A 57,671-nucleotide genomic window follows, 5' to 3' on the forward strand; every position below is an offset into this window, starting at 1 on the left:
AAGCACACATAACCTCCAAAAGTGCCAAAACACCATAAAATTTATTCTGAAAACCATTAGATTTTTTTAGCATCAAGTTTGCAGCAATATCCAACAAGGCCGCCAATATAATAAAAAATATTCCCATTACTCCCGCTCTCCAAAATTAATAAAAATAATTCCCACTACGCTAAATAAAATTCCAATTTTTTGATAAATGCTTAGATTTTCTCCAAAAAAGACCATTCCTATCAAAGAAATCAACACCACACCAAGTGCCTCCCACATCGCATACGCCAAACCAATAGAAATATGTTTGACTGCCATCCCTACAAAAAAATAAGAAAAAGTAATAAATCCACCCATCAATAAATACTTAAGCAAGTAATTATCTTCAAACATTTTCAAAGAACTCGAACCAAGAACTTCTGCAATAATTGCAATAATCAAAAATATCCATGCTTTTTTTGTCGCACTCAAACAAAAACCTTTTTTACTTTATATTTTTGCTATTTTATATTAATTTTATAAATGTTACTTTTATACATTTTTTATTAATATTTATAATTTTTTTTTAATAAATAAAGATATTTTCAAAAAATAAAGTTAAAATATTTTTGTTATAAAATAATATTTGTAACAAAACAAAACAAAAAGGAGAAAAAATGAAACATTATGCAATATTTGCTGCATTATTTTGTTGTAGCCCCATATTTGCCACACCGCTTTATGTAACAGAAGTAAAAACTTTGTATCAAGACTCTACAAACACCAAAGTAATTGGAAAACTACTTCCCACTACAAAAGTAGAAGTTTTAAAAACACAAAACAATAGAGTGCTTTTATCAATAGAGGGTTATCAAGAAGAAAACAAACCTGCAATCTATTATATTGCAGGCAAAAGAATCTTAAGTGCTGGTTTTGATTCTAAAGCAAATATCACCTTCAAAAAAGGTGAAAAAGAAACCATTGATGGAAAAAATTACTACAAAGTCAAGGCAGAATTTTGGAGTGAAAACAACGCACTAGACCCTGATCTTAAAAAAATTTACACACAGGCAAAAAATCTTTTTGAACAAAATTGCTCTATGTGTCATGGATTACACAACACCAAAGAATTTAGTGCAAATCAATGGCCTAGCATGTTTAAATCCATGGCAGGGCGTACAGGAATTGAAAAAAAAGATTATCAATTAGTCATAGAATACTTACAAAAACATGCAAAAGATATGCAATAAGGAGAAAAATATGAAAAAAATCAATCAAGAAAGACGCACACTTTTAAAATACACAGGAATCTTTGCTGCTGTTCCATTTATCAATCAAGTTTTAGACAAAAGCACACTTCTTGCCGCTGGACTTAATCATTTTACAACTGATCTTGTTATCAATGGAGAAGTCTATACCGCCGCACATTGGGGAGCATTAAAACTCACTATTAAGGAAGGGAAAATCATAAAAAGCCAAAATGCCTTTGACAATCTCACCTCAAATCCTTTGCAAAATTTCACCGCTGATCTTATAGATGGAATCAATACAAATAGAATCAAAGCCCCTATGGTACGCAAAAGCTATCTTGAGAAAAAATCTAATCATAAAGAGCTTAGAGGAGCAGATGAGTGGGTAGAAATTAGTTATGAAAAAGCCATCAAACTTGTAAGCGATGAAATCAAAAGAGTAAGAAAACAAAAAGGTCCTAATGGAATTTATGGAGGATCTTATGGGTGGAAATCTAGCGGAAATTTTCATAACTCAAGGACTTTATTGCATCGATTTTTAACAATGGGTGGAGGTTTTGTAGGTGGTCTTGGTGATTACTCTACAGGTGCTGCACAAGTTATTATGCCACATGTTTTAGGGACTCTAGAAGTCTATGAGCAACAAACTTCTTGGCCTATTGTTTTAGAACATTCAAAAGTTGTTGTTATCTGGGGAGCAAATCCTATTGATACACTAAGAATTGCTTGGACATCTACGGACAATCAAGGGCTAGAATATTTCAAAAAACTCAAAGAAAGTGGAAAAAAAATCCTTTGCATTGATCCTATCAAAAGTAATACTATAGAATTTTTTGAAGACAAGGCTGAATGGATTAGCATCACGCCAAACACGGATACAGCTTTGATGTTAGGGATTATGCACACCATGCTTATTACGCAAAAATATGATAAAAATTTTTTAGAAGAATATACAGAAGGCTTTGAAGTTTTTGAAAAATATCTTCTAGGAAAAGAAGATAACACTCCAAAAACAGCAAAATGGGCTTCACAAATCTGTGGTATTCCTGAAAACAAAATCAAAGAGCTTGCAAAATTATTTTTTGAAAATAGAACAATGTTTATGGCTGGTTGGAATATGCAACGCCAACACCATGGCGAACAACCTCATTGGATGCTTGTCACACTAAGTTCTATGATAGGGCAAATCGGACTTCCTGGTGGAGGTTTTGGCTTTAGTTATCATTATAGTAATGGCGGATCACCTAGCACGAATGCACCAGTAATTGGTGGAATCTCTATTGGAAAAGTCTTAAGCAAAGAAGAAGAAAAAACCTTGATGGATGGTGCAGAACTTGCTATCCCTGTAGCAAGAATTGCAGATTGCCTTCTCAATGCAGGAAAAACTATTAAATACAATGGTAGAGAAATCACTTATCCTGATATTGACCTAATTTATTGGGTGGGCGGGAATCCTTTTGTGCATCATCAAGATACAAATACCCTAATTAAAGCATGGAAAAAACCAAGTTCTATTATTGTTCATGATATATATTGGACTCCTACTGCAAAAATGGCAGATATAGTATTTCCTATCACCACACCTTATGAAAGAAATGACCTTACAATGAGTGGAGATTATAGCAATCTTAGTATTTACCCGATGAAACAAGCTGTAGAAAGGTTACCAAAATCCAAACATGATTTTGAAATTTTTACAGATCTTGCAAAGGCATGTGGATTTGAAAAACAATACACTGAAAATAAAAGCGAAATGCAATGGCTTGAAGAATTTTACAACACCGCCTATAATCAAGCACAAAAAACAGGAATCACTCTTGCAAATGGCAATAATATGCCAGATTTTAAAACCTTTTGGAAAAATAATCGCCCTATTACCTTTGCCCCAACACCAGAGGGTGAAGAATTTATAAGATATGCAGATTTTAGAGAAGATCCTATCTTAAATCCTCTTGGCACTCCAAGCGGAAAAATTGAAATTTATTCTAAAACTATAGAAAAAATGCAATATGAAGGCTGTCCTGCATTCCCACAATGGATTGAACCTATCGAATGGAAAGGTATGAAAAATCCACCTGCAGAATTTGTCCTAGTAAGCCCACATCCAAGTTTAAGACTCCATTCTCAACTAAGCAACACTCGCTTAAGAGAACAATATGCCATCTCTAATCGCGAACCTATATGGATCAATCCTCAAGATGCAAAAAATAAAGGAATCAAAAATGGAGATATTGTACGCGCATTCAACAAAAGAGGACAAATTCTTGTAGGAGCGGTAATTAGCGATATTGTGCCAAAAGGCGTGGTAAGAATCTATGAGGGTGCTTGGTATGATCCAGAAAATCCAAAAGAAAATAACACGCTTTGCAAAAATGGCAATGCTAATGTACTAACTATTGATCTTCCTAGCTCGGAACTTGCGAATGGAAATATTGCAAATACTGCAATGATTAATATTGAAAAATACAAAGGCACTATACCAAAACTCACAGCATTCACGCCACCAAAAGGTGCATAAATAAATAGGGCACTAGTGCCCTATGATTTTTTATTTACAACTTTATTTGTTTTTACATTAGATTTTTTATAATTTTTTAATGCCAATAAATACACTAATCCCGTAACAACTAACATCCCCGCACTTAGAATCTGTCCCATAGAAAGCCCAAAAGCATAAACCCCCATTTGCAAATCAGGCTCCCTAAAATATTCAGAAATAAATCTAGCAGCACTATAAGAAATACCATAAGTAACAATCAATGCACCTTGCATCTTTGTTTTTTGACGCATCCACAAAACAATCAAAAAAACCACCACCCCTTCTAAAAATGCCTCAATCAACTGACTAGGATAGCGCAACTGCCCATCTACTAAAATTCCAAAAGCAAAAAATGCCGGATTTTCCACCACTCTACCAAAAAGCTCCTGATTTAAAAAATTTCCGATTCTGCCAAAAACATAAGCCAGTGGCACACTAAGTGCAATCAAATCCAAAAGCATTAAAAACTTAACTTTTTTATAGATTGCAAACAAGGCACTAGAAAATAAAAACCCGACTAAAGCACCATGATAACTCATTCCCCTAATCCCAATAAAATTCCCATAAGAATCAAAAGGATTAAAAATTTGCCAAGGTTGCAAGAAATATTCCCATTTTTGTGGATCATAGATTATTACATAACCAATCCTTGCCCCTAAAATCACCCCGATTTCTGCCCAAATAAAATAATTTTCTAGCATTTTTATTGATAAAGAAAATCTATTTTTGTCATTTTTCACCCAATATTTTGCCAACATAAGTGCAAAAAGAAGAGCACTAAGATATGCTAGACCATACCAATGGATTTTTAATCCAAAAAACTCAAATGCCACTGGATCAAAATGCTCATAAATTGTATTCCAAAAATTCATAAAACCTCTTTTACCAAAACATCAAAGACTTTATCTAGTCGCAATTCTTCAAAGTTCTTAAAAATTCTAAAATCACTAGTAATAATTTTGATTGTATAGCCCTCTTGTTCTACCAAATTTAACAAAAAACCAAAAAAGCTATTTTCTAATGGGAAACAACGCTCTAGCACCAAAAATAACACCCGATCTTTTGCAAACTCCCATTCTTTTAAGATTCTAAAAAACTCCATTCGAAAATCTATAAGGGCATTAAAATCTTTGATTTTTCCGCTGCATACAATGCAGTCTTTACTCCCATTTAATGCAAAAGCTCTCATTGAACTAAATTCTGAAACTCTTTTGGTAATGGGGAAGAGAATTCATAATCAAAAATTTTAATTTTTAAAGCATGAAGCATGATTCTTTTAAAATCAATCCCGCCATAAAGCCTATCTCCCACTATACTATGCCCTATGCTTTTTAAATGCACACGAATTTGATGCGTACGCCCTGTTTTAATCACTGCTTTAACCAAGGTTTTTTTACCCACAACACTCAAAGGCTCAATTTGTGTAATTGCACTCAAACCATCTTTACTAATCTTACTTTTTGCAAAACCTTTTTTAATCGTCAAAATTGGTTCATTAATCACACATTTCTCACTAACAAATCCGCTTACCAAAGCCACATATTCTTTATAAACTTTCTGCTCTTTAAAGGCTTTTTTTGCACGAAGATGAAAATCACTATCGGGTCGGACAAGTAAAATTACGCCACTTGTCTCTTTATCTAATCGATGCAATAAAACCCAACCTTTAAAACAATCTGCAAGATCATAACTTTCTATAAATGGGGGTTTATTAACTGCTAAAATATTACTATCTTCAAAAATTACCTCAGGTTTCAAAAGGCTTGTAATTTCAAAAATTGTCTGCATTGGATATTCTGCCCTTGCAAGTTGCACCTTTTTACCTCGCACACAAACCAAACCCTTATCAATCAATTCTTTTGCTTTTTTATTAGATATTTTTTCCTGCAAGCTTAAGATTTTATAAGCTTTTTCCATCATGCCATAATCTCCTTCATCAACTCCTTGAAGCAATCTTTTTCTACTTTGATTTTTGAATGAGGTAAATTTTCATAATCTAATAATTTTTTTTCTAATTCTTGTGCATCTTGCACAATCGCATAGTTCTCCACACAATCAAAAAGTACATATTGATTAAAAATATAAGGTCCGCTCAAAAGTTTTGCACCAAAAAATGCCGGCTCTAAAGGATTATGCCCGCCAACCTTTACAAAACTTCCACACAAAACCACAATATCTGCGATTCGATAAATATTGTTTAGCTCCCCTAAAATATCAACTACAATAATATCAGAATCATCACTTATTCCATCTTGAGACAATCGTGAAACCTTAAACCCTTCTAACATAGCACAAACCTCATCAAACCTCTCAGGATGGCGAGGCGCTAAAATCAAAAGAGAATTGGGATTTTTTTTATGCAGCACATTAAAAGCTTTTAAAACAATTTTTTCCTCATCAGCATGACTACTTCCTGCAACCACAACAAGTTTTGAAGGCTTATTATAAAGCTTTGTAGTCTGTATATTACTATAAACCTTGAGATTGCCAAAAACTTGAATATTTTTTGCACCAAGACTTTCCAGTCGTATTTCATCATTACGACTTTGTGCAAAAACCTTATCAATAAAACTAAAAACCTCACGATAATAAAACTGCAATTTTAAATATTTATCATAAGAACGATCTGATACCCTAGCATTAATCAATAAAGTTTTTGCCCCCAAATCTTTTGCCATAAAAAAAGGCATATACCAAAGCTCCGATTCTGTTACAACAAGCGTTTTTAAGTTAAGAAGAGAGGATTTCCAACGCCACAAAAAAATCTCAAAAGGAAGGTATAAAACTTGAAAATTTGCAAATTGACAAAAAGTCTTTTGCGCAAGAGCATAGCCTGTTTGTGTCGTAGTTGTCAATAAAATATTTTTTTGTTTTTCTAAAAGTTCGCAAATAATAGGCTCAAGAGATTTTACTTCACCAAAAGAACAAGCATGCAACCAAATTTCTGTATCTTTTGAAGGCTTTTTTTGTTGGCAAAAAAATCGTGCAGGAAGGGAATTTCGATACTTTTGCTTAAATACTAGCAAAAACAAAAAAGGCAAAAAGGCTAGATAGCCAATGCCTAAAACACAAAGATAAAAAAATCTAAATGACTTCAATCTTAATCTTATTATGCGTTTTCTATATAAAGGATTCTGCCACAATGTGGGCAATTAACAATATCATTACTTTGTTTTACTTCTGCATAAATGCGATCATTAATACGAATAAAACATCCACCACATGCCTGCTTTTTCACAGGGACAATACTTGTATTTTTTGCCCAATTTCTAATTTTTTCATAAAAAATTGCAAGTTTTTGATCAAGCAGAGCATAAAGCTCTTGTCTTTTTACATAAAGTTTTTCCTGTTCTGCTTCTACGAGCCCAACTTCTTTGGCTACTTCTTTTTCCTCTGCTTCAATCTCACTTTGTAATTCCTTGATTCCTTCTTGCAATTCTATGAGCTTTTGTTTTTTTGTTTCCTGTATTTTTTCAATATCTTCAATATCCTGATTAGCTTTTGTAAGCTGCTCTTTTGCAAGTTCTTCTTCAATTACCAATGCCTTCAACTCACGCTCTGATTTTACTTCATTATGTTTTTTAGCGATTTGCTCCAAACGAATTGCAATTTCTTCAATCATTGTTTGTGTATTCTTATTTCGCAATAAAAGTTCTGCATTTTCTTCTTCAATTTGAAAAATTTCTTGCTCTTTTTTTTCTTTTTCTTTCAAAATTCTATTAAGCTTAGTTTTGATTTGTGCAATCTTTGGCTCCAAGAGGTCAATCCCCTTATCAAGGTTAGCCACTTCAATTAATTGTTGCAAATGTTTGTTCATTGTCAATCCTTACAAAAAAATAAACGGGTTTTTAGTTTGGCTAATTATAACCTTATATCCCCTTTTTTGCAAAATTCTTTGAATAATTTCTGCAAAATAACGCTCACTTTCATAATGCATAATATCAATCAAACTCACTTTCATAGCACTTGCAAGCATTGCATCATGATATTTAATATCTCCTGTTAGAAAACAAAAATTCTTACGCCCTTGCACAAAAGAAAATAAAGAAAATCCACTTCCACACACAATCCCTACTTCCTTAATCTCCCCTGCATGATCGCTTACTTTTAATATAGGTAGCCCCATTGCATTTTGCACTTTTTTTGCCAAATCGCTAAGTGTCATAGCTTGGGGTAATTTTGCAAACATGATTCCATTTTCTTGATAAGAATCCCTAAAGCCCAAAACTTCTTGACAAAGATAAGCATTTAAATGAGAAAGGTCAAAATTTGTATGCATTGCAATAAGCACACATTCTTTTTGCAATAAAATTTTTAAATAATTACTAGGATAAGCTTCTGTATCTAATTGTTTTAATCCCTTAAAAATCAAAGGATGATGCACAATTACTAAACTTTTTGGCTCTAATTTCTCTAAAACTTGCAAATCAATCTCTAAAGCCGCCACAAGATGCTCGACCTCATTTTCCATTCCCCCTACTTGCAAACCACAATTATCCCATGCTTCCTGCATCTCAAAAGGAGAACACTCTTTTAATATCTCATAAATTTCTTTAACCTTCATTCCATCTTTCCATTTTTGATCATTTTATCATTATACCCAAGACCCATAATCTTCAAATTCCTATAAATCTCTTGCAACCTTATAGCTAGGATCATCAATTTCATAGGTGCAGTATTTTTTTGCCAATCGCAAGGCATCTTTACAATCCTCACTTAAATGCCGCAATTTCAAACTTTTATGCATATCAAGATATTTTTTTGTCAATTTATCAATAGCATCTACCCCGCTACTATCCATTACTCTTGCTTCACTAAAATCAATCACAACATTTTGTGGATCATTTTCCACATCAAATAAATCATGCACAAACCCTACACTAGAACCAAAAAACAATGGGCCCTTAAGTTTATACACCTTTGTGCCATCGGATTCTAAAATAGTAGTAGTTGTAATCTTTGCTTGTTGATAAGCAAAAACAAGTGCTGCGATAATCACCCCAATAATCACAGCAATCGCCAAATCAAAAACCACCGTAATTATTGTTACTAATAATAAAATTAAAATATCAGATTTTTTCATGCTTCTTAATCGCGAAATGCTTGCCCACTCAAAAGTTTTAAGTGACACAACAAACATAATCCCCACTAAAACTCCCATAGGAATCTTACTAATAACTTCAGGAATGCTCACCACAAAAATCAAAACAAAAATCGCAGCCATAGCACTAGAAATGCGTCCTATTCCTCCAGAAGTTGCATTGATAATACTTTGACCAATCATTACACATCCACTCATAGCACCAAAAAAACCACACACACTATTCCCCAAACCCTGTGCGATACATTCTTTATTGCTATTACCCCTTGTTTTTTGCATTTCATCCATTACAGAAAGAGTTAAAAGCGTCTCTATCAACCCCACAAGTGCCAAAATCAAGCTATATGGCCAAATTACTTGCAAAGTCTCAAAATTTAGCGGCACATCTGGCAAAGAAAAATGCGGTAAGCCGCCATTAAGATTTCCCAAATCTCCAATTGTCTTTGTATTAATCTGTAAAAAATATACCCCAAAACCCAAAATAACAATTGCTACAAGCCCTGCTGGAAGAATACGCGAGAATTTTGGCAATATAAGCATAATAGCCATTGTAAGACCAACAATTACATACATTGCCACACCTTCAGAAGCAAAAAACTGCAATTGTGAGCTAAAAATTACAATTGCCAAACCATTTACAAAACCAAAAATAGCGGTTTGTGGAATCATACGCACCCATTTTCCTAGACGCAATAATCCAAAAATAATTTGCAAAATTCCTGCTAAGATTCCTGCTGCAAGCACATATTGTGTGCCATGAGATAATGATAAATGCACCGCAACTACTGCCATAGATCCCGCAGCCGCGCTAACTAATCCTGCACGCCCTCCAAGTAATGCAGCAATCAACCCCAAAATAAAAGCTGTATATAACCCAGCAATAGGATCAAATTTTGCCACCAAAGCAAATCCCATCACTTCAGGAATAATAGCAATAGAACTCACAAGACCTGCTAAAATTTCATTTTTATAATACCGTATTTGCATATCTTCCCCTTATTTTTGCGAGACTTTGATTATATCTCTTGATAAAAAATACTTGAATAATCAACCAATTATTCGACTTTTTGCAACTTAATCTGCTCCCATAAATACACCAAATACCCCTGAACTTTTTGTCCTACAAAATGTGATTTAAGAATATCTAAATATCCTTGTAATTGCTCAATATATTCTTCTTGATGACTACCACTTTTATAATCCAAAACTACAATTTCCTCACCTATCAAAAGCATATCCATACGATTTAATCTAAAATTTTTTACAAATACTACTTCAGCAAATAACTGCTTACCCTTACATAAAGTCTGTATTTTAGAATCATTTTTTAATTTTTTTAAATGCTCCAAAATTGTATACAATGCTTCTTTTTCCAAATAAAATCCATAGTGATTATAAAGCTTTTTTTGCAAAATCTCTTCTTTAATTCCAAAACCAAAGCCATATTCTAAAGCATAATGCAATGCTTCTCCAAAAAGTATATTTTTTTGCACCAATTCCTTAGGAGAATCTTTAATAATAAAATCTTTTTGTCTTCCAAAATCTTGCTGTTCTACAGAAAGCATTTCCTGGCTTTTTGCTTTTTCTTCTTTTTTTATTTGTTCTTTAATTTCTCCGATCTCTATTGCCTGTAATCCCAATCCTTCAAATGCTCCATTATTTCTAGGCACTACAAATAAAGAACTCTTAGCACGCGTAAATGCCACATACAAAACATTATTTGCTTCTTGCTTTTTTTTGTTTTCATCTTTTTTCTTTACCTCTGCATAAACAGGATCAAAATCTTCTCTCTTGCTTTGTGTAAAATATAATTTTTGATCTACAAAAATAAAATTATCACTACGATGATTTGGTTTACTAAAACGATCGCATACAATCACATGTTCAAACTCTAATCCCTTTGATCCATGGATTGTCATAAGCACCACACCATCAACTTTTTCCTTGACCATATCAATATCAATTTTAGTAACAGCCTCCAAAAAACTCTCACGATCTTCATAATCAAAAGAAATTTCTAAAAACTTTTGTGCAAAATTATCACAGATTCCAAGTTTTTTCATCAATGTAAAAATATAATCTGAAAGTCCTTGACTTTCCTCATAAACTGGTAACTCCAAATCTGTTTCAAATCCCAACCCTAGTAATTTAACAATATTTTTTAGATGAATTTGCAAAGAATCTAGCGAAAAATTCAAAGCTTCTAGCAAAATCATAGGTTGCACGCGTTGTGTAAGCGACAAATTCCCCTCTGTAACAAAATTTACATTCTGAAAAATTTGAGAAAAGTGCATTTTTAATAAATCTAAATCACTATTTTTATAACACAAAATCGCAATATCACTTGCATGCACCCCCTTAGCAAATAAATCTTGCAATGCCTGTTGAATAGATTCTAGCATTTCACAAACTTCCCTACTCTCAGGAAATACTCTCACATATCCCCCCGCTTCTTTATTTTCTGGAACTTTTTGCAAATAGCCTGGAAAAATAGGGGCAAAAACTTTATTATTAAACAAAATTACTTCGCTTTGACTGCGATAATTACTTTCTAAGCTTTTGGTAGTCGTATATTCTGTAACCCTATCAAAAATACTACTATCACTCCCCCTAAATCCATAAATACTCTGCTTTTTATCCCCCACAAAAAATAAACTCCTCTCCCCAAGTCTCCCTTCACCAGAGCGTAATTCTTCAATAAGTGGCAACAAAATTTCATATTGCAATGCATTAGTATCTTGAAATTCATCAAGCAAAATATGGCTAATTTTATCATCAAGCCGAAAATAAAAAAAATCTCGATCAAAATTCTCTACCAAAACTTCATAGGCTTTTAAAGTCACATCAAAAAAACTAAGACTTGCACTTTTGATATTTAATATATTCCTTGCTTTTTTATACACTTCCTTAAAACGAGACATTGTAGAAAAAATTATTGATTCTTTGATTTTAAAATACAAAGCAACTTTTTGTCTAATGGCTTCAAATTCTGGATTCATATTAAGTTCTAATTTTTTAAAATAAAAATATTCATCACCATCTAAAAGCCATTTTGGACTTGCAAGCATTTCCTTAAGGCTTGTAGTCTTGATTATTTCTTTTGCTTTAGTACTTGCTTTGGGCATATTTGCTATTTTTTGCTTGATCTCCATAGAAGACTGCAAAATATCTTCTTCCAAATCCTTCAAATCTACTGCAAAACTTGCTTCTTGAAATTCCATAATCTCTGAACTCACTCTTTGCAAAAAATCAAAAATACGCAAAGGGTTTTCATATCTAAAACAAAATTCTAAAAACTCTTGATAACTTGCAGAATCTAACAAGGATAAAAATTGATGATTTACTTGATGTATATCTTGCTCTTTAATAACAAAATTTTTACTCAACCCCACATTCCAACAAAATTTACGCACAATAAAATTAAAAAATGCATCAAGTGTCGTGATCTTGGTATTGCAATTTAAAAATCTTTCAAAAATCTTTGGAGCTTTTTTTAAAATATCCTCTCTATTAAAACCATATTCTTCCACTAATATTTTAAAAAATAAGCTTTCCTCTCCCTTCGCCAAACCCTCCAAAGCCATGGCAATCCGTTCTCTCATTTCTGCTGCTGCTTTTTTGGTAAAAGTAAGAGTTAAAATTTCACTAGCATTTGCCCCATAAAACAATAAACTTAAATATCTTAAAGTAAGCGCAAAGGTTTTTCCACTCCCTGCAGATGCCATTAGGGTTAAACATTGTTCTTGCACGCTACTCCTTTATTAAAAATATTTAGTATTTTACCGATATATTCTGCATAATATTTATTATAATTTGATGTTTAATATTTTCTTTGTAGAAAAGGAGAAAAGATGAAAAAAACACTTTTGACTTGTTTATGCGCACTTTTAAGCCTTAATCTTGCATTTAGCGCACCTGCAAAAACAACAAAAACTAATAAAAATTTAGGAAAATTTACTAAAGGCTCTGTTGTAGATGGAACCCCTGCTACAGGAAAAGTACGACGCTGGTATTTTTTCAATGAAGGGTCTGCAGGGAGCTCTTACACATTTTTAGGAAAATCACAATACCTTTCTGTGGATTTGGGTTATAGCCTTTATTTACGCAGCATAGAATCTGTGCTTGGTGGAATGAATTTTATGTTTGGTACTGAAATTAGTGTGCCTATGTATCTCAAAGTAATGCCAAATTCTAAATCTAATATTTTAAGTGATCACCGCTATTTAGAAAGACAAGAAACAGAAGGACTTGCAGGCTTTGGTGTAGAACTTCCTTTGATGATTGGACTAGAATATAAAGGATTTTATATTGCAGGGCTTGCAGGATATACTTGGCTTTTTATGAAAGATACTTACAAGTCTGCAAACGCGGGTGCATACCCCACAATTCAAACACAATATGATGGAGTTATTTATGGTGGAGGTATTGGCTATAAAATTTCCAATGTCGTTAATTTTGGAATCCGCTACACAGGAGGAAACCTTACAAATAGAGAAGGTGCACAAACAAGCATAAGTCCCGAAGCAAACCGCGATAATTTAGGCAGCATGGTAATTACAAATCAAACAGGCCGCCCCATCTATAATATCCCTTATCACAGAATCCATGCTTTTATTTCAATAATTTTCTAAAATTTTTGTATAAATTCCATAAGTTTTAGCACAATAACTGTGCTAAAACCTCCAATTACACCTGCTAATGCATCATCTAAAACAACCCCTAAGCCACCTTTAAGTTTTTTATCAATCTTTCCAATAATAGATGGCTTTGTAATATCATAGATTCTAAAAAATACAAAACTCAACACTACAGCCCACCATGAAAACCCAATAGCCCCCACAGCAATACTTAAGGCTAACCACATTCCCACAAGCTCATCAATCACAATTTCTTTGGGATCATGCACTTGCTTTTCTTTTTCATAAATATCAATTTGTTTTACTGCAATCACACCAATTAAAATTGCCAACAAAAATAAAGTTTGACTAGAAAACTGCACTAAAAATATCGCTGGAATTAAAGCCACCAAACTTCCAACAGTCCCTGAAGCTATAGGCGACTTGCCGCTAAAAAATAATGTCAAAAAACACTCTCGCATCTTCAACCCCCTTAATTTCTAATCTGATACAAATCAATCAGTTTTGTATAAAAATCTTCTTGCACATTCTCTGAAAAAACACCATCTGATGGCAATGCCCCATAATAAATTTGCTTCATTTCTTCCAAACGCTCAGGAAATAACTCTTTTAAAATCAATGCTGACACTTCCTTTCTAACCAAAATTGTTGGTGGTATAATCCCCATTTTAAAAAACTGCAAAAGAGATTCTGCATAATAAATAATATGATGATGTTGGCCATGAGGACAACTTTTAGCATTTAGCAAACATCTACATTTTGTACAATATGCATATTCATCTAAAATTTTTACCTCAATATCTATCCCCTTTAGAGAATCAAAAACACTATGTCGTGTGCGATGGTTATAATACACAGAAAGTCCTCGTGTTTTTTGCCCAAGTAAAATTTTTGTACAACCAAAATTTTTTGCAATTAATGCATATAAAATCATTTTATTAGGACCAGCAAATAAATAAGTAACATCCAAAGGCACAACACAAATTCTCTCTTTAGAAAGAAATTTATTCAATACAAGATCAAGGCTTTTTTGACGTATCTCAAAACTTAAAAAATCTTCCCTATGATAACGCAACAAAAATATCACTATCATATCACTATCATTAAACTCTTCACGCAAAATTTTTTCATGAACACGATGAATAGGGTTAGCATTAAAAATTACACCTGTAATTCTCTTAGCTTTGAGTTTCTCTTTTTTATCATTAACAAGTTGCTTTAAATTATTAATTTGATTTTCTATCTCTACCTTACCACTCAAAGCATATTTTCCAATACGCCTAGCGATATAATCTTTTTCTTCTAAAATCGCACCAATTTGGGATAAACGCTCCTCAATATCAATAGGAAACACCTCATCTACTTGAATACTTCCTACAATCTTCCTCTCACACACCAAATCAATTTGCTCATTTTTCTGTACATTTTTTAATACCTCTTCATTGCGTCTTCCGCTGGGGCTAAGCAAAAAAGGACAAGGGTAGGAAACATTTTGATACATCCCTGTTTTTACCACTTGCTCAGTCTCTTTTTTATTCATCAATTTTTTTACAGGACTAAGCAAACCTTCTTGCAAAAAAGAAAGTGCACTGACGGCTTCATTATCGATATAAAGCTGCTTATTTTTTTCTTGAGATTTCATATTTTTTCCTTTTTTCCCATAAACTTTTTCTACTAATCCCTAGCTTTTTTGCCAATTCTACATCAGGATATCTACCCTCAAACTTCATAATCATTACTTTTTCATATTCCTTAATAGAAAGAATTTCGCCACCTAAATCTTGTTGGTTAGATATATGTGTAATATCCACAATTTGTGAAAAAGAAATTTCATCATCACAAATTACGGAAACAATTACACTATATTTTGACATATTTTCCAAAAACTCTTTGGCTTCATTTTTTTTCAAACTCTCAAAATTGGTAATATAGTAACACTTTTTCTTACCTATGGAGTTTTTAAGAATATTTCGCCATTCGGGATTGTTAAAATTAAGAATTTGAAAAGTAATTTGATTAGCTCTTGCATATTTCATCGCATAAATATCTGCACTTCTTTGCGAATTACTTTTGATAATAAAAGGTGGAAGGTATTGTGGCAAAGATGGAATATTTAGTTCTTTTTCCACAAAATTAAAATAAGAATCATAAAATTCCACTTTTGCAACAAGTTTTTGATAATCCACATAATGCGCAATCTTGCGTAGCAATTCATCAATCATAAAAGGTTTTACAATATAATCTTTTGCTCCCGCTTGCACAGGCTTTATAATCGTATCATCACTAATATAGGAAACCAACATAATTACAATTGCATGAGAATTGCTTCTAATAAAATTCTCATACTCATCTCCACAAGCATTAGAAGATAGCAATATTACTTCTGCATCTACATGGTAAAAATTTTCTAATGATGGTGCAATACTGCAAACATATCCCATTCCTCCTAATTTTGATGCAATACTTTGTGCCAAATATGTTTCATTTTCAATAATTAATACTCGCATAAATCTCCCTATAATCAATAAATTTTAATGTCGCTTGCACCATTACACAAACACCTTCTTTACGTCCAACAAATCCCAGACCTTCCGCAGTTGTGGCTTTAATGTTAACCTGATTTTTTTTCATATACAAAAGCTCTGCTAATTTTTCTTGAATCTGTTTTTTATAAGGGCTAATTTTTGGAGTTTGTGCCAAAATACTCACATCAATATGTAAAATCTCATACCCTACGCTCACCACAAAAGCGCGAATCTTTTCTAATAAAATCTTAGAATCAATATTTTCATAATTTTTAGAAGTATCTGGAAACCACTCTCCAATATCTCCACCACAAATAGCACCCAAAAGTGCATCAATTAATGCATGCAAAAGCACATCTCCATCACTATGTGCTTTAAACCCAAAAGGACTTTCTATTGTCACTCCACCAAGCACCATGGGCTTTTTTTCAACAAATGCATGAATATCAATCCCACTTCCTGTAACAATATTTTCACTAGGGCTATATTTTTCTTGATTTACAAGCGCTCTAAGATCTTCTAAACTCGTAAGTTTTTGCATCTTATAGCTTCCTTGCACAAACCCTACACGAAAATTATGATCTAACATCGCAGTACTTTCATCAGTATATTCTTTATCTAATGCAATTTTTAGTTTTGAAGTTTGAGATATTTGTGGGGTTTGAATAAGTTTTACTTCTTCTCTATTTATTGATTCATTTTTATAATAAATTGTATCTACACAAGAAATAAAAGGCACAACACAATCATAATCCTTGCAAAGTGATATCAACTTTAAACATAAATCCCTATCAATATCCCATCTTGCCACATCAGTCACAAAAACATAAGGACTTTGCACATGTTCCAAAATTTTTTTCAAGCTTTGTGTGCGTGTCTTGCCACCAGCAACAATTTTTACATCACAAAAATTTTGTGCATAAATTACCTCATTCTCATCCATTCCTACAACCACTTCGCCAAAAACATCTAATGCTATCAAATCTTCTAAGACCTTTTTCCATAAAGGTTTAGAATCTAATCGCAACCATTGTTTCTTAACTTTTTTTTCAAAAGGTAACATTTTTTGGAATCTTGTGGAGCTTCCTGCGGCCATCAAAACTAAACATATTTCATGCTTTTGTAACATTTTTTATCCTAAAATTTAATAAATTTCTGCATTATACTTTAAAAAACTTGCGATATGCTTATTTTGTAAAGTTTATTATTAACTTTAATATATAACAATAAGTAACATCTATTAAGTATTAAGGAAAACAAAATGGAAGAAGTTCCTCTACCTCTTTATAAAAAATTATTTACAAGTCTTGCTTTTTGGGTAATTATTGGATTAATTTTTGGTATCTGTTTAGGGACGATATCTCCTCACCATGCTTCAAATCTTAAACCCTATACCATCGACCCTTTTATTAAGAGTCTAAAGTTTCTTGTTGGTCCAATTATTTTTTTGACAATCATTACGGGAATCATCGGACTTGAATCTCTTAAGACTTTAGGTAGTATTGGTATCAAATCTTTTTTATATTTTGAATTTTTTAGCACAATAGCACTTATTATTGGTGTATGTTTTGGAGAGATTTTCACACCAGGAAGTGGGCTTCACTTTGCCATCGATGCTCTAGATTCTTCTTTAGTTGATAAATACACACATATAGATGCCAAAGATATTAGCTCAATTTCACATATTTTTCTTAGTGCCATTCCTAAGGATCCTATCACACCATTTTTACATGCACAAACCCTCCAAGTATTATTTATGGCAATAGTCATTGCAATTTTATTATTGTTTACTCCTAGAAAATGGAGAATGAAAGTTGTTGATTTTTTAAATATTTTACAAAAATTCTTTTTTAAAATTCTTATACTTTTGATGTATTTTAGCCCTATTGCCACATTTGGTGCAATGGCATTTTTAATCGGTAAGTTTGGTTTTGAAAGTATATACAACATGTTATTTTTACTTTTTGTAATGCTTCTTGCTTGTTCATTTTTTATTTTTGGTATTTTAGGAATCTTATGCTATTTTGCAAAAGTCAATATCTTTAAATTTTTACGCTTAATTGGTCAAGAAATTTTGATGGTTTTTGCAACAAGTAGCTCTGAAAGTGTCTTGGCTCCACTCATGAAAAAGCTAGAAATTTCAGGGATTAATCGCGCTGTAACCGGTCTTGTTATCCCCACTGGCTATAGTTTCAATCTTGATTGCACAAATATTTATATGGCACTCTCTGTAATTTTTCTCGCACAAGCCTTTGATATTCCCCTAAGTCTTGAACATTATATTGAAGTTGTTGTAATTTTAATGATCACTTCAAAAGGAGCAGTTGGTGTTACAGGTAGTGGTTTTATTGTCCTGGCAGGAACATTACAAGCCCTTGGTACAGGGGCAGGAATCCCTGCGGCTTGCGTTGTCGTATTGTTAGGAGTAGATAAATTTATGAGCGAAATCCGTGCTTGCGGGAATTTATGTGGAAATGCGGTTGCTTGTCTTATTGTCGCAATCTGGGATAAAAAAATCGACAAAAAAGAATTTTATCGCGCACTAGAAAACCCCAAAAAATATCAAGTTTTGTAGATCTTTTTTTAAGACAATAAAGTAAAAAGAAAAAATATTTGAAAGTGAAAAAAAAGGGGGGGGGGGATTACCCCACATCTTGATATGCTCTACTAATCTCTAAAAACTGATGAATATTTGCTAAAAATAATTCTACTAGCTCTGGTTGAAATTGTTTACCACTTAATTTTTTGATATGCGCCAAAACCTCATCTAGTGGCCAAGCTTTTTTATAACATCGATCATTACTTAACGCATCAAAAACATCTGCTAAAGCGGTGATTCTGCCATATAGTGGTATTTCTTCACCTTTTGTGCCTCGTGGATATCCCTCACCATTCCACCACTCATGATGACTACCTGCAATCTCACCCGCAGTTCTTAGAATCAAACGATTAGAATCTTTAAAAATATCTTCACCAATTGTTGTATGCGTTTTCATAATTTCAAATTCCTCTGGTGTTAATTTTCCAGGCTTATTTAAAATCATATCTGAAATTCCTACTTTGCCGATATCATGCATTGGTGAAGTAATACGCAATAATTCCTGTTCTTCACGAGTACAGCCATAAAGCTTCGCTAAAAGTGCGGAATATTCTGCGACTCTAATAATATGATTTCCTGTCTCTCTACTTTTTCCCTCACAAATTGTCCCCATCGCATAAATAACATCTTTTTGTATTGCCTCAATTTCTTTCACGCTATCTACAACAGAAGTAATATCCACCCCCATGGCAATAATTTCAACAGGATTATGATTGAGATCCCAAATAAAATTTCCTGCACTTCGGATATAAACTTTTTTACCATCCCTGCGTGTATACTGCAATACTCCTTCATAATATCCCTTCTCAATCAAATCCTCACCAATTTTTAAAAACTGCCATTGTTCATCTTTTGGGATAAATTCATAAATATTTTTTCCAAGAATCTCATCAAGTTTTAAACCCGTCATCTCTAAAAAAATATCATTTCCATAAATAAAATTTCTTTGTAAATCAAGTCGGAATACGCTTTGATTTTTATCCACAATAGATCGATACTGCTCAAGCAAATGGCGCTTTTCCTCATCAGAATGCTTAAGAAATGCGGAATTATCTTCAAGTGCCATACGCCTAAGTTCATCATCTGTATCATCAAGTTGTCCAATCAAATAACGTATTACTTCTCCTTCATCATTCTTAATTGCCTGCACAACCATTTTGACATAATAAGATGAGCCATCTTTTTTGTATTGTTTGAGTTTTCCACTCCATTTGCCATCACGCTTTAGAAGTGGTAGAATATTTTGTTCAACTTCCACTAAAGTTTCAGCATCAATATATTCTAAACAATTTGTACCAACCACCTCTTCTAACGCATAAGAAGATGTTTTAACCAAATTATCATTGACATATAAAATCTTTAAATCAGGATCTGTGACAATATGCAACATCATTCCATTAATTAGATTTTTATAAGCTTCAAATTCCTTATTAAGCTGTAAAATCTCACGATTTACCTCATAAATAAGATTTGATAGAGTGTTAATTACCATTACATGTTTATTTGGAATTACTTCATTAACAATTTTTTTTCTAGCAATAATAGATGTTTCAAACTCACCTTCTGTAAGGCAATAAAAAGTATTGGTCAATCCCAAAAATATATTACAGTCCTTAGCAGAATAAATCTCTCCAAAAGTAAAAAACCCTGCGGAAGGTTTAGAATTAAAAATTTTCAGTGTATTTTTTAATGCTTCCCTACCTGCAAACATCAATCTTCCTACACAAGAATACATATAAATCGCTTCTGTATTAGTAGGAATATCTGCATAAACCTCTTCAGTTTCTTTTTGAATATTTTCAATCAAACCAAAACCAAAACGCACCTCAATACCCTCGGGAATCGCATCATTTAATACCACCGATCCGTCCTCTAAAATCTCTAACACGATTCTTGCTACAGGTATCCCATCTACATGATAAATTAATGGAAAAATATATGTTGTTGTCAAAATATAATCTAATGCCATCGCCCCCATAAATCTACGCAAAATATCCACAGGTTTTTGTCGATCAATCTCATAAACAACATTATCTTTAGATTTTGTAATTTTAAGTGGTAACCCCACACTATCCCAACCAAAAACATGTTTATTTTGCACACTCAAAACATCAGAATCAATCCCCACACATACAAGACCATCTTCATAAATATCATGATTATTTCCTACTAACCCCACCATTGTTCCAAAAGTAACAGGATGTGATCTCCCTCCACAAATTCTTACATCTGGTGCAATTTTTTTGATAATTGCTAAGACATCTTTATCATAAAAACTCCCGCAGGCTATAAAAATCACCAAAAGTTTTGTGCGATTGGTAATAATTTTTTCAAGAAAAAATTTTGCAATTTCCTCACTACTAAGATTTGAAGGGCAATACCCGCCTCTTAAAGTAGAATTTTTAAAACAGCTAATACTAATTAAAATTTTTGAAACTAAGATATCCCCCATCATGATTACTTCTTCGCCACTTTGAGTTAAAAGTACTTCACAAACAAGTTCTTTATCAAAAAAACAAACAAGTTCTTTTGCAATTTTTTTATCATCAAGGCTTGTAAAAATCTGTATGAAATATTTTTCATCGCTATCATTATGAATCTTATGGTGCTTTAACTCATTCTCTAGCTGCTGAAAATTTTCAAAAACAATATTACACATTCTCATTGTCATCCTCCTTATTCAAGCTTAATTAAAATCTAACAAAAAATGGTGATATTTTTCAATGTATTGGTATTTTAGCTTTACTTTTAAAATCCTTACAATCTCATCCACGATAGAAAGCCCCAAACCATTACCATTGATTGTCTGATGAGAATCATCGCGATAAAAAGGTTCTAAATAATAACTAATATCATATTGCAATGGTTCACCAAGATTTTTAATACAAATTATTTTATGTTCTACACTTACAAAAACCATGCCATCATCAGAATATTTTAACGCATTTTCTACCAAATTTTTTATCACAACCGCCAAAAGACGCAAATCACTACGGATTAAAAAGTCTTCCTTAAGATCTATAAAAATTCTACTTTCTTCATCCTCAAAACCACTCAAAGCTTCCAAAAGCAAATTTTCACTAAAAAACTCTTTATTCTCCAGAATAATATTACCGCTATGCAATCTTTCAAACTCTAAGATATTATCGGAAATTTTTTGTAACTCTTGGATATTTTTTTGCAATTTCATATCATCAGAACTAACTTTTTCTTTAAGCGCTAAAATAAGTTTCATTTTTGCTAGTGGTGTTCGCAACTCATGTCCCAAACTTCGCAATATTAACTCTCTAGATTTTAAAGTTCTAGAAACAAAAAGCTGTGCTTTTAAAAACAATCTAATCAAATCTCCAATTTCATCTTTTCTCTTAGTTTGGATTTTAAAATCATATTTTCCCTCAATAGTAAAATCACGCAAAACTCTTGCAACGCGATTTAAAGGGTTTAGGATTGCATATAAAATAATTTGCAACACAACCAAAACAAATACAATTGGCAAGAGTAAAACCTGCAAGCGATATTCTTCCCAAAAATTAAATTCAATTTTTTTAATTGCTACAAAACTATCATCAAAATACTGCAACAAGAATCCTGCATACTCCGCATTCTCAAAAATAAAAATTTTTAAAATTCCATCATCTTTAAAATAAAGCTCTTTTATATCTTTGGGAATATCTTCAACAATTTGATAGCCAAACTTTTTAATAATATGATCCACACCAACCCAATTTCCCGCTGTATAATTTGGTAAAATCGTTTGAACAAAAACAAAAACTTCATTTTTAAGGCGTTCATTTTGACGCTCATCAACTAATCTTTCAATTTGATACCATAAAATAAAGACAAAAAAAATCGCAATGCTAAAGGCAAGAATAAACTTGAATCTTAAGCTATTTAAAGACAAAATTTATACCCTATAGCCCACACCGATTGAATAAATTTTGGTTCTTTTGCAGAATCCCCAAGCTTAGCACGTAAATTTCTTACATGTGTATCAATACTTCGCAAAGAGCTTTCTTCATGAATTGCATTAATAGAATTTGCAATAGCTTCTCTTGAGACAGGATATGAGCGATTTTCAATCAAAAAAATCAAAATATCAAATTCTGTATTTGTCAAATCAATATTTCTCCCATCAATCAAAGCTTCTCTCTTTTGCACATTAATACTAAGATTGTCAAATTCCAATTCTTTAGGTTTAAATCTCCTCAAAAGTGCATTGATTCTAGCAATAAGTTCCGCTGGCTCATAAGGCTTTGCCAAGTAATCATCTGCCCCTTTTTCAAATCCTTGGATCTTGTCATAAATATCCCCTCTTGCAGTAGAAATAATAATAGGAATACTTGAGAAACTACGAATTTTTTTACACAATTCAAAACCATCCATATCTGGCAAAGTCAAATCAATAATGGCTAAATCAATTCCTTTTTGAGTATTCAAAATTTCTAAGGCTTGCAATGGAGATGCTGTAGCAATGCTCTCAAACCCTGCTTGTTTTAAATACGCAACAATCAACTCTTGCATTTCTAAATCATCTTCTACAAGCAACAAACGCCCCAAAATTACTCCTCATAAAAACTTCGTATTAACTCTTCTCTTTGTTTTTTTGTAAGTATATTATACAATCCTTCTAAAAATATTAAATCGATTTTAGCACGATCATGCTGGTTATTTTGAACAAAGTCTTTAGTTTTATGATTTAAAAATTCATCTGTTGCAAAAAGTCTTAAGACTTTATCATTAACTAGCTTATTATTGCGCCACCAAATTTTCAAATCCCTATAATAATCCTTTAGCAAAACCTTTATCTGTTTATCTTGCAAATCACTAAGTTTAACTTTTCCTAAATGCTCATACAACTCATCAATATTTTGCCACCCCATTCCAAAAACTATTGTGCAAGAAAAGAATATCCCACAAATTAGCTTATACAAAAAATCACCTCTAGTCTTTTACAAATTCTAACTATTATTTTTTTAGTTTTTGTCAATTTTCTCCATATTTAAAGTTTTTCAAACTTATTAACATAAAAATCAATACTCTTATCATTTCCTGCAAAAACAACAAAGTCTTCATTCTCAACTACGTCACTATCCTCTGGATGCAAAATCCAAGTATCTTCTTTTTTAATTGCAACAACCTTAATCTCTTGAACAATCTTATCCTCTTCATCTCGCCTAACACTCCCCTCTTCTATTTCTCTAATTGTTTTTTTACCAAAAATATCACTTGCCAAAACCTTGCACACTTTAAGATTTTCACTAATTAAACTCACATCTGCTTTGGAAGTCAAAAGGTCTGTCAGAAGCCTATTTGCAGCTTCTCTCTCAGGATAAATCACATGATCAGCACCAATTTTTGAAAGAATCTGTCCATGAGTTTTGTTCGTAGCCTTTGCTACAATTGTTTTATTCCCCAATTCTTTTAATGCCATCACAGTAAGAATAGATGCCTCAATCTCTCCAATACTCACAATCGCCACATCAAGCTCACTAACCCCGGCTTCTTTGAGTGCAAGCACATCTGTTGAATCCAACATATATAAATCCTCAACATCTTCCCTAAAATCTCGAAAATTTTCTTGAGAATTATCACAAATAATCACACTCTCCCCTTGATCAATCAATCCCCTTGCAATATAAGAACCAAATTTTCCAAGCCCAATCACACCATAATTTTTTTTCATTTTTTCCTCTCTATAAAATAATTTTTTCTTTCAAATATTTCACCCTACTTACCCGAGCACGTCCAAATAATGCCAAAGTAAAAATCATCACTCCAGATTTACCCAAAATCATCGCCACAACAATAATAATTTTTCCCACATCATTAAAATTTACACTCAAGGATAAAATCCCCCCATCTCCAGTAGAAATTCCCACTGTAGAAAACGCACTCATTGTCTCAAATAACAAAGGCAAAAATGCCATATCAGCTTGAAATAAAACGAGCAAAAGCGATAGAGCTATAAAATAAAAACTAGAAATAATAAAAATAAGTAATGCTTTTTGAATACTCTCCTCATTAATCGCACGCCCAAATAATCGCGCTTCTTCATTATTTAAAATACTACGACAAAAAGCAAATAAAACTGCTACTGTAGTTACTTTGATTCCTGTTGCCGTTCCTCCTGGCGCTCCTCCTATAAACATAAAAATCATAGAGAAAAATAAAGTGCAATCCCTAAGATTTGACATATCATAAGTAACAAACCCCGCTGTTCTATAATTCACTGCAGTAAAAATTGATGCAATAATTTTTTCAAAAAACTCAAATCCCTCAAAAGTTTTTGGATTTTTCCATTCTAAAAGCAAAATCATAAAAGCACAAAACACAATCAAAAGCATACTAACGCTAATTACGATTTTAAAATGTAAAGAAAAATGACAAAATTTTTTCTGCCCTATTTTATCCCTTATAAAAAAATGTAATTCTGCCAAACAAATATAGCCAATCCCTCCAATAATTACCAATGCACAAATCACAAAATTCACCAACAAATCCGTCCGAAAATCAATAAGACTATTTGGAAAAATAGAGAATCCGCTATTATTGAATGCTGAAATTGCATGGAAAGTGCCATACCAAATCCCATCTGTCAAACCAAAGCGAATGCTAAAATCCAAACTCAAAAGCAATGCTCCTATAAACTCCACACAAAGCACATATACTAAAATCTTTTTGATAAACCCCATTAAATCATCATATTTTGTAAGATTTAACGCTTCTTTGAGCATGTTTTTTTCCGCATTCCCCAAACGCTTACGAAAAAGCACATAAATTAGTCCAAGCATTGTCATATACCCAAACCCCCCTAGCTGTATCAAAAACAAAATAATCCCATGCCCAAATAAAGTAAAATCCAATGCCGTATCTTTTATGATTAATCCCGTGCAAGTGAGTGCGGAAGTCGCGGTAAAAAATGCATCAATAAAATCAATTTCTTTAGTGTGGGAAAAAGGTAGCATAAGAAAAAATGCACCAATTAAAGCGATTCCAAAATAAGAAAGCAATAAAAATTTAATACTCTTCAAATTCATTAAAAAATCTCAAAATAAAATCAAACTATTATCATAACACAAAAATCCCTTTTGTTTCTATAAGAAAAAAAATGATTTTTAGGAATACTTATTGCTTAAAATGTGAGAATCTTAAATAAGGAGTTTTTATGCAAAATGGTTATTATGGTGCTGTAGGCGGTATTGTCACACAATTCAATCGCCTTGATACAATTTCAAATAATCTTGCAAATCTCAACACTAATGCCTTCAAGCGTGATGATGTAATTATCGGGGATTATCTAAGAATTTATCAAGCATACCAGCAAGAACTTCCTTTAAAAAACCATACAAAAGAAGCAGCAAAATTTGTCAATCGCGCTCTTGATCGTGTGCCAATTATTTCTGATTCTTATAGCGATCAAAGATTAGGAGTAATGATGCCTACACAAAACTCCCTAGATTTTGCCCTATCAAAAGAAAATCTATTTTTTGCCATACAAACCCCACAGGGTGTTCGCTATACACGCGATGGAGCTTTTGTAATCGGGGACGATGGAATGCTAAGCACCAAAGAAGGTTATCATGTCTTAAGTAGAGCAGGTTTAGAAACCGAGGAAGGGATTTTAATTGATCCACAATCTCAAATTGAAGTAGATACAAATGGTAATCTTTATGTACGAGTTGCAGATACTGAAAATGCGGGAGAGGCAACACAAAATAACGCAATTGCAATTGTTAGTTTTACAAATCCTCGCTTACTTAAAAAAGTTGGACAAAATCTATATACCTATCCTGAAGAAAAAATAGATGATCGCACAAATATCCTTACCCCCTCTGCATTGCGTCAAGGATTTTTAGAAAAAAGTAATGTAAATGCAGTCGTTGAGATGACAAATCTCATAGAAACCAATCGCCTTGTAGATATGTATTCAAAAGTCTTAAAAACCCATATGGATGAGCTAAACTCTGAAGCAATCAACAAACTAGCCACAAGAGCCTAAATGTCACAAAAAAAACTTTTAGCAATTCTTGGGGCTAGTGGGAGTGGAAAAAGCGCCTTAGCACTAGATTTAGCAAAAAAATTAGATGCGGAGATTTTTTCACTAGATTCTCTAAGCATTTACAAAAATATCAATATTCTCTCTGCAAAACCCACAAAACAAGAGCTAGATTCTATCAAGCATTATGGAGTTGATGTTCTAGAAATCTCACAAAACAATAATGCAATGCTTTTTAAAAATCTCCTTTTAGAAGCAATAAAAAAAACAACAAAAAACACTCTAATTATTGTAGGAGGAAGTAGTTTTTATCTCAAAGCAATTATAGATGGATTAAGCCCGATGCCAGAAATCTCCTCTGAAATAAAATTGCAAATAAATTCATTACAAGACCCCTACTCTACTTTAAAATCCATTGATAAAGACTTTGCGCAATCCATCAAACCTCAAGACACCTATAGAATAAAAAAAGGGCTAGAAATATATTTTGCTTCTAAAATCCCTCCTACACAATATTTTTTACACAATCCGCCACAAAAATTCCCCTATAAAATTACAACCTTTTGCATCAGTATTGCTAGAGATATTTTAAGAGAAAAAATCATCTTAAGAACACAAAAAATGCTAGATTTAGGGGGCGTAGAAGAAATACAAAATCTATTAAAAATATATCCAAAAAATGCACAACCCTTCAAAGCCATAGGACCTAAAGAATGTATAGATTTTTTGGAGAGAAAAATAGATTTTCAAACACTAAAAGAACAGATCAACACCCATACTATGCAACTTGCCAAACGCCAAACAACATTTAATAAAACACAATTTAAAAATATAAATTTTTTAGAAAAAAATCAATTATTTGATGAGATTCTAAGGCAGCATCAGGCATAATTACCAAAAAACCACAAGGGGTAATTATGTATGCATTACTAAGTGTTAGCGACAAAGAGGGCATTGTAGATTTTGCCAAAGGCCTAATTAAATTAGATTACAAAATTCTCAGCACAGGCGGAACCTTGCAATTGTTACAACAAAATAATATTGAAGCTATGGATGTGAGCTCTTATACACAAAGTGAAGAAATGTTTGAAGGGCGTGTAAAAACCTTGCACCCTAAAATTCATGGTGGTATTTTATATCAAAGAGACAAGAAAAAGGACTGCGAAGTCGCACAAGAAAAAGGGATTTTTCCTATTGATATTGTTTGTGTCAATCTCTATCCCTTCAAAAACACTATAGAAAAAACTAATGATTTTGATGAAATTATCGAAAATATTGATATTGGCGGGCCATCAATGGTACGCGCTGCTGCAAAAAATTTCAAAAGCGTTTTGATTGTAACAGACAAAAATGATTATTCTTTTATCTTAGAACAACTAAAAAATAAGCAAAATACTCTAAGTTTACGCCAAGAAATGATGATAAAGGCTTTCAATCATACTGCACAATATGACTGCATTATCGCAAATTACATGAATCAAAAATTCCACGAAGGCTTTGGAGAAAAAATTTTTATTTGTGCGCAAAAATCTTTCCAAACACGCTATGGAGAAAATCCACACCAAAAAGGTGGATTTTATGAATTTGAAAACCATTTTGCAAAGCATTTCAAAGTTTTAAAAGGCGAACCTAGCTTCAATAATATGACAGATATTAACGCGGCTATAAGACTTGCCACAAGCTTTGGAGATAGTCCTGCTGTAAGCATTATAAAACATGGAAACCCTTGTGGTTTTGCCATTAAAGAAAATCTTCTTTCTAGCTACATATGTGCTCTAAAATGTGATAATGTGAGTGCTTATGGTGGTGTTGTAGCAGTCAATGGAATTATTGATGAAGCATTGGCACTAGAAATGTCTAAAACCTTTATTGAGGTGCTAGTAGGTGCAAATATCACCCCTGAAGCATTAAAGATTTTTGATTCCAAAAAAAGAATGAAAATTTTTACTTATGGAGATAAAATCCTACACAAACACCGCGATGCTTATGATTTTAAGCATATTGAAGGGGGAATTGTCTATCAAAACAATGATTGCATCCAAACTAGCGAAGTAGAAAATGCCAAACAAATGGGCAAAATAAAAGCAAGTGATAAACAAATTAAAGATCTTACAATTGCTTATATTATCGCTGGTATCACAAAATCTAATTGTGTAGCCTATGTCAAAGATAGTGCACTTGTAGCTATTGGTATGGGAATGACTAGTCGCGTTGATGCCTCAAGAGCCGCAATTGAAAAAGCAAAAGATATGGGACTAGATTTAAAGGGTTGCGTACTTGCTTCAGAGGCATTTTTTCCCTTCAAAGATAGTATAGAAATGGCTGCAGAAGTTGGTGTAAGTGCAATTATAGAGCCAGGAGGAAGTATTCGTGATGATGAGGTGATTGCATGTGCAGATGTAAATAATATTGCTATTTATTTTACAGGTATAAGACATTTTTACCATTAATTTTATATAGGCCTCTTTAGTTTCAAGGGGCTACTTTTCAAACTTACTAATCAAAATACAATCCAAAAAAAACTTTTATTACAATAAAAATTGACAAAAATCTATAAAATATCATAAATTAAAATCACAAAAAAATAAAAGATTAAAATATTGCAATATTATATCTTCTAAAACTTTACTTAATAAAAAGCTAGTTTTTGACAATTTCTGTATATATCTAAAAAATATTAGAAAACAATAATCTATAAACCAATATAATAAAAACTTTTACAAAAACCACATTAATCCTCTATTGTAAAGCCAATAACATAAGCATTAGCAAAATTTAGCACTAAGTTTTATAATTTTGTAAAATATTTTTAAACTACCTAGGCTCTTAATTTCAAAAAAGGCATAACCAACTTATTTGATTTTATTTTTCTTGTAAATCTTGCAAAATTTTTTCAAAAAATTCTTCAAACCCCAAAGACTTTTCTACTGCTGTAGTTTTTCCATGAGTTACAAAAAGATCTTGAATCTCAAAACTTTTTACAGGAATAAAAAAATTATGTTCGCTCATAAACTCCATAATAGCACTACCCACACCCCCTAAATAATAGCTATCACTAAAAATATAAAGCCTTTTATAATGTGATAAAATCTCCTTTAAAGCCAAATCTAAAGGTTTTACAAAACGCAAATCTAGCAATCCTGCAGAAATTCCATGTTCTGCCAATTTCTCACGCACAAAATATGCACGCCCCACACCATTACCATAACCAATTAATAAAATTTCCCCATCCTTAAAAAGCCATTCACACCGCCCTAAAACAAAAGGAGTGCTTAAAATCTCATCATCTAATACAAAATTCCCTCTAGGGTAACGAAAAGCACAAGGAGCATGATTAATAGTACTTGCAAACTTTACAGATTCCACAAGACTTGCATTATCTCTTGGTGCAAATAAAATCATATTAGGAATGGAACGCAAATAAGCAATATCAAGCAAACCTTGATGCGTCTCACCATCTTCCCCTACAATCCCCGCACGATCAATAGCAAATTTTAATGGTAGCGACATAATACAAGTATCATGCACAATCTGATCGTATGCGCGTTGTAAAAAAGTAGAATAAATACTCACAAAAGGCTTAAACCCCTCCTTTGCCATTGCAGCCATCGAGGTCACTGCATGCTGCTCAGCAATCGCTACATCCCAAAAACGCTGCGGGTATTTTTCTATCAAAGATTCCAGTCCTGTTCCACCAGGCATTGCCGCTGTAACCCCCACAACTTTTTCATCTTCTTGTGCAAGTTCTAAAAGTGTTTTAGAATAAATTTGCGTAGGATTAAGCTTGATAGATTTAGGAGCTCCTCTCCCTGTTTTAAGATCAAAAGGTCCCACACCATGCCATTTTTCAAACTGACCCTCTGCAATCTCATACCCCTTACCCTTTAGAGTTTGCGCATGTATAATCACAGGTTCTTTAAGTTCTTTCGCCTTTTTTAGTGTCTGAATCATTACTTCCAAATCATGCCCATCAACAGGACCAATATAATGTATCCCCATTTCTTCAAATAAAACACCTGGGGTAATAAGTTTGAAAGATTCTTCAAATCTTTTTGCCAAATAAGTGGCACTTTCTGGCATTTTTTCTAAAATTTTTTTGACATTATTTTTTAATTTTTGGTAAAAACTTCCGCTCATCATACTAGAAAGATAACGACTAATTGCACCTATAGGCTTTGCAATACTCATTTCATTATCATTTAAAATAATAATCATAGGATATTTACGATCACCTAATTCATTAAGTGCTTCATATACCAATCCAGCGCTCATGCTTCCATCACCAATTAAGGCAATTGGCAACCCATCTTGATGTTTTAAAGCAAATGCCTTAGCAACACCCACGCCTAAAGAAATAGAAGTTGAACTATGCCCAGCGATAAAATAATCACTTGGGGATTCTGAGGGTTTAATAAAACCACTAATTCCATTAAATTGACGTAATGAACTAAAACTTTCCCACCTCCCTGTAAGCAACTTATGCGCATAAGCTTGATGACTAACATCAAAAATAAAAGGATTTTTTTTACAATCAAATACAGAATGCATTGCAACAATCAGTTCCACTGCCCCGAGTGTCGAACTTAAATGTCCTCCATTTGTGCTTACAACATCTAAGATTCTTTGCCGAATATTTTGACATAAATCTTGCAGATCACTAAGCTGCATATTTTTTAAATCGTAATGTGTTTTTATCATTATTCTATAGTGTTATCTAGCACATTTTGCTTCAAAACTCTAAAACGTGTCATTACATTACCATCGATATTTCCCGCCTTAGAAGCAATTACCACGCCACCTTTTGCAATATTATCATCTGCTTGTATTTCGACATTTTTCAAATCTAAATTCTCTCTTAAATAAGGATAATCTAGAGTATTAACACGCAATTCCACTTGCGTAATATCTCGCATACTCTCCATGAGATGATGTGCAAGAGAAATAGCAATTTTTTGGCTATTTTCCTCGACTTCTTTAACAATTACCTCTCTAGCCATATCAATTGCAATTTGCGCTAAATCTTGCTCTAATTCTTTGATTTTTTCTTCAGATAATTTTAAGCTTTTTTCTAATGCAATCACCGCATTAATTAAAGATTGTTTTTCTTTTTCCACACTTTCTAAAAGTTCTTTTTTGATTTTTTCCTCCCCTTCACGCAAACCATCTTTATAAGCATCACTCCTTGTAGTAGAAATTCTCTCTTCCATATCAAGTTGCTGTTTTTCTACTTGTAATTGCATTTTTGCTAGCGATGATGCAAGCTCATCTGTTTTTTGCAATAATTTTTCAACCAACTCTTTTTCAAAAGAATTATTCGTGCTTGATGTTTGATTTGTCACATCAGGTGTTGTCAAAACCTCTTGAAATTGTTTTTTATCCTCCATCGCCTCTTCTTGACCGATGGATTTAAATTGATATTTTTGTATATTATGATGTTCCATTTTGGATTGAGAAATCAAATCTTGTTGGCCAGAATCACTCGATAATATCATCTTCATCTCCTAATTGGATTAATCCTTGATCAGAAAGATTTTGTACAATCTCGACAATCTTTCTTTGTGCTGCTTCTACATCTTTTACTTTAACAGCACCTAAAAATTGCATTTCTTCAACAAATTGCTCACTAGCTCTTGTACTCATATTCTCTAAAAATCTTTGTTTCAAATCATCAGGCGCAGTTTTCAATGCTAGGATTAAATCCCGCTTATCTGCCACTTTCAAAATCTCTCTAATAGCATTCTTATCAAGTTTAGTAATATCTTCAAATGTAAACATCATTTCTTTGATTTCGCTTGCTAATTGCCCATCAATTTGTTCAATATAAGAAATTGTAGTTTTTGCAGCCTTTTGTCCCAACCGATTAAACATTTCTGCCACTGCTCTAGGTCCACCAACTTCCACTTTATAGCTAGTAAGTGTTTCAAGCTTACTTTCTAAAACCGTAGAAACTCTTTTAATTACACTTGGTGGAATATCTCCTAGATTTGCCATTCTTACAGAAATCTTTGCCTTTACATCATCTTGAAAATACCCTAATGTTTCAGCAGCAGACAAGGGGTCCATGTGTGCTAGAATCAATGCAATAGTTTGAGGATGCTCATTGACAATAAAATCAGCCAATTGTTGTGGGCGCACCTTAGAAAGATAAGAAAAATTTTTTGCAGATTGCATGGTTTTAGAAAGCTTATCTAAAACTTTTTTTGCACCATCTGGCCCTAGCGTCCTACTTAAAAGCTCTCTGGCATAATCCAAACCACCATTATTAATATATTGATTACTTTGTAAAATCGTATGGAACTCTTCTAAAACTGCTGCGCCAATTGATTTATCTGTCCCACTTAATTGGATAATGTGCTTACTAATTTCTGAAATGCTCTCAATATCTAAATGTCTAAAAATCTCTGTCGTAAGATCTTCACCAATCTGTATCAACAAAATGGCGATCTTTTCTGCCATCGAGAATTCATCATACTGCGCTTTTTGTTTAGAATTTAGATTAGACATTTATTCTCCTAAGATTTCATATCAGGGTTAATTTCATCTTTAATTAACATTTTAAAGAGCATAGCAATTTCTTCTGGCTTTTCTTCAATAATATTTTTTGTTTTTTCTAAAAGCACATCATATTTAACTTCATCTTCATTAAAGGTTTTACCAATACCAAGTTGCTCTTCTACTCTTTTACGCATTTCACTAAACTTATTGAAATCTTCATCCTCTTCATCTGTAGTTTCAAATAAAGATTCAATTTTTTCTTCATCATTATTTTGCGTTTCGAGCATTCTCTCTGTAAATGGTACAACAATTTTTTTGTAAAAGATAAATATAATCAATGCAACAATAAGATATTTTAACAATGGCATAAATGGAAGCATATAAGCCTCAATTTTATTAGCAAAACGATCAAATTTTGTGACTGGAACATAATTTTGTGTCTTTGCATTAAATTCAAAATTACTCACTGTAACATCATCGCCTCTTTTTTGGCTATAACCAATAGCTTGTTTTACAAGAAGACTGATTTTTTCCATTTCCGCTTCGCTCATCGGAACAAATTCAATTTTTTCCACCCCTTCATCTAAAACCTTTTTATAACGCCCATCAACAACAACCGCTGCACTTAAACGCACCAAAACACCAAACTCACCCTTAATCTCATTAATCGTCTTGCCGACTTCATAATTTGTAGTATTTTGTGTTTTTTCATACTTTTCTTTTCCTGTATCATCAAGCCCTTGCACTGGCCCAATATTACTTACAGCACCAGGCACACCACCAACTTGTTTTTCTTGTCCTCCTTCTCGCTTTTCCTCCAAGCTCTGTTCACTTCGCACAACATTATTAGGATCATAAACTTCTTGCAAACTCTTTCTTTGAGAAAAATCAAAATCCGCATTTACCTTTGCAACCACCTTATCCTCACCCCCAACAACAGGAGAGAGAATATTAATAATTTTTGCTTCTAGTACCTTTTCAATATTTTGCTTATATTTTAGCTGTGTAGCAGCAGCTTCCTTAGAAGCACTAAGTTCATCATCTTCACCCAAAGGTTCTCCACTTTGACTTACCAACTTAACATTTTCAATACTCAAATTAGGAATGGCTGCGGCAACAAGATTTTTGATTCCAAAAATTTGTGCACTTGTGAGATTTGCACCTGCTTTAATCCCAAGCATTACAGATGCAGTAGGAGGGGTTTGCTGACTGACAAAAACCGAACTTTTTGGAATAGCAATTAACACATTGGCTTTTTGAATAGGAGAAAGACTTTCAATTGTTCTTGATAATTCTCCCTCGATCGCGCGTAAAAACTTAATTTTATGTTCCTCATCTGTTGTACCAAAATCCTTGGTGTCAAAAATCTCAAAGCCCACTTTGCTAGTTTTTGGAATCCCTTGTGATGCTAATGCAATTCTTTGTTCATAAACCTTATCTTTAGGGATTAAAATGGTTTCTTCATTAGAGACTTTATAAGGGATTTGATTTTGTTGCAAGTGTTGTAAGATTAAAGCACTATCACTAGCATTCATCCCCTCAAACAATACTGCATATCCATCATTTCTTTCTTTTCCATTTGTAGAAAAAATTACCAAAAAAACAAAAAATGCGATTACTGCAATGGCACCACCAATAATAATAATACGCTGCTTTTTGCTAAAATTATTAAAAAATTTCAGTGTTTGAGAAAAAACTGCCCTTAAATCCAAAAAACTACCCTATTAAAAAATTGCCTAGCATTTTACGATAAATTTGCTTGTAATAAACTAAAAACTTTAAGATTTTGTTCTTTTGTTCCAATTGTAATTCGCAATGCATTTAAACCATAAGATACTAAATCTCTAACCAACACACCTTTCTGGAGTAATTTCTCACAAATTTCTGTGCTATTTAATGTCTTGTTATCACAAAACAAGGTGATAAAATTTGCATAAGATGGTATAAAATCCATTTGATGAGAATGAGCAAAATCTTCATAATCTCGCATAAAAGTAAAGTTATCTTCTACACTTTTTTGAATAAATTCCTCGTCTTTTAATGCCCAATATGCCGCCTCCAAACTTAAAGAACCCACATTAAAGGGGGGACGAATCTTATGAAGCTTAGCAATCAAATCATCTTGAGCAATACCATAACCAATACGCAAACCTCCAAGCCCATAAGCCTTAGAAAAAGTTTTTAGCACAATCACATTACTAAAATCCAAAACTAATTTTTTACAATCAATACTTTTATTTTTGTCTTTAAAAGCAGCATATTCTTGATATGCCCCATCTAAAACTACCAAAGTTTTATGATCTATGGAGGTTAAAAATTCATAAACCTCAACAAAATCCAAACATTCTCCAAGTGGGTTATTAGGCAAGCATAAGAAAATAACATCTGCCCCATGCTCCTTATAACTTTCCTCAAACTCTTTAAGATCATGTAATTTTCCAGAGGTTTTTATAATCTTTGCACCTGTTTGCTTGGCATAAATTTCATACATTGCAAAAGTTGTTTTTGCCATCAAAACCCTACTAGAAGCATTACATTTAATACGTAAACAAAACTCAATAATCTGATCACTTCCTGCACCAATAATAAAATTTTGCGCACTCAAACCATAAGTTTTTGCCAATAATTCTTTTAATTTTCCCATAGAATCATCAGGATATAAACTAATATTTTTTGCATATTTTTTTATCGATTCTATGACTTTTTGCGAACAACCATAAGGATTTTCATTGCTTGCAAGCCGAATAATATCTTCTGGCAAAACCCCAAAATCTCTCACTACCTCATCTACAGGACGCCCTGCATTATAAGGGGCAATATTTTCTAAAAATGCATTAAAAATCATCTTTGCTCCTAAAAATCATAGACAAATCTTTTTTTATTTCTAAAAAAAACAGCTTGATGATACCCAACACTTTGTGCTAGTTGTCTACAAGTCTCATATCCAAATCCTACATGCTCTTGTTGATGCGCATCAGATCCAAAAGTAATATATACACCAAGATTATAAGCTTCTTGCAAAATCTCTCTACTAGGATATTGCTCACCAATTGGCTTTCTTAAGCCTGAAGCATTAATTTCAAGTGCCACTTGATTTTGTGCTAATACTTGCAATACTTCTTGTATCTTAAAAAAAACTTCTTTAGGAGGTGTATGATTAAACACTTTTAACAAATCAAAATGTCCAACAATTTGAAAAAGCTTACTCTCTGCCATTTTTTTAATACATTCAAGATACTCCATCCAACACTCTCTCATATTGCGTTTTTTATATTCACCAATAAACTCTGGATTATCAAACCCCCAATCATCTAAAAAATGCACCGATCCGATCAAATAATCCAAAGGTGTATCCAAAAGTCTTTTATCTAATAACTCCATACGATGAGGTAAAAAGTCCATTTCCAAGGCCAATAAAATCTCAATTTTATCTTGATATTTTTGCTTAAGCCTTAACACTTCTTTTGTATATTCATCAAACTCCTCAAACCCCATACGATATTTTTCATCATAATCCATAGGATTATGACAAGAAAAACCAAAAATATCAATCCCCTTTTCTATTGCTTGTACAACATAAGACTCTATTGTTCCTGAAGCATGCTTACAAAGATAGGTGTGATTATGCAGATCTACTCTCATTATTCTTGCTTAGCCAAATCTTGTTTCAAAAATTCTTCCAAATTAAATTTTTTTCTATGGCTTTCTGTAAAAAGATGAATCATAATATCACCCAAATCAATAACCACCCAGTCCTCACTTTCTTCATCTACAGCATAAAATTCCTCTCCCCGTGGTTTTAACTCAGTTTTTAACATATCAAGCAATGCATAAGTATGGCGCCCTGCCATCGCAGTAGCAATAATCACATAATCCACAATATAATCTTTATTGCTCACATCAATACATTCAACATGTTCTGCTTTTTTTTCGCTAAGTTTATCAATTATAAATTTTATTCTTTCTTCTTTCACGCTTAACTCCTTAAATTCTGCAATACTTCATCTAAAATCACCGCAGGGATAAATTTCACACAATCCCTATTATACTCTCGAATCTGTGTTGAGGACACTGGAAATGTGATATTTTTTAAATTTATGGTCTTAATAGGAAAATCTCGCATATTATACTCAAAACCTATACGCTTCACTAAGATAAAATTTACCTTTTTTTTAAGTTGTTCTATTTTGTGCCATTTATCAAGATTTAAAAAATTATCCTCTCCTAAAATCACATCAATACTCTCTGGCTGGTAACACTTTTTAAGATATTCAATCGTATCAATTGTATAATTAATTTGATTGCGTATTTCATAATCACTCACCACAACCCTTTGATAGTCACTACAAACTTTCTCCATCCATTTTAAGCGAAGCTTTTCATCAAATCTATAAGAAGGCTTAAGTGGATTTTGATACGCGATCATCACAACCAAAAGATCCAGTGCACAGGAATCTAACACCTCTTTAATAATTTCTAAATGTGCAATATGAGGCGGATCAAAGCTACCTCCATATAAAGCCAAACGCATCAACAATCTTTAGCAAAATGATAAGCTTGCGTGAGTTTAGAAAACTTCACTCCCCTTAAACCCCCAATTTCTAAACTAATACGCGCAATACTTGCACCATCTCCTCGAAGCATAATTGTTTCCAAACAATTGCAATGATCTAAATGTACATGCGTGTTACACAAAATTTGTATATTGGCTTGATGTTGGATATCAATCATCCTTTGGTTGAGCTCTTTGTGGTGATGATCATAAATAATCACCAACACTCCAATTTTATCTTGCATATCATCATTTTCCCATATCTCTTGCACCATTTTTTCGCGTATTAAATCTCTAATCACTTCAGATCTTGAGGCATAACCCTGTTTTGTTAAATATGTATCTAAGTAATCAAGTAATTTTTTTTGTAGCGATACTGAAAAACGTACTAGTAGATTTTTGGTCATCTCTCTAACCTTAAAAGAAACTTTTTTAAATTCTACCAAAAAATAAAACAAAAAAAGCTTGTATTATTAGTTCACATACAAGCTTTATAAAAGTTGATATATTGGCTATTTTGTCTTTTCCATTGGAGCATAAGGTCCATAACGATGATCTTTTGTAGAAAATTTACCTTTTTCAGCTGGATCATAAGGACCAACATCCATATCTAAAGGTTTCACTCTTCTGTCTGGAAAATCTTGCTCACGATTAGCTTTCACTGGTCTTTTTTGAGAATTAATATATGATGCAACATCATAAGCTTCTTCTAAAGTTAAACTTGGATCACCTTTTGGCATATTACCTTTAATATATGCTGCTGCCTTAATCAAGCGATACATTCCTGCACCTGTATTATAAGTATCATCTCCCCAAATTGGCGGAAACACATAATACGCGCCAGTAGATTCTGTATTTTTCATACCCTGACCATCTTCTTGATGACAAGCTGCACACTTATTCGCATAAATTTTTGCACCTCTTTTAGGATCTGCTGCTCTTGATAAAAAGTTTACTTTTTGCAAACCTTGCCCCTTAATTTTCGCACCAACAGGCACACCTTGAGATAACCATTGCATATAAGCTATCATTGCCTTCATTTCTAGTGCATTGTCAGGCATTCTTTTACCATTCATACTTCTTTCAAAACATCCATTAATTCTATCTTGCAAAGTAATCACTTTATCCGCTCTTGCATTGTATTGTGGAAATCTTCCAAAAATACCAACAAATCCAGATTGATACTGCACCGTTCCACCATTAGCATGACAACTAGAACAAGAAAGATTATTGCCTGCAAAACGCTTCTTAGGATCTTTCGCTTGAGGACCTACATACTTTGAAGTTTCATTTAAGATTTTATTGCCTAAAATAACCATTTCACTATATTTAGAATCCTTTGGCATTTTGCTTTCATCAATATATCCATCTTCTTGCATTGCCTCTGGTAATTTCCATTCAACTTCAGGCAAATTAATCCCTGTAGCTTTTTTAGTTTTCTCCAACCCATGATCAATAGCAAAACTCATCGAAACCAAACAAGATAAAAAAATGAAAAATCTTTTCATCGCCATCTCCTTTATATCTCATTATTTAACTTATTGTAACACAATTTAAATTTTTTTTACTATTTTTGATTTACAAAAACTTAACATTTTACATATATAATGATTTTAAATATCATTTTTATAATTAAAATCAAAAGGATGGCTTACCTTGATTAAAAAAACTTTTAGAAAAATCCATATTTATGCAAGTGTATTTTTTTTGCCCATGGCGCTACTTTTTAGTATTACTGGGATTCTTTATATTTGTGGAATCCAACAAGATTTTCAACTAAAAAAACAAGAATTTCAGATTATTCATAATAATCACATTACAGATAAAGAAGCTTTTGTATTATCATTTTTGCAAGAAAATAATATTCCTCTTCCTGCACAAACTTCTCTAAAATACAATAAGAAACTTAAACTCTATACAATGGGTAGTACAAAATATTTTGTTACTTTTTCTCAACAACCAAATCATATCGCCATTACAACCAACACAAGAAGTTTTATTGGCAATTTGATTATGTTACATAAAGCTAAAGTAAAAAAACCATTTATTGTTTTTAGTATTATTTTTAGTATTGCATTACTATTGTTTTATTTCAGCGGATTTATCATGACTTCTTGGGCGAAGCAAAATAGAAAGGCGAGCATTATTGCATTTTTATCCGGACTAATAATCACCTCTATTTTAGCAATCATTAGTCTTTAAAAGATCGAGTAAAAATATTAAACTAAGCCTTGATTTAAGGCTTAGAATCTTCTAAAAATCGTAAGCAAACTTGGATTATATTAATTCCAACATTCTGCATTTTTTATTCCTAGTTTCTTTGCACTAAACTGAGGATCTAACCCCTGTTTTCTTTGCTGAATATAATCTTTTAATACCTTGTGAACAATACCTGATAAAAGCAAGATTGCCACAATATTTAAAGTAGCCATTAATGCCATCAATACATCTGCCATATTCCAAGCGAGCTTCAAGTCCATTTGCGCACCGATAAAAACCATTGCTACTGCACTTGCTTGAAACAATCTTATTAAAATTTTATTTTTTGTAAGATACTTGATATTTGCTTGCGCATAATAATAATTTCCTATCAATGAAGTAATAGCAAATAACACTACTGCAATCGTAACAAAATGCAATCCTATACTACCAAAATACTCCTGCATCGCACTTTGTACCAATGGCATTCCCTTAAGCTCCTGCCCCTTTCCAACAAAAGAAGTAGAAAAAAGAACCAAAAATGCTGAACTAGAGCAAATGATCACATCAATTAAAACACTTAAAGATTGCACTAAACCTTGCTTGACAGGATGGCTTGTATGCGCAGCAGCTGCGGCATTAGGTGCTGACCCCATACCCGCTTCATTAGAAAATAATCCTCTTTTAATTCCAATTACAATCGCACTACCTGCAAAACCACCAAAAATTGCCTTAAAATCAAATGCATCTTGCAAAATAATTTTACATACCTCAGGAATTTTTTCATAATTTAAAAATACTGCAATAAATGCCAAAAGCACGTAGGCAAGTGCCATATAAGGAACAATCAAAGAACTTACTTTTCCAATAAAATGACTTTTTGAAAAAAACATCGCTGCAGAAAAAATTGTAAGAATCAGACCAATATAAAGTTTAAAATTACTATCTGCAAAATTACCTTCTTGACAATAAATTTCAAATGCTGAAGTCATGGTATTTGACTGCAAGCCATTAAATCCATATGCATATGTTAAAATCAAGAAAATTGCAAAAAGTGACCCTAACCATTTTGAACCTAAAGCATACTTTATATAATATGCAGGACCCCCCTTAAAACCTTTACCATCTTTTACTTTATAAACTTGAGCTAATGTGCTTTCAGCAAATGCACTTGCACCACCAAAAAATGCCATCAACCACATCCAAAATACCGCACCAGCTCCCCCAATTGTAACTGCCATCGTAATCCCTGCAATATTTCCAATCCCTACTCTTGAAGCCGTTGAAATCATTAAAGCCTGAAAGGGGCTAATATGTTCTGCATGCTTTTCATCTGCATCTGTTTTTTCAGTCACAACACGAATACTTTCTTTTAGTAATCTAATTTGCACAAACCCTAAACGAAAGCTATAGTAAAGACCCACTAATACCAATAATGCTACTAGATAGTATGTATACATAAAATCATTTGCATTATCCAGCCAACCATTTATAACATCTGACCAGTTTTTTACAAAAGCAAAAGTATTAGTCAAAAACGAATACGAGCCATCAAAAGCATTATCCATCAAAACCTCCAAAAAAGTATATTTTATTAAATAATTCAAATTATAGCAAGGTAGGGGGTATATCCCATATAATTATAAAATACCCAGTTTATAGAGTTACTTTTTGTAACCCTAGATCACCATTTTTATACCAGGACTTTTTAAAAGTTTTTGAAAAATCAAATCCCGTTCTTCTTGATTTAAAACCTCAGTACTTAAATGCATGGAAATAAAACGCCCTTTTTTGGAATGATTTGCTACTTTTAACTCATAAGGGTGTGCAAGAATCTCAAAAACAGCTGCACAAATTGCCTCTTGATTATCACCTATAATGCGATATTCCCAAACACATGGATAATCAATTACTACTTGCTTCATGAATTATTCCTCTCAATTCTTGTGGTATTTTTTTAATCTTATTTTGCACTACATAAACAATTTTTGTATCCATAAAAAAAACTTCTTGTTGCATATTCTTTTGTGCCTGCATGTCAAAAATTTTAAAAATTCTATGACGAATCAACATCATGCTCGCCCTCTCTTCAAGCACCTCCAAACAAACTCTAATCCTATCTCCTAAACGCAAAGGGTTTAAATATTTTGCTTCCAAAGAATGAACAACAAAACCACCCTCATTGGTATGAGGCAATCGGTTATGTTTAAAAAAAATATTACTCCTTACCCTTTCGCAAAATTTTAAATAATTTCCATGATATACAATTCCACCACTATCAGTATCTTCATAATAAATTTGCATTTCCATGATGTTTAGCCAATTATTCAAAATATCGCATAATGCTGTAGCCAGAATCTTGCAATAGTTTATCTTTTTGCATTAATTTTAAATCACTTTGCACCATTTCTTTAACAAGATTATTTAAATTATATTCTGGCACCCATCCTAATTGTTCTCTTGCTTTTGTGGCATCTCCGATTAATAAATCTACTTCCGTAGGTCTAAAATATCTAGGGTCCACTTTAACAATCTCCTTTCCAATAGGTAATTGAAAATCCCCTAAACACGCTTTTACAATGCCCTTTTCCTCTACCCCAACTCCAGCAAAATCTAATTCTATCCCAAGCTCTAGAAATGCCATCTTGACAAATTCTCTTACCTCTGTTGTAATCCCTGTAGCAATTACCCAATCCTCCGCCTTTTGTGCTTGCAAAATCATCCACATCATTCTTACATAATCCTTTGCATGTCCCCAATCTCTCTTAGATGAAAGATTCCCAAGATATAAAACATCTTGTAACCCCAATGCAATTTTAGCTGCTGCACGCGTGATTTTTCTTGTCACAAAAGTCTCCCCCCTAATCGGGCTTTCATGGTTAAATAAAATTCCATTACTAGCAAAAATATTATATGCTTCACGATAATTTATAGTAATCCAATATGCATAAAGCTTTGCACAAGCATAAGGAGAGCGTGGATAAAAAGGTGTTTTTTCACTTTGTGGAATCTCTTGCACCAATCCATAAAGCTCACTTGTAGAAGCTTGATAGACTTTAGTTTTTTGTACAAGATTGAGCAATCTAATCGCTTCTAAAATTCTCAAAGTACCTATTCCATCAGCATTTGCAGTGTATTCTGGAGTTTCAAAAGAAACTCCAACATGGCTCATTGCTGCAAGATTATAGATTTCATCAGGCTGTACTTCTTGAATAATGCGCGTAAGATTCATAGAATCTGTCATATCCCCATAATGCAAAAAAAAGTTTTTATTTTCTGCATGTGGATCTTGATAAATATGATCAATTCTATCTGTATTAAACAAAGAAGCGCGTCTTTTTATACCATGCACCTCATAACCTTTTTTAAGAAGAAATTCTGCAAGATAGGCGCCATCTTGACCCGTAATCCCTGTAATTAATGCAACCTTTTTCATCTATTTCCTTTAGAATTTTCAAACATTATAACATAAGCATAAATTTTAGATCAAAAATCATTACGCACACGAAGAAAAACCGGATGCTTAGGAAGATTATTTTTAGTAGTTTGATAATACTTATAAGTAATAATTGTGCCAAGTGGTGGGGGATTTTCTCTTATTTTATTATCAAGTCCGCTACCTACATTAAAAACCCTTTCCCCCTCCTTGCAAACAAAACTCCCCACCTTATCCCTCAAAGATTTTTTTCCCATTTTATAACCAATAATCTCACATTCACTATCTAAAAAAACTTTATATTTTAAAGCATTTTGGCTACGCCCTGTTTGATAAGGAGTATCATTTTTTCGCAATACAATCCCCTCACCATGTAATTTCTTAATCTCTAAAAAAAATTCCTCAATTTCTTTTGTATTTTGAAACTGATATTGTGGAATAATTTTTACATGTGCAATAGGATGAATAAGAAGATAGTCTTTTAAAACCTGTAATCTTTGCTTTAAATTCCCCTCTTGATATGGCAATTCAAAAATATAATATTTTAATTCTTTCCAAGAATCTTGATTTTTTCTACTTTTAATAATTGAAATAATATGTTCAAAATCCTTTCTTTTTGTATAAAGTTCTCCATCTAAACAAAAAGGTGGGAGATTTTGTATAAACCACTCAGGTGCTTCAATTACTCGCCCACTCTTAGAAACCAATTGCTTTCCATTCCAATATGCACGCATCCCATCTAATTTTTCACTGACTAAATATTGTTTTGCATCAATTTCTGTTAAATCTTCTAATACAATGGGCTGAAAAAGTTCAATACAAAATGCAAATACAGCAAAAAGACAAAAAAACAGGATTTTTAACATCGCGAAAAGTCGTCCTCAAGGCGCACAATATCATCCTCCCCTAAATAACTTCCCATTTGCACCTCAATAACCACCAAATCCTCTTCCTCCAAATTTGCAAGACGATGTATTTTTTCTTGTGGAATATAAGTAGATTGATTGGGTTCTAGGATAAAAACCTTATCTTCTAGTGTCACATTTGCACGCCCACTAACAACAATCCAATGCTCATTACGATGAAAATGTTTTTGCAAAGATAAACGGGACTTTGGTTTAATTACAATTTGCTTAATTTTATAAGTTTGCGTCTCCAAAAGTATCTGATAATATCCCCAAGGGCGATAGGTAATCTGATGTGTTCGTATAAGATGTGGAGCAATTTTTTGAACCTGAGGTAAAATATCCTTAATAGCTTGAGTTTGATTTTTTTTAGACACCAATAAAGAATCTGGTGTATCAATAATAATCAAATCTTCTATACCAATAGTAGCAACCAATTTATCTGACATAATAAAGTTGTTTTTTGACTCTTTGGAAACAACTTTTATAGGATTAAACCCCTCTTTCTTCTTTCCAAATTCTTGACTTAAAGAATCAAAACTCCCCACATCATTCCAATCAAAATGAGATTCCAAACAAAACACCTTTTGACTCTTTTCTAAAACTGCGTAATCAATACTATTGCTAGGGATTTTTTCACTCATATCTTGTGGAATAAAAAATGCATTATTTCGCTTTCTTGCTTTTTGAAATGCAAGTTTTGTAGAAAGAAAAATCTCTTCTGCATAAGTTTTTAGCTCTTGTAAAAAAACTCCTGCTTCAAAACAAAACATTCCACTATTCCAAAAATACCCCCCGTCTTCAAAATAACTTTTTGCAAGATTATAATCTGGCTTTTCTTTAAAACACTCTACGACCCCCTGATTACTTTTTATATAACCATAACCTGTATGCGGAGAAGTCGGAGAAATTCCAAAAGTCACCAAATATCCATGCCTAGCAAATTCCATTGCTTTTTTTACGGTTTTATAATAAAGCTCTTTATTAGAAATCAAATGATCACTTGGCAATACAAGTAAAATATCCTTTTCTTTAGCATTAAATGCACTAAAAGCAATGGCTGCAGCTGTATTTTTTGGTAAAGATTCTAAAATATAATGATGAATTGTTTGAGAAATTTCACTGCTTTGATTCTCTAACAAAAAATGATATTTTTCATTAGAAATAATTTCAATTTCTGCACTTTCTTCTTTTTCTAAAACAAGATTCCGCAATAATGTCTCTTGAAACAATGAGCGATTGCCTAAAATCTTACTAAATTGCTTGGGATAATCCTCCCTTGAAAGTGGCCATAATCTCGTGCCACTACCACCGCATAATATTACAATTTTCAACATCATACAACCTTAATTTTCCATTACTATTAACCTATCGGATTTGAGCCTACTATTTTTTACAATTTTTAATTGATTTTGAAATAAAGTAATTTTTAGCCTACAAGGTCTATCTTTTATTTCAAATAAAATCATTTCACTAAGCTTTGGCTTGATTTGCGTGTTAATAATATTTGCTATTTCCCTAGCTCCTAGCATTGGATCTAGCGCATAAGAAGCAATAAAATCCAATGCTTTAGAATCGATTTGTAAACTAATTTCTTTTTCTTTTAACTTCTTATTTAACAATACAATTTGTTTTTTTGCAATATTTACATAGTCTTTTTTATCTAATGAATTAAAATATATCACTCCATCTAACCTACCTCTAAATTCTGGTGAAAACAAATCCTTAATTGCACTTGAGTGCTTATCTTGCATGCTTGCATTAAATCCTAATTTTTGTATTTCTTTTGTGCCAGCATTAGAAGTCATAATCAAAATTACATTTCTAAAATCTGCCTTATTTCCCAAATTATCACGCAAACTTGCATCATCCATCACTTGCAACAAAAGATTGTAAATATCTGAATGTGCTTTTTCAATTTCATCAAGCAATAGTACGCAATGCGGGTTTTTACGAATCATATCCACAAGCATTCCCCCTTGCTCAAACCCTACATACCCATTTGGAGAGCCAATAAGCTTTGCAACACTATGTGCTTCCATGTATTCACTCATATCAATTCTATAAAACTTAATCCCTAATGCTTGACTTAGATTTTGTGCTAAAGAAGTTTTTCCTACCCCGCTAGGTCCCACAAATAAAAAACTACCAATTGGCTTATCTAATTCTCCAAGCCCTGCTTTGTTAATTTTAATAGCAGAAACAATTTTAGCAATCGCTTCATTTTGAGAAAATACTTCTTTTTGCAAAGTTTTCTCCAATCTTTGCAACAGCTGCTTTTCATCTGATCTTAGCACCTCTCTAGGAATATTGACAAATTTTGCCAAAGTATCTTCAATCTGTTTTTTTTCAATATTCCTATGTTTTTTATACTCTAAATTTACCCCCGATTCATCTAAAAGATCAATTGCCTTATCGGGTAAAAATCGCTCATTTATATAAGCATGTGAAAGATCTACACAAGCCCTAATTGCCTCATCACTATATTTTACCTGATGATAATCCTCATAAAGAGGAGCTACTCTTTGTAAAATTTTATAACAATCTTCAATGCTAGGCTCAAGTACTTCAACACTCATAAACCTACGAGACAAAGCCCTATCTTTCAAAAAATAATTTTTATATTCTTGAAAGGTTGTTGCACCAATGCATCGTAATTTTCCACTAGACAAAAGAGGCTTTAAAATATTTGCAGCATCCATATTTCCATTATTTCCTGTAGCACCAGCACCTACAATCATATGAATCTCATCAATAAACAAAATTATATTTTCTTGCTCTTGTATAGATTCCACAACACTTTTCAAACGCTTTTCAAAATCTCCACGATACTTGCTTCCAGCAACCATACCCGCCAAATCAAGACTATAAATTTCAAAATTATTTAATGCCTTAACACAAGTTTTTTGCACAATACTTAGTGCAATCCCCTCGGCAATTGCAGTTTTGCCTACACCAGGCTCACCAATTAAAATGGCATTATTTTTCTTTCTTTTGCAAAGAATCTCACTAACACGCTCAATTTCTTTTTCCCTTCCAATAATAGGGTCAATTTTTCCTTTTTTAGCAAGAAGATTAAGATTTTGTGCGTATTTTTTTAAAGGATCTTCTTGAGAATCTTCTGCTACCTGAGAAGCTGCTTCCAAAATCAAGCCACGATCTACCTCATAGCTTTTTAATAATAATGTACTATAGCTTTGCTCCTCCTCAAGCATAAAAATCAAAAAATCCTGAACATCAAGCTGTTTTTGCTGATTTATCTTAGCATGATTAATCATATTAAAAAACACTCTTTGCAAAGCAGGAGTTTGTTCCGGAATACTATTTACCTCAGAAATAGGAACATGTTTTACAAGATACTGCCCGACATGTCTTTGCAAATCTTCTTGATTGATTCCACAATTTTTTAAAATCTGCATGCCATATTTGTTATGTATCAATGCAAAAAACACATGCTCAATTGTTAAAACATTATGCTGCATGCGCTTACTAATTTTTACAGATTCATCAATAATTCTCGCCATTGTTGGACCCAAAAAACTTTTCATATATCCACCTCAAAGCATTTTAAGCTCAAATCTCAAAGGGTAACCGCAAGCCTCTGCTTTATTTTTTGCAAGATTTATTTTCAACTCCGCAATATCATAAGGATATGTCCCACAAACCCCGCTGCCATCATTATGCACGCTTAACATAATCTCTGTAGCCTTATTATAATTTTTTTCAAAAATCTCTACAAGTAACTCCACTACAAAATCCATTGGTGTATAGTCATTATCAAACATAAGCACAGAAGCCATAATTGGTTCTTGCAATAAAACTGATACTTTTTCTTCAAAAGAGCTTTGTGACATCAACAAATTCCTGCGCGTATTTCTACAATTTTATTAAGTTGATACTTAATATTTGGATTCAAATCAATAAGAAGTTTTTGTGTTTTTAAAATAATTTGTGCATTGGTATGCTTATGTAAACAAACAATTTTTAACAAATCCTTACTTTGCTTAATACTGGGCTTTAAAGTATGATAATTTTTAAAAAAATAATCAATATAGTAATATAAATCTTCTCGTGCGCATTGCGAAGATTTAAGCTTTTTAAAAATTAAATTACAATTCAACTCCCCCGATTCTAGCATTTCATTATCTTTTTGAGTTTTTTTATAATATAAGCGCGCACTAACCACTAAAAGAATAACACCAATCACGCAATACGCAACAAAAACCGCTTGTGTTTCCATATCCATCGCTTTATTTTAAGGTTTTTGGTAAGATTATACCAAAAAGTTTATTGAACTAAGGATAGAAGTAATGATTAATTTTTGCGAAATTGCACAGCAATATGAAACCCCTTTTTATCTTTACAATCTCGATAAGATTCAAGAAAAATTTCTGGCATATAAACAAGCATTTGCTGGACGAAAAAATCTTATTTGTTTTGCCTTAAAAGCAAATTCAAATCTTAGTGTAGTTGCAAAAATTGCAGAACTTGAAGGGGGTGCAGACTGCGTTTCTATCGGTGAAATTAAGCGCGCAATTTTAGCAGGTATCAAACCTTATAGAATCATTTTTAGCGGTGTAGGAAAAAAGGATAGCGAAATCAAAGAAGCATTAAAAATTGGCATTTTATTTATCAATGTAGAATCTTTTGCTGAACTCAAAAGGATTGAAGCAATTGCACAAGAAATGCAAATAGAAGCTAGAATCTCTATCCGTGTCAATCCAAATATTGACCCAAAAACCCATCCTTATATTTCCACAGGACTAAGTGAAAACAAATTTGGCGTAGATATCCAAGAAGCAAAGCAAATGTATCTTTATGCACACAAATCTCTTACTCTTAAGCCTATTGGTGTACATTTTCACATTGGATCGCAACTCACAGAACTAGATCCCATCATTCAATCCACACAAAAAATTGCAGATTTTGCACGCTCCCTTATAGCTATTGGGATTGATCTAAAATTTTTTGATGTTGGAGGTGGAATTGGCATTCGATATGAAAATGAAAAAACTATCGATTTATACGCATATGCCCAAGGCATTCTATCCAAACTAAACGGCCTTGATGTAACAATTATTTGCGAGCCTGGCAGATCCATTGTTGGAGAAGCAGGTTATTTAGTAACACGAGTGCTTTATGAAAAACACACACAAAATAAACGCTTTGTAATCATTGATGGTGCAATGAATGATTTATTGCGCCCTAGTTTATACAACGCACATCATGGTATAAAAATTTTTCACAAAAAAGAACAAGAAAAAAGCCTGGCTGATGTCGTAGGGCCAGTGTGTGAGAGTGGAGATTTTTTAGCAAAAAATGCAATGCTACCTCCCATGGAAAGTGGAGACTTAATTGTATTTGAAAATGCAGGGGCATATGGCTTTAGCATGAGTAGCAACTATAATACAAGAAGTAAATGTGCAGAAATAGGCATTGAAAAGGGTGAAGTATTTATGTTACGCAAACCAGAAAGTTTTGATTTTATTGTGCGAGATGAACTAGAGATTTTAAACCAAAGAAAAAATAGGTAAAACATGGAAGAAAATATAGAAAATTGGCGTAAAAAAATTAATAATATCGATACAAAAATTCTCCATCTTCTAGAAAATCGCATGAAGTTTGTAGAAAAAATTGGTAAGGAAAAAATTAAAAAAAATATTAATATTTACAACCCTCAAAGAGAAAAAGAAATTTTACAAAATCTTCACAAAGTACCTAAAAATTTTCTTACAAACCAGGCCATTGATATTATTTTTCAAGAAATTTTTGCTATTTCAAGAAATCTAGAAGCTCCAGAAAAAATTGTTTTTTTAGGATCCATAGGAGATCATACCCATCAAATAGCAAGAAAAAAATTTGGTGCAATTAGTGAATATATCGCCACCAACAACCCCTCCACACTTACCTCTCTATTAAAAAACAAACAAGCAAAATATGCCATCTTCCCCTTAAAACATACTTCAAGCGGAATACAAAAAGAAATCTTATCACTACTTTTAAAAGAAGAAATAAAAATTATTGCAACCTTAAGCCTCTCTCCCTCTTTTGTTTTTGCCAGTAAAAATCCTGCTATACAAATCAAAAAAATCTATATCAAAAATAGTGATTTAATACATTGTCAAACCTTCTTAGAATCTAAAAAAATTAAAAATTTTACACTTTCTATCCTAGATTCTTACACAGATTTTATAGAATATCAAGAAGAAAAAGATGCGGGGATCTTTTGTTCTGAATTTTTCGCTACACTTTATCATCTGCCAATTTTATTTAAAAATATTGGGCACACAAATACAATGCATTTTTTTATGATTGGTGATTATATCACTTCGCCCAGCAAAAAAGATAAAACTTCGGCATGTTTAATACCAAAAACTCACAACAAGATAAAAGATTTAGTAGATTTATTGCAGGATTTAGAAAATCAAAACAAGAATCTACTAAAGATAGATTCTTGTTTTGTGGATACAGATGATCTTTGCGGATTTTATCTTGAATTTGAAGGTCATAGAGATGAAGAAAATTTACAAAAACTTTTTAAAAAAAAAGGCGAAATACTCAAATGGTTAGGAAGCTATCCATACAACTAATTTATAAGGAGATTTTATGCTAACTTTTAAGGAAATCACGCTTGAAGACCAAGCTATCATACAGAATTTTTTACAACAAGAAGATTTTCTAATTTCTGATATTAGCTTTATTAATCTCTATCTTTGGAGAAAAGCAAGAAAAATTGCCTATGCAATTGTTTCCAACTGCTTAGTAATACAAACTACATATCCAAAACATACACCATTTTATTTTTTTCCAATTGGAAATGGAGACAAAAAAGCTGCCATTCTTACGCTAAAAGAATATGCAAATAACACAAAAACTCCCTTAGAATTTCATTCTCTACAACAATATGCATTGGATTTTTTTGAAACACATTTTCAAGGGTCTTTTGAAGCAAAACTCAATCGTGATCGCAGTGACTATATTTATAATATACCCGAACTTATTGCCTTAAATGGTAGAAAATATCATAAGAAAAAAAACCATCTTAATAAGTTTTTGCAAAGTTATCCAGATTTTATTTATGAAGAAATCACAAAGAAGAATACAGAAGAACTTCTAAATACTTGGAAGATTTGGTTTGACACACAAAAAAACCCATCACAAGGTCTTATTCATGAAAATGAGGGAATTATTGATGTATTACAAAATTGGGAAGCTTTAAAACTTAAGGGTGGAATTATAAAAATTAATCAAAACATTATTGCTTTTAGTTTTGGTGAAGAAATCAACAATAAAATGGCGCTTATCCATATTGAAAAAGCAAATGCACAATATGCAGGTGCTTATCAAATCATCAATCAACAATTCTTAAAAAATGCATTTAGCCACTTAGAATATGCAAACAGAGAAGAAGATCTAGGTATCGAGGGGTTAAGAAAAGCAAAAATGAGCTACCATCCAATGTTTTTAGTAGAAAAATATGAGGTTATTTTCACTTAAATTTTTAAAAATCACACTCCAAAACAAGCCTCTTAAAGCTTTAGAGTGTTTTTTTTTTAATCTTTAAAAAAGCTTACGCAATAAAATTACAATCACTGTAACAGGTGCTAAAAATCGCAATGAAAACAACCAAAGATCAAAGCTAACGCCTTTAAGAAAATGCTCTGTAAAGCTTCTTAACTTCTCTTTATTTATCCCCCATCCTACAAACACACAAGAAGCAAGTCCACCAAGTGCAAGAATAATATTAGCGCTAAGCCAATCTGCCCAATCAAAGAGATTTTTTCCATAAATACTTAAGAATTTTGTATATTCTGGATTAAGAGAAAAAATCAACACAACTCCCACAATAAAAATCAAAAATGATAAAATCCAAGCTGCTTTAAATCTATTAAGACTTGTTTTATCTTCTAACCATTTTACTGCAGGTTCTAGCAATGAAACTGTGCTTGAAATTCCTGCAAAAGCAAGACCAATCATAAAGAGCACACAAATAATATTACCAGCCAATCCCATTTTTGCAAAAACCAAAGGTAGTGTCACAAAAATCAATCCTGGTCCTGCGCTAGGTTCAGCATTATATTCAAATACAAAGGTAAAGATCATTACTCCTGCAATAAGAGAGATTAATATTCCAGGGATCACTACCCACATTGCACTTGTAAAGAGATTTTGATTTTTTTCTGTAGAAGCTGCATAAGTAATCAATGTTCCTGCACCAATTGAGAGTGAAAAAAACACTTGTCCCAATGCATCAACAAGAACCTTAGAATCAATCTTTGTAAAATCTACATGGAACATAAACTCCCATCCTTTTCCAAAAGAATCTAAAGTCATTGCATAAACCAAAAGACCAATAAAAATAATAAACAATAATGGCATTAAAACAAAATTAAGACTTTCAATTCCACTTTTTACTCCACGAGATACAAAATACCCTGTAGAAGCTACAACTGCAAAAAATGCCAAAATCTGTAATTGTATATTTTGTGAAACATTACCAAATAATGTTTTAGATTCTTCTAGTGTTTGTGGTAGATCAAAACTCACATAAAAAAGATAATATAAAACCCAACCTAAAACCACACAATAAAATGTCAAAATTAATGGGCCAGCAACAAGAAATAATCCAGCATATTGCCAAAGTTTTTTCTTGCTTGCATCAAGGTTTTTATATGCATCTTGTACATTTGTTTTTGCCTGATTTCCCATCACCATTTCAGCAATCAACATAGAAACACCAATTACAAAAGTGATCGCAACAAAAAGTAAAACAAAAGCACCTCCACCACTTGTCCCGGCCATATAAGGAAAACGCCAAATATGCCCTAAACCAATAGAGCTTCCTAGAGTGGCCAATATAAATCCAAGTTTGGAAAAATTGTTCATAAACTCTCCAAAAACTTATGTAATAAAATTACAATCACTGTAACAGGTGCTAAAAATCGCAATGAAAACAACCAAAGATCAAAGCTAACGCCTTTAAGAAAATGCTCTGTAAAGCTTCTTAACTTCTCTTTATTTATCCCCCATCCTACAAACACACAAGAAGCAAGTCCACCAAGTGTCATAATAATATTAGCGCTAAGCCAATCTGCCCAATCAAAGAGATTTTTTCCATAAATACTTAAGAATTTTGTATATTCTGGATTAAGAGAAAAAATCAACACAACTCCCACAATAAAAATCAAAAATGATAAAATCCAAGCTGCTTTAAATCTATTAAGACTTGTTTTATCTTCTAACCATTTTACTGCAGGTTCTAGCAATGAAACTGTGCTTGAAATTCCTGCAAAAGCAAGACCAATCATAAAGAGCACACAAATAATATTACCAGCCAATCCCATTTTTGCAAAAACCAAAGGTAGTGTCACAAAAATCAATCCTGGTCCTGCGCTAGGTTCAGCATTATATTCAAATACAAAGGTAAAGATCATTACTCCTGCAATAAGAGAGATTAATATTCCAGGGATCACTACCCACATTGCACTTGTAAAGAGATTTTGATTTTTTTCTGTAGAAGCTGCATAAGTTATAATAATCCCCACTCCAAGAGATAAAGAAAAAAACACTTGTCCCAATGCATCAACAAGAACCTTAGAATCAATCTTTGTAAAATCTACATGGAACATAAACTCCCATCCTTTTCCAAAAGAATCTAAAGTCATTGCATAAACCAAAAGACCAATAAAAATAATAAACAATAATGGCATTAAAACAAAATTAAGACTTTCAATTCCACTTTTTACTCCACGAGATACAAAATACCCTGTAGAAGCTACAACTGCAAAAAATGCCAAAATCTGTATTAACATGTTTTGCTCCACAAGGTTTTCAAACATCTTGTTAGAACTCTCCAAAGTTTGTGGTAGATCAAAACTCACATAAAAAAGATAATATAAAACCCAGCCTAAAATCACACAATAAAATGTCAAAATTAATGGGCCGCCAATTACTGTGAATCCAACATATTCCCACTTTTGCCCCTTGCTTGCATCAAGGTTTTTATATGCATCTTGTACATTTGTTTTTGCCTGATTTCCCATCACCATTTCAGCAATCAACATAGAAACACCAATTACAAAAGTGATCGCAACAAAAAGTAAAACAAAAGCACCTCCACCACTTGTCCCGGCCATATAAGGAAAACGCCAAATATGCCCTAAACCAATAGAGCTTCCTAGAGTGGCCAATATAAATCCAAGTTTGGAAAAATTGTTCATCTATATCCTTTTTTTTATAATAATAAACTAATAGGGTAGCGAAAAAAAAATTAAAAACTTATTAAAAAGGGGAAAATTATCCTTTTTAAACCTTTCTTGTATATGAGATATTCTAAATACAAACAAAAATTTTTGAATAATTTTTATATATTTTTTTGTGGCTAAAATGCACAAACCTAGAGTCTAAAACCTTTATTTCTCCCTCCTTATTTTCTACCTATCTATTTCCCAGTTTTCCCCGCGATGATGAATCTTAAAGCATTTAACTTAATAAATCCTGCGGCATCTTTTTGATTATATACACTATCTTCTTCAAAAGTACTATATGCGGCATTAAAGAGTGATTTTTTAGATTCTCTACCAAGAATTGTTACATTACCCTTATAAAGCTCTATTCTCACCACACCTTCAACCTTTTCTTGCGTTTTATCAATAAGTGCTTGCAACGCCTCTCTTTCAGGGCTAAACCAATATCCATTATAAATAAGCTCCGCATATTTTGGCATAAGAGAATCTTTTAGATGCGCTTCTTCGCGATCTAGACACAAAGATTCTATAGCACGATGTGCTTTTAGATAGATTGTACCACCTGGAGTTTCATAACAACCACGCGACTTCATACCTACATAACGATTTTCTACTAGATCCAATCTTCCAATTCCATTTTCCCCACCAAGTTTATTAAGCTTTGTCCAAAACTCTGCTGGGCTTAATTTTTCACCATTTATCGCTACGCCATCACCATTTTTAAATTCTATTGTAATAATTGTAGGTTTATCTGGAGCATTTTTTGGGCTAACAGACCATCTCCACATGTCTTCTTCAGGCGCTACATTTGGATCTTCTAGTATCTGTCCTTCATAGCTAATATGAAGAAGATTTGCATCCATTGAATAAGGTGATTTATTCTTTTTCTTTTCTATTTCTATTCCTGCAGATTCTGCATAGGCTAGGAGTTTTTCGCGGCTATTTAGATCCCATTCTCTCCAAGGAGCAATAACTTTTATATCTGGGTTTAGTGCATATGCACCAATCTCAAATCGCACTTGATCATTTCCCTTACCTGTAGCACCATGAGAGATCGCATCAGCACCTACTTTTTTAGCAATTTCAACCAATCTTTTTGCAATAAGTGGGCGCGCAATACTTGTACCAAGCAAGTATTCGCCTTCATAAATAGTATTTGCCCTAAACATAGGAAATACAAAATCTCTAATAAATTCTTCCCTCAAATCCTCAATAAAAATATTTTCACTTTTAATGCCTAATTTTTCCGCCTTTGCTCTTGCAGGCTCCACCTCCTCACCCTGCCCAATATCCGCAGTAAAAGTTACCACTTCACAATTATAGGTATCACCAAGCCACTTTAAAATCACACTTGTATCAAGCCCACCACTATAAGCCAAAACTACTTTTTTAATCATTTTTAATCCTTCAAGCTTCCAAATTTTTCTAAAATTTGCAAAATTTTATCACAGCTTAATAAAAAAGTTGGTTACAATCCCAAGTAAAATCTTAAGGTATATATGTGAAAAGTTTTCTTTCAAAATTTCTAAATTACCATGGTATAATTTTTTTTATCAGCCTATATTTTGTAATTTTTTATCACAATTCCTTTTGGCAAACCCTCCTTGAAACAACCAAAAATTTTGATCATAGATTCTTTTTATTTTTCAGTATCGGGGGAATTTTATGTTTTTTATTAGCATTTGTTTTTGAAATTTTATGTAGTTTTTTTACCTACCGCTATATATTAGCGATCTTTGTGCTTTTAGGAGCATTTAGTGCATACTATATGGATACTTACAAAATCAGCCTAAATCCTATGATTATTGATAGTATTTTACATACAAATTTTCGTGAAGCCAAAGACTTTATCCACCCCATGGTATTTATCAAAATCTTTTTGCTTTTAGCCCTTCCTTACTTTTTCATTTTTTTTATCAAAATCAGCCCATCTTTATTAAAAACCAAACTTTATTTGCTATTTTTCTATCTCTTCATCATCCTTGCACTATTTTTTTCCAACGAAAAAAATATTATTTTTGCATTCAAAGCCTATAAACCTACCATTGACATGTTAAACCCCATTGCTCCTATTCGCTCAACTATCCGACATTTTTCTACTATTTACCAAACACCAAAAAGTTATATGCATATTGGTCTTGATGCAAACCTAAAACCAAATGATCAAGCAAAAATTATTGTTCTTGTAATTGGAGAGTCTGCAAGGGCTAAAAATTTTGAATACAATGGCTATAATAGAGCAACAAACCCTTATACAAAAACCTTTGCAAAAAATCTTATTAATTTTGAAAAGTTTAAATCTTGCGGAGTAATTACTGCAATTAGCATCCCCTGCATGCTTACAAATCTTACCCACCAAAACTATACTGCAAGAAATCTTAGCTACTATCAAGATAATATCTTAGATATTGCAAAACGCGTAGGCTATGAAGTATGGTGGATTAGTAATAATGGCGGGGAATGTATGGGAAAAGTCTGCCAAAGACTAGAAAGTGATCACATTTCTTATTATCCTGACCATATATTAGATGGAGATATGCTTCCTCAAATCCATTCCTTAATCAAAAATGCACAAAAAAATACTTTTTTAGTTATCAATCTTCACGGAAGTCATGGGGCAAAATACTTTGAGCGGTATCCACAAAATTTTAGTTTTTTTACCCCTGTATGCAAGGATGAAAATCTCCAAAACTGCTCCACCAACTCCCTATTTAATGCGTATGACAATTCCTTACGCTATACAGATTTTGTGATTGCGGAAATTTTAAAAGTTCTGACAACCTCTCCACTCCCTCATCTCTTATGGTATGTAAGCGATCATGGAGAAAGTCTTGGGGAATACAATCAATATATGCACGGTGGCCTCCCCTATGCCCTCGCACCAAAAGAGCAAACCCATATTCCCTCCTATATCTATTTAGGAAAAGGCTTTGCCTCTTATTATAAATCTTTGCAATCTCAACAAAAAAATACTCTTAGTCATGATTTTGTCTTTCACACACTTTTACATTTCTTAAACATTCAAACCAAAGATTATGTAAACACTCTAGACCTCGCCAACAACACAAAATAATAAAGTTCTTAACTTCTTTAGTATGTTTTTTGATAGAATGCAAGTTTAAAAATTTAATAATGGTGAAAAATATGAAACAAGATTCGCAAAATGATTTTCACAGAATCATGAAAAACCGCCACCTCATGATGATTGCATTTGGTGGAGTGA

The 57,671-nt window shown here is 32.6% G+C and carries 54 protein-coding genes (1 of these 54 running past the window's edge); 13 read left to right on the top strand and 41 right to left on the bottom strand.

What is annotated here, in order from left to right:
* Positions 1-126 precede the first annotated feature (126 nt).
* Positions 127-459 carry a DMT family transporter gene (locus LW133_RS04345; RefSeq protein WP_233077016.1) on the bottom strand — a complete coding sequence of 111 codons (333 nt, stop codon included), beginning with the start codon at positions 457-459 and terminating at the stop codon, positions 127-129.
* A 185-nt stretch (positions 460-644) separates the two neighbouring features.
* Between LW133_RS04345 and LW133_RS04350 the strand changes: the two genes are divergently transcribed.
* Together LW133_RS04350 and LW133_RS04355 are read left to right on the top strand one after the other, a co-directional pair.
* Positions 645-1,217, top strand: a complete 573-nt coding sequence (locus LW133_RS04350; protein ID WP_233077017.1) for a hypothetical protein — start codon at positions 645-647, stop codon at positions 1,215-1,217.
* Positions 1,218-1,227: 10 nt separating this feature from the next.
* On the top strand, positions 1,228-3,735 hold the full coding sequence (locus LW133_RS04355; protein WP_233077018.1) for a molybdopterin guanine dinucleotide-containing S/N-oxide reductase: 2,508 nt from the start codon (positions 1,228-1,230) through the stop codon (positions 3,733-3,735).
* 20 nt (positions 3,736-3,755) lie between these two features.
* Here LW133_RS04355 and lgt read toward each other — a convergent pair whose 3' ends face one another.
* From lgt to LW133_RS04395, 8 genes are all read right to left on the bottom strand, one after another.
* On the bottom strand, positions 3,756-4,628 hold the full coding sequence (gene lgt / locus LW133_RS04360; protein ID WP_233077019.1) for a prolipoprotein diacylglyceryl transferase: 873 nt from the start codon (positions 4,626-4,628) through the stop codon (positions 3,756-3,758).
* The gene (locus tag LW133_RS04365) at positions 4,625-4,945 is read right to left on the bottom strand and encodes a hypothetical protein (protein ID WP_233077020.1); all 321 of its coding nucleotides are present in this window, start codon (positions 4,943-4,945) and stop codon (positions 4,625-4,627) included. Before LW133_RS04365 ends, lgt begins: the two co-directional genes overlap by 4 nt.
* The gene (locus LW133_RS04370) at positions 4,942-5,673 is read right to left on the bottom strand and encodes an RluA family pseudouridine synthase (RefSeq protein WP_233077455.1); all 732 of its coding nucleotides are present in this window, start codon (positions 5,671-5,673) and stop codon (positions 4,942-4,944) included. The genes LW133_RS04365 and LW133_RS04370 overlap by 4 nt, the downstream gene beginning before the upstream one ends.
* Positions 5,673-6,854 carry a lipid IV(A) 3-deoxy-D-manno-octulosonic acid transferase gene (waaA, locus tag LW133_RS04375; protein WP_233077021.1) on the bottom strand — a complete coding sequence of 394 codons (1,182 nt, stop codon included), beginning with the start codon at positions 6,852-6,854 and terminating at the stop codon, positions 5,673-5,675. Before waaA ends, LW133_RS04370 begins: the two co-directional genes overlap by 1 nt.
* A gap of 11 nt (positions 6,855-6,865) precedes the next feature.
* A complete protein-coding gene (locus LW133_RS04380) occupies positions 6,866-7,573 on the bottom strand; it encodes a zinc ribbon domain-containing protein (protein ID WP_233077022.1) in 708 nt (235 codons plus the stop codon).
* A gap of 9 nt (positions 7,574-7,582) precedes the next feature.
* On the bottom strand, positions 7,583-8,320 hold the full coding sequence (locus LW133_RS04385) for a Nif3-like dinuclear metal center hexameric protein (RefSeq protein WP_233077023.1): 738 nt from the start codon (positions 8,318-8,320) through the stop codon (positions 7,583-7,585).
* A gap of 60 nt (positions 8,321-8,380) precedes the next feature.
* A complete protein-coding gene (locus LW133_RS04390) occupies positions 8,381-9,844 on the bottom strand; it encodes a SulP family inorganic anion transporter (protein ID WP_233077024.1) in 1,464 nt (487 codons plus the stop codon).
* A 68-nt stretch (positions 9,845-9,912) separates the two neighbouring features.
* Positions 9,913-12,606 (bottom strand): RecB-like helicase, encoded by a 2,694-nt coding sequence (locus LW133_RS04395; RefSeq protein ID WP_233077025.1) that lies wholly within the window; start codon positions 12,604-12,606, stop codon positions 9,913-9,915.
* A 102-nt stretch (positions 12,607-12,708) separates the two neighbouring features.
* Here LW133_RS04395 and LW133_RS04400 point away from each other — a divergent pair, with 102 nt between their 5' ends.
* Positions 12,709-13,488: a hypothetical protein gene (locus tag LW133_RS04400; RefSeq protein WP_233077026.1), complete on the top strand. Its 780-nt coding sequence runs from the start codon at positions 12,709-12,711 to the stop codon at positions 13,486-13,488.
* On the opposite strand, the gene LW133_RS04405 is transcribed toward LW133_RS04400, so the two are convergent.
* From LW133_RS04405 to LW133_RS04420, 4 genes are read right to left on the bottom strand one after another with little or no spacing between them, the layout of a single operon-like run.
* Positions 13,485-13,955: a phosphatidylglycerophosphatase A family protein gene (locus LW133_RS04405; protein ID WP_233077027.1), complete on the bottom strand. Its 471-nt coding sequence runs from the start codon at positions 13,953-13,955 to the stop codon at positions 13,485-13,487. The two genes, LW133_RS04400 and LW133_RS04405, sit on opposite strands and share 4 nt — an antisense overlap.
* A gap of 11 nt (positions 13,956-13,966) precedes the next feature.
* Positions 13,967-15,136 (bottom strand): sulfate adenylyltransferase, encoded by a 1,170-nt coding sequence (locus tag LW133_RS04410; RefSeq protein ID WP_233077028.1) that lies wholly within the window; start codon positions 15,134-15,136, stop codon positions 13,967-13,969.
* Positions 15,114-16,001, bottom strand: a complete 888-nt coding sequence (locus LW133_RS04415) for a response regulator transcription factor (RefSeq protein WP_233077029.1) — start codon at positions 15,999-16,001, stop codon at positions 15,114-15,116. The genes LW133_RS04410 and LW133_RS04415 overlap by 23 nt, the downstream gene beginning before the upstream one ends.
* Entirely contained in the window at positions 15,982-17,148 is a 1,167-nt protein-coding gene (locus LW133_RS04420) for a bifunctional 2-C-methyl-D-erythritol 4-phosphate cytidylyltransferase/2-C-methyl-D-erythritol 2,4-cyclodiphosphate synthase (RefSeq protein WP_233077030.1), read from the bottom strand. The genes LW133_RS04415 and LW133_RS04420 overlap by 20 nt, the downstream gene beginning before the upstream one ends.
* 132 nt (positions 17,149-17,280) lie before the next feature.
* Here LW133_RS04420 and LW133_RS04425 point away from each other — a divergent pair, with 132 nt between their 5' ends.
* Positions 17,281-18,594: a cation:dicarboxylate symporter family transporter gene (locus tag LW133_RS04425; protein ID WP_233077031.1), complete on the top strand. Its 1,314-nt coding sequence runs from the start codon at positions 17,281-17,283 to the stop codon at positions 18,592-18,594.
* Positions 18,595-18,661: 67 nt separating this feature from the next.
* Here LW133_RS04425 and LW133_RS04430 read toward each other — a convergent pair whose 3' ends face one another.
* The 6 genes from LW133_RS04430 to LW133_RS04455 all read right to left on the bottom strand — a co-directional run bounded on the left by LW133_RS04430 (position 18,662) and on the right by LW133_RS04455 (position 25,655).
* Positions 18,662-21,283, bottom strand: coding sequence for an HD domain-containing phosphohydrolase (locus LW133_RS04430; RefSeq protein WP_233077032.1), 2,622 nt, complete (start codon positions 21,281-21,283; stop codon positions 18,662-18,664).
* 21 nt (positions 21,284-21,304) lie between these two features.
* Positions 21,305-22,519 (bottom strand): ATP-binding protein, encoded by a 1,215-nt coding sequence (locus LW133_RS04435; RefSeq protein ID WP_233077033.1) that lies wholly within the window; start codon positions 22,517-22,519, stop codon positions 21,305-21,307.
* Complete coding sequence (locus tag LW133_RS04440; protein WP_233077034.1) at positions 22,510-23,175, bottom strand: response regulator transcription factor; 666 nt, start codon at positions 23,173-23,175, stop codon at positions 22,510-22,512. The genes LW133_RS04435 and LW133_RS04440 overlap by 10 nt, the downstream gene beginning before the upstream one ends.
* A gap of 2 nt (positions 23,176-23,177) precedes the next feature.
* Positions 23,178-23,549 (bottom strand): hypothetical protein, encoded by a 372-nt coding sequence (locus LW133_RS04445; RefSeq protein ID WP_233077035.1) that lies wholly within the window; start codon positions 23,547-23,549, stop codon positions 23,178-23,180.
* A 68-nt stretch (positions 23,550-23,617) separates the two neighbouring features.
* Positions 23,618-24,301, bottom strand: coding sequence for a potassium channel family protein (locus tag LW133_RS04450; protein WP_233077036.1), 684 nt, complete (start codon positions 24,299-24,301; stop codon positions 23,618-23,620).
* 10 nt (positions 24,302-24,311) lie between these two features.
* Complete coding sequence (locus tag LW133_RS04455) at positions 24,312-25,655, bottom strand: TrkH family potassium uptake protein (RefSeq protein ID WP_233077037.1); 1,344 nt, start codon at positions 25,653-25,655, stop codon at positions 24,312-24,314.
* Positions 25,656-25,783: 128 nt separating this feature from the next.
* On the opposite strand from LW133_RS04455, the gene LW133_RS04460 reads away from it, so the two are divergent.
* Genes LW133_RS04460 through purH form a run of 3 tightly spaced genes read left to right on the top strand, consistent with a single transcriptional unit; the run spans position 25,784 to position 29,064 of the window.
* Positions 25,784-26,617, top strand: coding sequence for a flagellar hook-basal body protein (locus tag LW133_RS04460; protein ID WP_233077038.1), 834 nt, complete (start codon positions 25,784-25,786; stop codon positions 26,615-26,617).
* On the top strand, positions 26,618-27,505 hold the full coding sequence (gene miaA, locus LW133_RS04465; RefSeq protein WP_233077039.1) for a tRNA (adenosine(37)-N6)-dimethylallyltransferase MiaA: 888 nt from the start codon (positions 26,618-26,620) through the stop codon (positions 27,503-27,505). It begins immediately after the preceding gene.
* Positions 27,506-27,531: 26 nt separating this feature from the next.
* Positions 27,532-29,064, top strand: a complete 1,533-nt coding sequence (gene purH / locus LW133_RS04470; protein ID WP_233077040.1) for a bifunctional phosphoribosylaminoimidazolecarboxamide formyltransferase/IMP cyclohydrolase — start codon at positions 27,532-27,534, stop codon at positions 29,062-29,064.
* Positions 29,065-29,476: 412 nt separating this feature from the next.
* On the opposite strand, the gene dxs is transcribed toward purH, so the two are convergent.
* The 10 genes from dxs to LW133_RS04520 all read right to left on the bottom strand — a co-directional run bounded on the left by dxs (position 29,477) and on the right by LW133_RS04520 (position 39,169).
* Positions 29,477-31,312: a 1-deoxy-D-xylulose-5-phosphate synthase gene (gene dxs / locus LW133_RS04475; RefSeq protein WP_269843747.1), complete on the bottom strand. Its 1,836-nt coding sequence runs from the start codon at positions 31,310-31,312 to the stop codon at positions 29,477-29,479.
* The gene (fliH, locus tag LW133_RS04480) at positions 31,312-32,106 is read right to left on the bottom strand and encodes a flagellar assembly protein FliH (RefSeq protein WP_233077042.1); all 795 of its coding nucleotides are present in this window, start codon (positions 32,104-32,106) and stop codon (positions 31,312-31,314) included. The genes dxs and fliH overlap by 1 nt, the downstream gene beginning before the upstream one ends.
* Positions 32,090-33,118 carry a flagellar motor switch protein FliG gene (gene fliG / locus LW133_RS04485; protein WP_233038408.1) on the bottom strand — a complete coding sequence of 343 codons (1,029 nt, stop codon included), beginning with the start codon at positions 33,116-33,118 and terminating at the stop codon, positions 32,090-32,092. The genes fliH and fliG overlap by 17 nt, the downstream gene beginning before the upstream one ends.
* An 8-nt stretch (positions 33,119-33,126) precedes the next feature.
* On the bottom strand, positions 33,127-34,821 hold the full coding sequence (gene fliF, locus LW133_RS04490) for a flagellar basal-body MS-ring/collar protein FliF (protein ID WP_233077043.1): 1,695 nt from the start codon (positions 34,819-34,821) through the stop codon (positions 33,127-33,129).
* Positions 34,822-34,853: 32 nt separating this feature from the next.
* A complete protein-coding gene (gene hisC, locus LW133_RS04495; RefSeq protein ID WP_233077044.1) occupies positions 34,854-35,954 on the bottom strand; it encodes a histidinol-phosphate transaminase in 1,101 nt (366 codons plus the stop codon).
* Between the two features lie 8 nt (positions 35,955-35,962).
* Complete coding sequence (locus LW133_RS04500) at positions 35,963-36,751, bottom strand: histidinol-phosphatase (RefSeq protein ID WP_233077045.1); 789 nt, start codon at positions 36,749-36,751, stop codon at positions 35,963-35,965.
* The gene (gene rsfS, locus LW133_RS04505) at positions 36,751-37,083 is read right to left on the bottom strand and encodes a ribosome silencing factor (protein ID WP_233077046.1); all 333 of its coding nucleotides are present in this window, start codon (positions 37,081-37,083) and stop codon (positions 36,751-36,753) included. The genes LW133_RS04500 and rsfS overlap by 1 nt, the downstream gene beginning before the upstream one ends.
* Before the next feature lie 2 nt (positions 37,084-37,085).
* Entirely contained in the window at positions 37,086-37,640 is a 555-nt protein-coding gene (gene nadD / locus LW133_RS04510) for a nicotinate (nicotinamide) nucleotide adenylyltransferase (RefSeq protein ID WP_233077047.1), read from the bottom strand.
* The gene (gene nikR / locus LW133_RS04515; protein ID WP_233077048.1) at positions 37,640-38,068 is read right to left on the bottom strand and encodes a nickel-responsive transcriptional regulator NikR; all 429 of its coding nucleotides are present in this window, start codon (positions 38,066-38,068) and stop codon (positions 37,640-37,642) included. Before nikR ends, nadD begins: the two co-directional genes overlap by 1 nt.
* Before the next feature lie 105 nt (positions 38,069-38,173).
* Complete coding sequence (locus LW133_RS04520) at positions 38,174-39,169, bottom strand: c-type cytochrome (protein ID WP_233077049.1); 996 nt, start codon at positions 39,167-39,169, stop codon at positions 38,174-38,176.
* A gap of 148 nt (positions 39,170-39,317) precedes the next feature.
* Between LW133_RS04520 and LW133_RS04525 the strand changes: the two genes are divergently transcribed.
* Positions 39,318-39,863 (top strand): hypothetical protein, encoded by a 546-nt coding sequence (locus LW133_RS04525; RefSeq protein WP_233077050.1) that lies wholly within the window; start codon positions 39,318-39,320, stop codon positions 39,861-39,863.
* Positions 39,864-39,943: 80 nt separating this feature from the next.
* On the opposite strand, the gene LW133_RS04530 is transcribed toward LW133_RS04525, so the two are convergent.
* The 9 genes from LW133_RS04530 to LW133_RS04570 all read right to left on the bottom strand — a co-directional run bounded on the left by LW133_RS04530 (position 39,944) and on the right by LW133_RS04570 (position 48,441).
* The gene (locus LW133_RS04530; protein WP_408610460.1) at positions 39,944-41,428 is read right to left on the bottom strand and encodes an alanine/glycine:cation symporter family protein; all 1,485 of its coding nucleotides are present in this window, start codon (positions 41,426-41,428) and stop codon (positions 39,944-39,946) included.
* A gap of 111 nt (positions 41,429-41,539) precedes the next feature.
* Positions 41,540-41,785, bottom strand: coding sequence for an HP0495 family protein (locus tag LW133_RS04535; protein ID WP_233077051.1), 246 nt, complete (start codon positions 41,783-41,785; stop codon positions 41,540-41,542).
* Positions 41,766-42,191, bottom strand: coding sequence for a YbgC/FadM family acyl-CoA thioesterase (locus tag LW133_RS04540; protein ID WP_233077052.1), 426 nt, complete (start codon positions 42,189-42,191; stop codon positions 41,766-41,768). Before LW133_RS04540 ends, LW133_RS04535 begins: the two co-directional genes overlap by 20 nt.
* Positions 42,184-43,296: a GDP-mannose 4,6-dehydratase gene (gene gmd / locus LW133_RS04545; protein ID WP_233077053.1), complete on the bottom strand. Its 1,113-nt coding sequence runs from the start codon at positions 43,294-43,296 to the stop codon at positions 42,184-42,186. Before gmd ends, LW133_RS04540 begins: the two co-directional genes overlap by 8 nt.
* A 50-nt stretch (positions 43,297-43,346) precedes the next feature.
* The gene (locus LW133_RS04550; protein WP_233077054.1) at positions 43,347-44,162 is read right to left on the bottom strand and encodes a DNA ligase; all 816 of its coding nucleotides are present in this window, start codon (positions 44,160-44,162) and stop codon (positions 43,347-43,349) included.
* Positions 44,156-45,538: a mannose-1-phosphate guanylyltransferase/mannose-6-phosphate isomerase gene (locus LW133_RS04555; RefSeq protein ID WP_332908894.1), complete on the bottom strand. Its 1,383-nt coding sequence runs from the start codon at positions 45,536-45,538 to the stop codon at positions 44,156-44,158. Before LW133_RS04555 ends, LW133_RS04550 begins: the two co-directional genes overlap by 7 nt.
* 9 nt (positions 45,539-45,547) lie before the next feature.
* On the bottom strand, positions 45,548-47,749 hold the full coding sequence (locus tag LW133_RS04560; RefSeq protein ID WP_233077055.1) for an AAA family ATPase: 2,202 nt from the start codon (positions 47,747-47,749) through the stop codon (positions 45,548-45,550).
* Positions 47,750-47,758: 9 nt separating this feature from the next.
* Positions 47,759-48,055 (bottom strand): ATP-dependent Clp protease adaptor ClpS, encoded by a 297-nt coding sequence (locus LW133_RS04565; RefSeq protein WP_233038429.1) that lies wholly within the window; start codon positions 48,053-48,055, stop codon positions 47,759-47,761.
* The gene (locus tag LW133_RS04570) at positions 48,055-48,441 is read right to left on the bottom strand and encodes a hypothetical protein (RefSeq protein ID WP_233077056.1); all 387 of its coding nucleotides are present in this window, start codon (positions 48,439-48,441) and stop codon (positions 48,055-48,057) included. The genes LW133_RS04565 and LW133_RS04570 overlap by 1 nt, the downstream gene beginning before the upstream one ends.
* Positions 48,442-48,511: 70 nt before the next feature.
* Here LW133_RS04570 and lysA point away from each other — a divergent pair, with 70 nt between their 5' ends.
* Genes lysA through LW133_RS04585 form a run of 3 tightly spaced genes read left to right on the top strand, consistent with a single transcriptional unit; the run spans position 48,512 to position 51,698 of the window.
* Positions 48,512-49,735, top strand: a complete 1,224-nt coding sequence (gene lysA / locus LW133_RS04575) for a diaminopimelate decarboxylase (protein ID WP_233077057.1) — start codon at positions 48,512-48,514, stop codon at positions 49,733-49,735.
* 3 nt (positions 49,736-49,738) lie between these two features.
* Positions 49,739-50,791: a bifunctional chorismate mutase/prephenate dehydratase gene (locus LW133_RS04580; RefSeq protein ID WP_233077058.1), complete on the top strand. Its 1,053-nt coding sequence runs from the start codon at positions 49,739-49,741 to the stop codon at positions 50,789-50,791.
* Between the two features lie 16 nt (positions 50,792-50,807).
* Complete coding sequence (locus LW133_RS04585) at positions 50,808-51,698, top strand: DUF2156 domain-containing protein (protein WP_233077059.1); 891 nt, start codon at positions 50,808-50,810, stop codon at positions 51,696-51,698.
* Positions 51,699-51,761: 63 nt separating this feature from the next.
* On the opposite strand, the gene LW133_RS04590 is transcribed toward LW133_RS04585, so the two are convergent.
* From LW133_RS04590 to LW133_RS04600, 3 genes are all read right to left on the bottom strand, one after another.
* Entirely contained in the window at positions 51,762-53,087 is a 1,326-nt protein-coding gene (locus tag LW133_RS04590) for a sodium-dependent transporter (RefSeq protein WP_233077060.1), read from the bottom strand.
* Complete coding sequence (locus LW133_RS04595) at positions 53,084-54,421, bottom strand: sodium-dependent transporter (protein WP_233077061.1); 1,338 nt, start codon at positions 54,419-54,421, stop codon at positions 53,084-53,086. The genes LW133_RS04590 and LW133_RS04595 overlap by 4 nt, the downstream gene beginning before the upstream one ends.
* A 221-nt stretch (positions 54,422-54,642) precedes the next feature.
* Entirely contained in the window at positions 54,643-55,845 is a 1,203-nt protein-coding gene (locus tag LW133_RS04600; protein WP_233077062.1) for an argininosuccinate synthase, read from the bottom strand.
* A gap of 104 nt (positions 55,846-55,949) precedes the next feature.
* Here LW133_RS04600 and LW133_RS07410 point away from each other — a divergent pair, with 104 nt between their 5' ends.
* The gene (locus LW133_RS07410; protein ID WP_233077063.1) at positions 55,950-57,521 is read left to right on the top strand and encodes a phosphoethanolamine transferase; all 1,572 of its coding nucleotides are present in this window, start codon (positions 55,950-55,952) and stop codon (positions 57,519-57,521) included.
* 71 nt (positions 57,522-57,592) lie between these two features.
* Positions 57,593-57,671: the beginning of an amino acid permease gene (locus tag LW133_RS04610; protein WP_233077064.1), read on the top strand. The gene runs 1,280 nt beyond the window's last position; only the first 79 of its 1,359 coding nucleotides appear in the window; its start codon is at positions 57,593-57,595; its stop codon lies off the right edge, out of view.

It is taken from the genome of Helicobacter anatolicus, assembly GCF_021300615.1.
In the GTDB taxonomy this organism is placed as follows: Bacteria; Campylobacterota; Campylobacteria; order Campylobacterales; family Helicobacteraceae; genus Helicobacter_H; species Helicobacter_H anatolicus.

What these genes read in the sequence shown, in the direction of transcription:
- LW133_RS04350 (WP_233077017.1), top strand. Translation starts at nt 645, where the DNA reads ATGAAACATTATGCAATATTTGCTGCATTATTTTGTTGTAGCCCCATA.
- LW133_RS04355 (WP_233077018.1), top strand. Translation starts at nt 1,228, where the DNA reads ATGAAAAAAATCAATCAAGAAAGACGCACACTTTTAAAATACACAGGA.
- lgt (WP_233077019.1), bottom strand. Translation starts at nt 4,628, where the DNA reads ATGAATTTTTGGAATACAATTTATGAGCATTTTGATCCAGTGGCATTT.
- LW133_RS04365 (WP_233077020.1), bottom strand. Translation starts at nt 4,945, where the DNA reads ATGAGAGCTTTTGCATTAAATGGGAGTAAAGACTGCATTGTATGCAGC.
- LW133_RS04370 (WP_233077455.1), bottom strand. Translation starts at nt 5,673, where the DNA reads ATGGAAAAAGCTTATAAAATCTTAAGCTTGCAGGAAAAAATATCTAAT.
- LW133_RS04380 (WP_233077022.1), bottom strand. Translation starts at nt 7,573, where the DNA reads ATGAACAAACATTTGCAACAATTAATTGAAGTGGCTAACCTTGATAAG.
- LW133_RS04385 (WP_233077023.1), bottom strand. Translation starts at nt 8,320, where the DNA reads ATGAAGGTTAAAGAAATTTATGAGATATTAAAAGAGTGTTCTCCTTTT.
- LW133_RS04390 (WP_233077024.1), bottom strand. Translation starts at nt 9,844, where the DNA reads ATGCAAATACGGTATTATAAAAATGAAATTTTAGCAGGTCTTGTGAGT.
- LW133_RS04400 (WP_233077026.1), top strand. Translation starts at nt 12,709, where the DNA reads ATGAAAAAAACACTTTTGACTTGTTTATGCGCACTTTTAAGCCTTAAT.
- LW133_RS04405 (WP_233077027.1), bottom strand. Translation starts at nt 13,955, where the DNA reads ATGCGAGAGTGTTTTTTGACATTATTTTTTAGCGGCAAGTCGCCTATA.
- LW133_RS04410 (WP_233077028.1), bottom strand. Translation starts at nt 15,136, where the DNA reads ATGAAATCTCAAGAAAAAAATAAGCAGCTTTATATCGATAATGAAGCC.
- LW133_RS04415 (WP_233077029.1), bottom strand. Translation starts at nt 16,001, where the DNA reads ATGCGAGTATTAATTATTGAAAATGAAACATATTTGGCACAAAGTATT.
- LW133_RS04420 (WP_233077030.1), bottom strand. Translation starts at nt 17,148, where the DNA reads ATGTTACAAAAGCATGAAATATGTTTAGTTTTGATGGCCGCAGGAAGC.
- LW133_RS04425 (WP_233077031.1), top strand. Translation starts at nt 17,281, where the DNA reads ATGGAAGAAGTTCCTCTACCTCTTTATAAAAAATTATTTACAAGTCTT.
- LW133_RS04430 (WP_233077032.1), bottom strand. Translation starts at nt 21,283, where the DNA reads ATGAGAATGTGTAATATTGTTTTTGAAAATTTTCAGCAGCTAGAGAAT.
- LW133_RS04450 (WP_233077036.1), bottom strand. Translation starts at nt 24,301, where the DNA reads ATGAAAAAAAATTATGGTGTGATTGGGCTTGGAAAATTTGGTTCTTAT.
- LW133_RS04455 (WP_233077037.1), bottom strand. Translation starts at nt 25,655, where the DNA reads ATGAATTTGAAGAGTATTAAATTTTTATTGCTTTCTTATTTTGGAATC.
- LW133_RS04460 (WP_233077038.1), top strand. Translation starts at nt 25,784, where the DNA reads ATGCAAAATGGTTATTATGGTGCTGTAGGCGGTATTGTCACACAATTC.
- miaA (WP_233077039.1), top strand. Translation starts at nt 26,618, where the DNA reads ATGTCACAAAAAAAACTTTTAGCAATTCTTGGGGCTAGTGGGAGTGGA.
- purH (WP_233077040.1), top strand. Translation starts at nt 27,532, where the DNA reads ATGTATGCATTACTAAGTGTTAGCGACAAAGAGGGCATTGTAGATTTT.
- dxs (WP_269843747.1), bottom strand. Translation starts at nt 31,312, where the DNA reads ATGATAAAAACACATTACGATTTAAAAAATATGCAGCTTAGTGATCTG.
- fliH (WP_233077042.1), bottom strand. Translation starts at nt 32,106, where the DNA reads ATGATATTATCGAGTGATTCTGGCCAACAAGATTTGATTTCTCAATCC.
- fliG (WP_233038408.1), bottom strand. Translation starts at nt 33,118, where the DNA reads ATGTCTAATCTAAATTCTAAACAAAAAGCGCAGTATGATGAATTCTCG.
- hisC (WP_233077044.1), bottom strand. Translation starts at nt 35,954, where the DNA reads ATGATTTTTAATGCATTTTTAGAAAATATTGCCCCTTATAATGCAGGG.
- LW133_RS04500 (WP_233077045.1), bottom strand. Translation starts at nt 36,751, where the DNA reads ATGAGAGTAGATCTGCATAATCACACCTATCTTTGTAAGCATGCTTCA.
- nadD (WP_233077047.1), bottom strand. Translation starts at nt 37,640, where the DNA reads ATGCGTTTGGCTTTATATGGAGGTAGCTTTGATCCGCCTCATATTGCA.
- nikR (WP_233077048.1), bottom strand. Translation starts at nt 38,068, where the DNA reads ATGACCAAAAATCTACTAGTACGTTTTTCAGTATCGCTACAAAAAAAA.
- LW133_RS04520 (WP_233077049.1), bottom strand. Translation starts at nt 39,169, where the DNA reads ATGAAAAGATTTTTCATTTTTTTATCTTGTTTGGTTTCGATGAGTTTT.
- LW133_RS04530 (WP_408610460.1), bottom strand. Translation starts at nt 41,428, where the DNA reads ATGGATAATGCTTTTGATGGCTCGTATTCGTTTTTGACTAATACTTTT.
- LW133_RS04535 (WP_233077051.1), bottom strand. Translation starts at nt 41,785, where the DNA reads ATGAAGCAAGTAGTAATTGATTATCCATGTGTTTGGGAATATCGCATT.
- gmd (WP_233077053.1), bottom strand. Translation starts at nt 43,296, where the DNA reads ATGAAAAAGGTTGCATTAATTACAGGGATTACGGGTCAAGATGGCGCC.
- LW133_RS04550 (WP_233077054.1), bottom strand. Translation starts at nt 44,162, where the DNA reads ATGTTAAAAATCCTGTTTTTTTGTCTTTTTGCTGTATTTGCATTTTGT.
- LW133_RS04555 (WP_332908894.1), bottom strand. Translation starts at nt 45,538, where the DNA reads ATGTTGAAAATTGTAATATTATGCGGTGGTAGTGGCACGAGATTATGG.
- LW133_RS04560 (WP_233077055.1), bottom strand. Translation starts at nt 47,749, where the DNA reads ATGAAAAGTTTTTTGGGTCCAACAATGGCGAGAATTATTGATGAATCT.
- LW133_RS04565 (WP_233038429.1), bottom strand. Translation starts at nt 48,055, where the DNA reads ATGTCACAAAGCTCTTTTGAAGAAAAAGTATCAGTTTTATTGCAAGAA.
- LW133_RS04570 (WP_233077056.1), bottom strand. Translation starts at nt 48,441, where the DNA reads ATGGAAACACAAGCGGTTTTTGTTGCGTATTGCGTGATTGGTGTTATT.
- lysA (WP_233077057.1), top strand. Translation starts at nt 48,512, where the DNA reads ATGATTAATTTTTGCGAAATTGCACAGCAATATGAAACCCCTTTTTAT.
- LW133_RS04580 (WP_233077058.1), top strand. Translation starts at nt 49,739, where the DNA reads ATGGAAGAAAATATAGAAAATTGGCGTAAAAAAATTAATAATATCGAT.
- LW133_RS04585 (WP_233077059.1), top strand. Translation starts at nt 50,808, where the DNA reads ATGCTAACTTTTAAGGAAATCACGCTTGAAGACCAAGCTATCATACAG.
- LW133_RS04590 (WP_233077060.1), bottom strand. Translation starts at nt 53,087, where the DNA reads ATGAACAATTTTTCCAAACTTGGATTTATATTGGCCACTCTAGGAAGC.
- LW133_RS04595 (WP_233077061.1), bottom strand. Translation starts at nt 54,421, where the DNA reads ATGAACAATTTTTCCAAACTTGGATTTATATTGGCCACTCTAGGAAGC.
- LW133_RS04600 (WP_233077062.1), bottom strand. Translation starts at nt 55,845, where the DNA reads ATGATTAAAAAAGTAGTTTTGGCTTATAGTGGTGGGCTTGATACAAGT.